The organism is Nocardiopsis kunsanensis DSM 44524, assembly GCF_000340965.1.
GTDB classification, from domain to species: domain Bacteria; phylum Actinomycetota; class Actinomycetes; order Streptosporangiales; family Streptosporangiaceae; genus Nocardiopsis; species Nocardiopsis kunsanensis.
On record NZ_ANAY01000044.1, the window covers coordinates 1 to 42033 of the forward strand.

Below are 42033 nucleotides of genomic sequence, written 5' to 3' on the forward strand. Positions count from 1 at the left end.
AAGGGTGTGGTGGTCGACCACCGCAACATCGTGGCCCTGACCCGCGACACCCGCTGGACGAACGCGCACGGGCGGGTCCTGTTCCACTCCCCGCACGCCTTCGACGCGGCCACCTACGAAATCTGGACCCCCTTGCTCAACGGCGGAACCGTGGTGGTCGCCCCCGAACAGGGCCTCACCCCCGACACGATCCGAGCAGGCGTGGACGAGCACGGGATCACCGCGGTGTTCCTGACCACGGCCCTGTTCAACCTGTTCGCCCAGCAGGACCCGGCCTGCTTCTCCGGGTTGCGTCAGGTGTGGGCCGGCGGCGAGGCCGCCGACCCGGCCTCCTTCACCCGGGTCTTGGAAGCCTGTGAGGACACCGAGATCGTGCACGTCTACGGCCCCACCGAGACCACCACGTTCGCGACCTGCACCCCGATCAGCCCCGAACGCGCAGAGACGGGCAACTGCCCGATCGGCCGCCCCATGGACGGCACCCGCACCCACGTGTTGGACACCGCACTACGACCGGTCCCCGTAGGCGCGGTCGGCGAACTCTACATCTCCGGCAATGGTGTAGCACGCGGCTACGACCGGCGACCGGAACTGACCGCCGAGCGGTTCGTCGCCGACCCCTTCGGATCCGGCGGACGCCTCTACCGCACCGGCGACCTGGTCCGCTGGCAAAAAGACGGACAGATCGAGTTCGTCGGCCGCGCCGACGGACAGATCAAGCTCCGCGGCCACCGCATCGAACTCGGCGAGATCGAGAGCGCCATGGCCGGTGCCACGGGTGTGGCCCAGGCCGCGGCCGCGGTGGTCTCCTCCACCTCCGGAACACGGGTCCTGGCCGGGTACCTGACCGAGACCGTTCCCGGCATCGTGGACACAGCGGTGGTGGCCGAGGAGATCGCCCGGACGCTGCCCACCTACATGCTCCCGTCGTCGATGACCGTCATGGAGTCCTTGCCACTCAACGACAACGGCAAGGTGGACCGCCGGGCGCTGCCCGCACCTGACGGGCCCGCCGAAAGCAGCTACGTGGAGCCGGAGACCCCCACCGAGGGGCTCGTCGCCGAGGTCTGGGCCCGGATTCTCGGGGTCGATCAGGTCGGGCGCGACGACAACTTCTTCGACGTCGGCGGCGACTCGGTCAAGAGCATCCAGGTCGTCGGGGAGATCCGCACGGCCTTGGACATCACCATGCCCAACCGGGCGCTGTTCGACCACCAGACCGTCCGGTCCTACGCCCGAGCCCTCGAGGACGAGCTCATGGGTGACATGGCGGACTGAGCCCCGGCCGGAGGCGCGGATCCGACGGATCAGGCGCCTCCGGTGTCCGGCCCCTGTGTCCCCACGCCCCCGAACACGGCAGGAGCACGACGTATGAACGACACCCACGGCGACAACGAAGGCACCACCTCCGACCGGGCACGGTTGCGGGAAGAGATCCGACGCAGAATGCGCGAGTCGGGCAGGCGCAGGGACGAGATCCCGCACGTTCCCCGGGGCGAGCCCGCCGTGCTGTCCTTGGCCCAGCAGCGGCTGTGGCTCCTGGACCGCATCGAACCGGGTCGTGTCGACTACAACTCCGGGTTCGCCCTGGACCTGCGCGGTGATCTGGACACCGGAGCTCTCGGCCGGGCCCTGACCGCCCTGGTCCACCGGCACGAGCCCCTGCGCACCACGTTCACCGAGGTCGACGGTCAGGGACGCCAGATCGCGGGCGCCCCTGGTCCGGTGCCCGTGCCCGTCACCGACACCGACGGCGAGGAGGAACTCACCGAGCTCGTCGGCCGCCACTACCGCGCGCCCTTCGACCTGGAGTCCGGGCCGCTGCTGCGCGTGCACCTGTTCCGGGCCGGGACACGCCGCCACGTCCTACTCGCCGTCCTGCACCACATCATCACCGACGGTTGGTCTCTCGGCGTTCTCCAGCAGGAGCTGGACCGGCTCTACACCACCGCTCTGGAGGCCCCGCATCTGACCGGTGACGCGCTCGCCGCGACGCTCGACCCGCTCCCGTTCCAGTACCTGGACCACGCGGCCTGGCAGCGCGGCCGGATCGGCGGGCAGGCCTACGAGCGTTCGCTCACCCACTGGCGGGACCGCTTGGCCGGGGCCCAACCGCTCGAGATGCCCACCGACCGGCCCCGGCCTCCGGTACGGAGCATGCGGGGCGCCGAGTACGGTTTCCGGATCCCCGCCGATCTGGTCTCCCGTCTGGAAGAGGTGGGGCGCAGGCACAACACCAACCTGTACATGGTGCTGATGAGCGCCACCCGGATCGCCATGGCGCGATGGACCCGTGACGAGGACGTGGTCCTGGGCACCGTCACCGCGGGCCGGGAGGATCCCCGGTTGCACGGCCTGGCCGGCTTCTTCGTCAACACCCTCGCGCTACGCGGCCGTGTGGACGAATCGCTCTCCTTCTCGGAGAACCTCACCCGGACCCGTGACGGAGTCCTGGCCGACTTCGACCACGCAGAGGTGCCCTTCGACGCCGTGGTGGATGCGGTCCTGACCGAACGCGACCCCACCGTCCCTCCACTGGTGCAGGCCGCCCTGGTCCTGCAGAACGCTCAGGGAGAAGGCCCGGTGTCCTTGGGCGGCCTGGAGGTGCGGCCCTTCCCGGTACAGCGGGAGCACGCGGTCTTCGACCTGACTTTGCAGTTCCAGGAGGAGGCCGAAGGGATCGCCGGCTCCGCGGAGTTCAACACCGACCTCTTCGACGAGACCACCATCGCCCGCTTCGTCTCCGACCTGTACGAGGTCCTGGCCGGCGCCGAGGACACACGTCCTCTGCGGGCCCTGCGGCCGGGCGGGGAGGACGCGGGCCTCCTGACCGGCCCTGCCGGCCCTGCGCCACGTACTCTGCCCGAGCTCGTGGCCGAACGGGTGAGCGCCCACCCGGACCTCCCGGCACTGACGGGGACCGAGGGCTCGGTCTCCTTCGCCGAACTCGACGAACGGGCCGCTCGGATCGCCGGATACCTGCGCGCCCGGGGGATCCGGCGCGGTGACCGGGTCGGAGTGTGTGTGGAACGCTCACCGGAGTTGGCCGTGCTGTTCCTAGCGGTGGTCCACGCCGGTGCCGTTCATGTGCCGTTGGATCCCTCCTACCCGTCGGCGAGGTTGGCCCACATGGTCGAGGACGCCGACCTGGCGGCTGTACTGACCACTCCGGGAGGGGCCGCTCCCCGATGGGAACAGGTGCCGGTACTCACCCCTCAGGAGGGCCAGGGGCATCCTCCGCTGCGCGAGCCGGTCACGGTGCACGATCCGGCCTACATGCTCTACACCTCCGGTTCCACCGGACGTCCCAAGGGCGTGGTCGTCTCGCACCACGGCCTCGCGGCCCTGGCGCGTACCCTGGGCCGGCCGATGGAGACCGGGCCGGGGTCACGGTGGCTGCAGTTCGCTTCACCGAGTTTCGACGCCTTCATCGCAGAGTTCCTGGTCGCATTGCTCAACGGAGCCACGTCCGTCCTACTGCCCCAGGCCGATCTGATCGGCAACGGGCTTCCCGCTGCCCTGCGCGAGTACCGGATCAGCCACATCATCCTGCCTCCGGCTCTCCTCCCGAGCCTGTCGCCCGAAGACCTGGGGCCGGTCGAACACCTGCTCGTGGCGGGTGAGGCCTGCCCGGGCGAGCTGGTCGAGCGTTTCTCGGCGGGCCGCCGGATGTACAACGCCTACGGCCCCACCGAGGCCACGGTGTGCACCACTGTGAGCGCTCCGCTGTCCGGATCGGGCACACCGCCCTTGGGGGACCCGGCCGACGGAACGCGGATCCAGGTCCTGGACCGCTGGCTCCGGCCGGTACGCGACGGGGTTCCGGGAGAGCTCTACATCAGCGGGGACGGTCTGGCACACGGGTACTGGAACCGGGCCGGGATGACCGCGACGAGTTTCGTCGCCGATCCCTTCGGCCCGCCCGGAGCCCGCATGTACCGGTCCGGTGACGTGGTGCGCCGCCGCCCCGACGGGGAACTGGAGTTCCTCGGCCGGTCGGACGAACAGGTCAAGATCCGCGGTCACCGCGTCGAGCCGGGTGAGATCGAGGCGGCCCTGCACGGACTGCCCGGGATCGAGCAGGCGGTGGTCACCGTGGACGTGAGCAGGGCCGGACGCAGGTTGGCCGCCTACGTGGTCCCCTCCGGCACCGATGCGCCCGACCCCGTGGAGCTGGCCGATCAGGCCTCCGCGGTGCTTCCGGGGTACATGGTTCCTTCCGCCTTCGTCGCGGTGGACCGGATCCCGATGACGCCCAACGGCAAGACCGACCGCAAGGCGTTGCCTTCCGTCGACTGGTCGGAACAATCCCGAACCGGGTACACGGCCCCTCGCACCAGTGCCGAGCACGATCTCGCCGAGCTGTGGTGCGAGCTGCTCGGGCTGGAGCGTGTCGGCATCCACGACGACTTCTTCCGGGTGGGAGGGGACTCGGTCGGCGCGGTCCGGATGGTCTCCCGCGCCGCCGACGTCTTCGGGACCCGGTTGCAGGTGCGTACGGTCTTCGACCGTCCCACCGTCGCCGAACTGGCAGCGCTGCTGACGGCCGAGGGGGAAGGGCCCGCCGAGACCGCTCTGCTGCCGGTCCCCCGCACGACTGATCTGCCGCTGTCGGCAGCCCAGCGCCGTTTGTGGTTCCTCGACCGGTACGACCCCGGCGGTTCGGAGTACAACTCCGGTGGCGCGCTGCGGCTGACCGGGCCGTTGGACGTGTCCGCCCTGACCGCGGCACTGGACACCCTGCTGCACCGGCACGAGGCCTTGCGTACCACGTTCGCCGAACGCGACGGGCGCCCCGTGCAGATCATCGGCGCACCCACTGGCGCGGACACGGAAACAGCCGATCTGAGCGCAGTTCCGGACCAACAGAAGGACGCGGAGCTCGACGCGTTGCTCCACGAGTTCGTGCACCGGCCCTTCGACCTCGCGGAGGGGCCTCTCTTCCGCGCGCTACTGGTCTCCCTGGGCCCCACCGAACACGTGCTCGCCCTGGGCATCCACCACATCGTCGTGGACGCCTGGTCCCTGTCCGTTCTGACCCGCGAGCTCGGTCTGCTGTACCGGGAGGCCGTCCGGGCCGAGGAGGTGCCCGGTCCCGACGATCTCGCCGAGGGGGCCGGGCTGGGGCAGCCCCGTCTGCAGTACGCCGATTTCGCGGCGTGGCAGGACTCCTACCTGGAGTCCGGGGCTTTCCACGAGGGGCTCGAGTACTGGAAGGATCTTCTGGCCGGGGCCGAGCCCCTCGCGTTGCCCACCGACCGTCCGCGCCGTCCCGTCCGCCGGGGCCGGGGCACCGTCCGCGCCTTCGAGGTCCCCGAGAGCACGCTCGGCACGGTCCGGGCTCTGGAAGCCGACAGCGGCGCCACCCTGTTCATGGTGCTGACCACCGCCGTACAGGTGGTCCTCTCCCGCTACACCGGACAGCGGGACCTCGTCCTGGGGACGGTCACTTCCGGCCGTGCCCGTGCGGAGCTGGAGGACGTGGTGGGCTTCTTCGTCAACACGCTGGCCTTGCGTATGCGGGTGGACGAGACACTCACCGGTGCCGAACTCCTGGCGAGCGTACGCGAGAGCCTGCTCGCTGCCTACCAGCACGGCGACGTCCCCTTCGACACCGTGGTGGAAGCTGTCGCTCCGCAGCGCGACCCGTCCCGGCCCACGTTGGTCCAGGCGCTCGTCTCGGTGCAGAACGCCCCCGCCCAGGAGTGGGAGATCGAGGGGCTGACCGTGGCCGAGCAACCGCTGGCCCGGAACAACTCCCTGTTCGACCTCAGTGTGGATTTCCAGGAGGACAGCGGTCGGCTGCACGGTTCCGTGGAGTACGACACCGACCTGTTCGACCCGGAGACGATCGACCGGTTCATCGGCCACGTGTGTCTGGTGTTGGAAGGGCTCGCGGCCGATCCCGGGGCTGCCGTGCACACGGTGAACCTGGTCCCGCCGGCCGAGCGCGCCGAACTCCTGGCGGCCGGGCGAGGTCGGCAGGAGGAGACCGGTACCCACGTTCTCGAAGGTCTGGCCGAGCTGGCCATGAGCGACCCCGGCGGCCCGGCTCTCACGGACGGGGCACAGACGCTGTCCTTCGGTGAACTGGACCAGCGCGTCAACCGTCTGGCCCGGCATCTGGCCGGGTCGGGGGTCGGCCCGGGGACCCGGGTGGCCACGGTCCTGCCCCGTACCGCCGATGCGGTGGTCGGTCTGTTCGCGGTCCTGCGGGCCGGTGCCGCCTACGTGCCGATCGATCCCGATGCGCCGACCGAGCGTGCCCGTACCGTTCTGGACCGTTCGGGGGCGGAACGGGTCCTGACCGTCCCCGCCCTGGCCGAACAGGTCGAGCAGGTCGCGGATGAGCAGATCCCGGTCACAACGGTGGATGCGTCCGTGGCCGAGGCTGGCACCCCGGTCACCGACCTCGACAGGACACGTCCGTTGCACGGGGCACACCCCGCCTACGTGATGTACACGTCCGGGTCGACCGGAACACCCAAGGGTGTGGTCGTCACCCACGCCAACCTGTGTGCCATGGCCGCCGCTTACCGGGCCGCAGTCCTGGACGGGCCCGAGACCGCGGGTCGGCGTCTCACCGCCGCGCACGTGGCCGCGTGGACCTTCGATGCCTCCTGGGACCCGTTCGTGTGGCTGCTGAACGGTCACCACCTGCACCTCGTCGACGAGTACACCCGCACCGACGCCGAAGCGCTCTGCGACCGTCTCGACAGGTACGGGGTGGATTACCTCGACACCACCCCCTCGTACCTGAACCAATTGGTCACCGCCGGCCTGTTGGACGAGGACCGGCACACGCTCACCGTGCTGACGGCGGGCGCCGAGGCGTTGGAGGAGAGCCTGGCCGATCGGCTCTCCTCCGCCGGGGTCCGTGCCGTGCACAATTTCTACGGGCCGACCGAGAACACCGTGAACAGCACGGTCTGGCGGGTCCTGCCCGGGACGGCTCCGCTGATCGGCCGGCCGGTCGCCGGCACCCGTGCCCTGGTGCTCGACCCCTGGATGCGGCCGGTCCCGACGGGTGTACCCGGCGAGCTCTATCTGGCGGGGCCGTCGCTGGCCCGGGGGTACGAAGGGGCACCGGGGCTGACCGCCGAACGTTTCGTCGCTGATCCGTACGGTTCGGGTGGGCGCCTCTACCGGACCGGGGACATCGTCCGCTGGACGCAGGGCCGGGAACTCCAATTCATCGGACGCGACGACGACCAGGTCAAGATCCGCGGGTTCCGGATCGAACTCGGCGAGGTCGAGTCAGCGATGTCCGCGCTGCCCGGTGTCCGTTCGGCCTCCGTCCTGGTCCGTGAGGACCGGCCGGGGGTCCGGCGACTGGTCGGCTACGTCGTCGCGCAGGAAGGCGCTGCCGGTGTGGACTCCGCCTCCGTCCGCGAAGGTGTCGCACGACGGCTTCCCGACTACATGGTCCCGACCGCCGTGGTCGTGTTGGAGGAGCTTCCGCTCAACGCCAACGGCAAAGTCGACCGCACGGCACTGCCCGCCCCGGCGGACGAGGCCTTCGACACTGCCGGGTACGTACCGCCGAGCGGCCCGACACAGACCCTTCTGGCCCAGATCTGGGGGGAGCTGCTGGGGCTCGGGAAGGTCGGTTCCCACGACAACTTCTTCGACCTGGGCGGGGACTCGATCCTGAGCATCCAGCTCGTGTCCCGGGTCCGTGCCGCCGGGCGCGAACTGACCTCCAAGGACGTCTTCCTCCACCAGACCGTCGAAGCGATGGCCGCCGCCATGGACGAGCGGGTGGAATCGGCCGGACCGGACACGAGCGGTCCGGTCTCCGGTGAGGTGGCTCTGACCCCCGTGCAGCGCTGGTTCTTCGAGACACACCCGCGCTCACCCGAGTACTTCGACATGTCCTTGCTGGCGGAGACCTCGCCCGGTACCGATCCCCTCCGACTCGCGCATGCGGCCGAGCACCTGCTGACCCACCACGACATGCTCCGGCTCCGGGTCGAGCGCACCGGGGCGGGGTGGCGCCAGCACCTGGACGCGGAGCCCTCGTCCGGGGCCGTGCGTGTGGTGGATGCCTCCGGTCTGACGGAGGCCGAGGTCGGCGAGGTCCTGGCCCGTGAAGCAGGCCGCCCCAGGTCGGCCTCACGTCTGGCCGAGGAGCCGTTGTTCGAGGTCGTGGTCGTGGACACCGGCGCCGCCGACCGGCACCGGCTGTTGCTGTCGGCTCACCACATGGTGGTGGACGGGGTTTCCTGGCGCGTCCTCCTGGAGGACCTGGCCAAGGCCTACGGGCAGTTGCGCGACGGACACCCGGTCGATCTCGGGGCGAGGACCACCCCCTTCCCGGTATGGGCCGAACGTCTGACCTCCTTCACCCGTCAGGGCGGTTTCGCCGACGACCTGAAGGCCTGGATCGATTCCGTTTCGGACGCCGCCGTGTCCGTACCGGTGGACCTGGCCGAGGGCCACAACGACGTGGCTTCCCAGGCCGTGGTCCCCTCGGAGCTCTCGGAGGAGGAGACCGGTCTCCTGCTCTCCCGGGTGCCGGGTGCGTTCCGTTGCCGGATCGACGACGTGCTCCTGGCCGCGCTCGGACGGGTCCTGGCCGACTGGACCGGCTCCGGCCGCGTTCTGGTCGAGAAGGAGGGCCACGGACGCGAGGACCTGTTCGAGGACGTGGACCTGTCCCGCACGGTCGGCTGGTTCACCACAATCTACCCGGTCCTGTTGGAGCTGCCCGAGGAGGCCGATTGGGCCAGGACGGTGACCGCGGTCAAACGCCGGACCCGGAACGCCCCGAGCGGTATCGGGTTCGGTGCGTTGCGGTACCTGGACGAGGGCCCCGACACCGAACCGCTGCGCCGCCTGCCGGAGCTGCCGGTCTCCTTCAACTATCTGGGCCGGTTCACGGACGGGGACGGGGACGGCCTCATCAGCCGGTTCGTGCCCGTGCCCGCCTCGGACCACGCAGCGGACGAGGAACGTACCAACCTGCTCGACGTCACCGGTTCCGTCACCGGGGGCCGACTGCACTTCTCCTGGACCTACTCGGCCAACCGGCACCACCGGCGGACCGTCGAGCGGCTCGCCGGGGCCTTCACCGAGGCCCTGCGCGAACTGATCGCCGCGGCCGCGAACCGGCGCAGCCGCCGGCCCTGATACCCACTGCTCCCCACAACCGCGAGAGGAACGAGGAAAACATGAGCAACAACCCCTTCGAGGACGAGGACGCCACGTATCTGGTCCTGGTCAACGCCGAAGGCCAGCATTCCTTGTGGCCTTCCTTCGCCGAGGTTCCCGAGGGATGGGAGACCGTCCTGGAGGAGACCTCCCGGGAGGAGGCCCTGGCATACGTGGAGGAGAACTGGACGGACATGCGCCCCAAGAGCCTGGTGAACGCTCTGGAGGGGTGACCCGGTCCGGTGAGGGGCAGGGGCGCGGGGCGACCCGGCAGCCCCTGCCCCGTTCGTGTGCGGGCCGCCTGCTCAGGCGGACTCGGCCAGGCGGGCCCGTGGCCCCGGACGCTGCCCCGAGGCTCCCGCGCCGCAATGGTTCAGGAGCGCCGCTCCCAGATCGGTGGCCAGGTGCCGGACCTTGCTGCCCTCACGGGTCGTGGTGATCAACCCGGCTTCCCGGAGCGCTGCGGTGTGTTCGCTGATGGAAGTCGCGGAGACGTGCAGTCTCCGGGCCAGCTCCCCCGTGGAGGCCGGGGCGAGGAGTTCGGTCAGGACCGCCGAGCGGGTCCGCCCGAGCAGGCGGCCGAGGACCTCTGGGAAGCGGTCGGGGCCCCGGAGCGACGGGTCCAGGGGCTCGTCCGGGCCCAGCGCCGGAAACAGCAGCCCCGCGCGGGGGCGTCCCGATGCGGGTTCGGTCCACTGGTGCACACGGGGGCCCGACACCAGGAACACCGAAGGGAACAGGACCAGTCCGTCAGCCGGCTGCAAGGACCGGTCGATCCCGTCATCGATCTCCAGACCGTCCTCGGTCCACCGGCCGTGCGGTCCCAGGGACCGGATCAGCGCTTCGGCGCCTTCCTTCGCCAGCCGGAACCCGGCACGGTCTGCGGCCAGTGCCTGGAGCGCGCTCACCCGTGCCTGGTCGGGACCCACGACGGTTCGTCCCACCCGGGCCAGGGTGCGTACCGCGCGCCGTGCCCGGTCGGGCCCCGGTGGCTGGAAGGACTCCTCCCCCTCCGGTGGATGCGCCCACGGCGGTAAGCAGGAGAGGGCTTCGGGTGCTTCCACCAGCTCCGCCCGCACGAACGGGAGCGCGGACAGGCGGATACGGGTGCGGCGTGTCCATTCGCCCGCTCCGGAACGGGCCGGGTCGTGGAGCACGGACTCCAGTGCGTGGGCGGTCTCGATCAGCCAGGACAGTTCCGGGTGGACCCGGATGCCTGCTGTGGCCCGCGCCGTCAAGTCGACTCTGGTCATGTGGAACACCCTTCGGGTCTGGGCAGCGGTGCCGGTTGCACGTACGGGCTCAGCGGACCCTCCGCAGGTAGGCGCGGAGTGCGAGCGGCAGGAGGACGGCGTGGCAGACGGCCACCGCCACCAGGCTCCACGCCAGCGGGCCCGCGACGGGGCCGCCGATCATCAGTCCGCGCACGGTGTCCACGAAGTGGCTGACCGGGTTGATCCCGGCCCAGATCTCCAGCCAACGGGGCATGGTCTCGGGGTCGGCGAAGATGTTGCTCCCGAAGGTCAGCGGCAGGATGACGGCCATCGCAACGCCCGGGACCGCCTGCGGGTTGGCGACCATCATCCCGATCAGTACCGAGAACCAGCACAGGGTCAGTCCGAACACGATGACCAGTACGCAGGCGAACAGGGTCGAGAGCGGGTCGGTCTGGATCCGGAAACCCAACGCGAAGGCCAGTACCAACAGGACGCTCAGCGCTACGGCGTAACGGACGACGTCGCCCAGCACGGCGCCGATCAGGGGCGCCGAGCGTGCGATCGGCAAGCTCCGGAACCGGTCGAAGATGCCTTTGGAGATGTCGGTGTTGAGCGCCATCCCCGTACCGATGCTCGCGTACATGGTGATCTGCACCATCAGCCCCGGCACCAGGGTCTGCAGGTAGCCCTGCCAACTGCCGGAGATCGCCCCGCCGAGCAGGAAGACGAACACCACCAGGAACAGGACCGGTTGGATGACCGTGTCGATCAGGGTCGTGGGTGTGCGTAGGACGTAGCGCAGGTTGCGTTTGGCCAGGGTCAGGCCGTGCCCGACCCCTTCCAGAGGGCCGATCCGTCTCTTCACCGGTGCCGGCAGCACATTCTCGGGGGTGAGCGTGGGGGTGCTCATGCGGAGACCTCCTCGTCGGTGTCACCGGGCAGGGCACGGCCGGTCAGGGAGAAGAAGACGTCGTCGAGGCTGGGCAGCCGCAGGGCCAGCTCATCGGTGGTGATCGCTTGTTGGTCCAACCGCCTGACCAGGGAGGACAACAGGATCGGTTCGTCGGTGGGCACGGAGATCGAGACCCCGTCCGAGGCCAGGACGGGGCTGGTGCCCAGCAGGTCGGTGACGAAGCCCATCACCCGGTCGATGTCGGTGGGGTCGACCGGGCGCACGTGCAGGGTCTGGGAACCGGTCCTGCGTTTGAGCTCGGAAGGGGTCCCCTCGGCCACGGTCCGGCCGTGGTCGATCACGGCGATCCGGTCGGCGAGCTCGTCGGCCTCCTCCAGGTACTGCGTCGTGAGCAGGACGGTGGTGCCCTCCTCCGCCAGGTTGCGCACGATCTGCCACAGGTCACCGCGGCTCCGCGGGTCCAGACCCGTGGTGGGTTCGTCGAGGTAGAGCACCTGGGGACGGCCCACCAAACTGGCCGCCAGGTCGATCCGCCGCCGCATACCGCCCGAGTAGGTCTTGACGGGCCGGTCGCCGGCCTCGGACAGGTCGAAGCGCTCCACGAGTTCCCGGGCGCGGGCCTTCCATCCCCGTCCGGGCATGCCCAGCAGTTGTCCGATGAGTTCGAGGTTCTCCCTACCGGTGAGCTCGTCGTCCACGGACGCGTACTGGCCGGTGAGCCCGACGAGGCCGCGTACCGCCACCGGGTCGCGCAGTGCGTCGTAGCCGGCCACGTGCACGCTGCCCTCGTCGGGCCGTGCCAGAGTCGCCAGGATCCGCACCATCGTGGTCTTTCCGGCCCCGTTGGGCCCCAGGACCCCCTGGATCGACCCGGTGGGTACTTCCAGGTCCACCCCGTCCAGGGCGGTGGTCCGACCGAATCGCTTCACAAGGCCGGAGGCCCGGATACAGGTGTCCATTCGCGATTCCTCCTCTCGTCCGTACCACCGTCCCGGAAGGGGCGGACACCGGGCGGACACCGGGCGGACAGGAACGGACGCCGTCCGAGGGGGATGCTTCAGTCGACCGCACCGATCCCTTCCGTGGGCGGGGTGCGCAGGGCAGAGCGTGCCGGAAGCACGACGGAACAGAACCCCAGCAGTGCCGTGAGGGCCACGACGGCGAGGTAGACCAACGGCGAGCCGGCCGGGACGGGGCTGCCGAGGAAGACCAGGCTCAGCACGGCCAGGGGCAGAGCGGCCACCACCGTGCCCAGCAGGATCGCGAGCACGATGATCACGCACGCCTCCCACCGTTGGGCACTCAGCACTTGGCGGCGGGTGGCCCCGATCATGCGCAGGAGAGCGAACTCGCGCGAGCGGGCTGCGGTGGACATCACCAGGCTGTTGACGACGGCGATGGCGATATAGCCCAGGATGACCGCCAACCCGATCAGGTTGACCCAGGCGGCCAGGTCGGCCTCGGCGCGCGCGCCGTCGGCGAACTCGTCCTTGTCGGTGAGCTGCAGAGTCGGGTACCGCTCGGTGAAGGAGCCCAGCGCTGCCTCCAGTTCTTCGGGCGCTGCCTCCTCGTCCGCGCTCAGCAGGATCCGGGCCGGCGGACCCGTGTGCTCGCCCAGAGCCTCCCGGGGCAGCATCGCCTCGCTCAGCCCGAGCCCACGGTCGTAGGTGGCAACCAGCCGTACCGTGGTCGGGGTGCCGTCTCCCAGGCGTATGTCGATCTCCTCCCCCACGTCCGCCCCGATCAACCTCGCTCCGGAACGCTCCATCGCCACGGTCGCACCCGTCAGTTCGCCCAGGTCGCCCTCGACGAGGCCGGGATCCAGATTTTCCCGCAGACCCTCGCTCTCGACCCCCCATGCGGAGAACGAGGCCAGTTCGGGGTCCCCGAAGACCGATCGGGGCACCACCACACGGGTCTCCTGCAGCGGGGTGACCGCGCTCGTCTGAGGCAGTGCCGCCAAGTCCTCGACGACGCCGGGGCCCGCCCCTCCGGAGCCGGTGTCGGTGACCACGGCGTCCGCCTCGATCCCTCTCTCCACTTGGGCGGAGACCGCTCCGGCCAGCACCGACTGGGTGTGGACCATGGACAGGGTGAAACCGACAGCGAGCACCAACGGGGTCAGGACGGCCCCCAATCGGCGTAGGTCGGCCCCGGCGGACTCGGCGGCGAGGAAGCCGCTCACCCGGATCCGCCGCAGAGGGCGTACCAGGAGTTCCACCAGGGGACGCAGCAGTACCGGCCCCAGGAGCGCCACCGCGATCACCAGCAACAGGGCAGCGCTGCTCGCCCCTGCGGCTCCGAGGTCGTTGCGCAGGGCCACAGGGGTCATCGCCGCGCTCGCGGCCAGCACCACGCACACCATCCCTGCGACGCCCCGCCACCGTGCGGGGGGCTCGGAGGCGGGGCTGTTGCTCTCACGCATCGCCTCCGCGGGGTTGCTCCACGCAGGACGCAGTGCCACGGCCACCCCCGCGATCAGGGAGGTCAGCGTGATCAGTAGCACAGCGATGACCATGGGCAGAGGCCCGATCACGAGCGGCAGGTCGGGGGGAAGGACCCCGAGCCGCTCGAAGGCCGCGTGCATGGCCCTGGCGACCAGGACCCCGGGCAGGCAGCCCAGGAGTCCGGCCGTCAAGGACAGCAGCAGGGCCTCGGCCCCGAGCATGCGCAGGATCTGGCCGGGTGTGGAGCCGATGGCGCGCAGGACGGCGAGTTCCCGCCTGCGGGCGTTGACCGACAGTGCCAGCGTCCCTGCGACCACGAACAGGGAGATGAGTACCGCCAAACCGCCGAAGGACCCGGAGATCATCAGCAGGAGACCGCGCGCCTCGTCCACCTCGGAGAACTCGATCCGGTTGACGGCGTCGCCGGTGTGCACCGTCACGGGGGTCTGCTCCGCGGCGCTCTCCACGGCACGGGTCAGTTCATCGGCCTCCACTCCCGGGGCGGCCACGATCCCGATCGCGTCGTAGGCATCGGGCTCCTGTGCCAGACGGTCGGCCTCCTCGGGGTGCAGGAACACCGATCCGCCCCTGCTGTCACCAGCGTTCTGGTGTGTGACGGTTCCGCTGACCCGGTACTCCTCGGGTACGGCGCCGCTGACCAGCTGTACCGTCTCCCCCGGACCGACCCCGAGGTCCTCGGCCAGGCCGGTGGTCAGCGCCACCTCACCGGCTCTCTCGGGGGCCGTACCCTCCTGCGGGGCGAAGGGCGCCAACGGGGCGGTGTCCCAGCCGTGGCCGGACACCGGTAGGGGGTCCTGTCCCTCGGGTGCTGCGACCGCGAGGGACAGGTGGTGGTCGCCGGCCGCCGTGTCCACCTCGTCCAGGTTTTCCAGTTCGCCGACCAGGTCGGCGGGCAGCCGGACCGGTTCGGGGAGACGTTCGGAGACGGTGAAGTCGCCGCCCGGCAGCCGCAGGGTCTGCTCACCGCCGACGACCGCGTCGGCACCGGCGTACCGGTGAGGATCGACGGAGGAGCGCAGACCGGACTCGGCGAGAACCCCGGAGGCCGTGATCAGAGCGGTGGCGCACATCAAGGCGATGAACGTCCCCACGGATGCGCTCCTGCGGGCACGCAGGGTCTTGCGGGCTATCTCCAGCATCACCGTCCCCCGATCCCGCTCATCCGCTCGGAGACGACGGCGGGGGTGGGCGCCTCGATGGCGTCCACGAGCTCGCCGTCGGCGAGGAAGAGCACGTTCTGGGCGTAGGAAGCGGCCACGGGGTCATGGGTGACCATCAGCACCGTCCGCCCCAGGTTCTCGGCGCTCTCCTGCAGGAGCGAGAGCACCTGGGCGCCGGAACGGGAGTCCAGGGCCCCGGTGGGTTCGTCGGCCAGCACCAGTTCCGGGCGGGTGATGAGCGCGCGGGCAATGGCAGCCCGCTGCTGCTGTCCTCCGGACAGTTCGGCGGGCCGGTGGTGCAGTCGCTCGGCCAGCCCGACCCGCTCGACCACGTGTTCGGCCCATTCCTGGTCCACGGGGGTGCCGCTCAACCGCAACGGCATGGTGATGTTGTCCTGGACCGTGAGCGCGGACAGCAAGTTGTAGGCCTGGAAGACGAAGCCCACCCGTTCACGGCGCAGCCGGGTGAGCCGATTCTCCGACAGGCCGGAGAGTTCGGTCTCCCCCAGCCACACCTCACCACTGGTCGGCCGGTCGAGGCCGGCTGCGCAGTGCAGGAACGTGCTCTTCCCCGAGCCCGAGGGGCCCATTACCGCAGTGAAGCCTGCTTTGGCAAGCTCTACGGAAATACCCTTGAGTGCACTCACTTTCCCAGCACCCGAACCATAAGTACGGTAAACTTCCCGCATTCTCAGCGAGAAACAGTCTTCCGCAATTACGGAAGGCCCGGAACCGCCTCGGCCGCCCACGTCTTTTCCTTCGACCACAAGAACTCCCTTGTCGATTACCCGGCGGATGCTAGCATCAACCCGAAATTGCCCCCTCCCAGATCCCCGGGGATTTTCCTTTGACGCACGCGGGTGAACTCCTGTATCAGCACCGGACGGCGCTGGAGCGCGCGGCTCACGGTGCGCGCTACGCCGCGTCGGCGGGCGCGGGAGCCCTGCGGTCCTGGATGTTGCTGGGCGGGTTCCTGCTGTCCCACGTACTGACCGTCGTCTTCATCCGCACCCCGCTGTTCGCACGGATGACGGCGCTGCTCGAGAAGAGCACCGAAAAGGACGTCCGGCTGGCCTGTGAGCGCTTGGACCGGGACTCCGTACGTGCAGGGACACCACCCCGTCGAGTGGCGTTCCGGCCCTCGATGTACTGGGCAGCGACCCATTCCCTGACCGGACTGGTCTCTGCTCTCGTGGCATTCGTCCTGGCCGTCGGGGTCGTTGTTTCCCTGACATGTCCGCTGTGGTGGTGGCTGCTGCCTCCGGAATTAGCGGTCAGTCCGGGCGGTTACCGGGTGGATTCATGGCCCGCGGCTCTGCTCACCCCGGTCGTGGGCCTGGTCTATCTCGGCCTGTTCGTGTTCTGTGTTCCGCGCCTGGCGGACTGGCACGCCCTCCTGGCGCGACAGATCCTCCTCGACCCGGACAGGGGCAGGCTCAGGACCCGGATCGCGGAGGTCACCGCGCTACGGCAGACAGCCCTGGAAGCACACGGTCTGGAGCTGCGCCGTATCGAGCGCGACCTCCACGACGGGACCCAGAACCGGCTGGTCGCGGTCCGCATGCATCTGGGCCTGGTCGAACGTCTGCTGGCCGAGGACCCCGGACGGGCCCGGGAGCTCGTGGCTGTCGCCAAGGGTGCTGCCGATGAGGCACTCGGTGAACTGCGCAGCGTCGTACGCAGTATCTATCCGCCCATCCTGGCCGACCAGGGGTTGGCCATGGCATTGGAGTCACTGGCCTCGCGTTCGGCCGTGTACTGCTCGGTGGAGGTGGCGGGCCTGCCCCGGTTGCCCGCAGCGGTGGAGACGGCCGCCTACTTCGTGGCCACCGAGGCACTGACCAACGTCGTCAAACACTCGGCGGCCACACGTGCACACATAGCGGCCTGCGAGGAGGGCGGTGTGGTCGGCATCAGGATCACCGACGACGGCCGGGGCGGCGCCGATGACCATCAGGGAAGCGGGTTGTCCGGAATCCACCAGCGGGTGGCGGCTTTCGAGGGGCGGACCAGGATCAGTAGCCCGCCGGGCGGGCCGACCACGATAGAGGTGAAGCTGCCGTGCGCGTTCTGATCGCCGAGGACGATGCGCTCCTGCGCCAAGGGCTCGTCCTGCTCCTGGAGACGGAGGGGTTCGAGGTCGTCGGAGCTGCCCGGGACCTCGCGGAGTTCCGGGCGCTCTTCGACGAGCACCAGCCCGACGTCGCTGTCCTCGACGTCCGCCTGCCTCCCCATTTCCGCCGCGAGGGGCTGGAGGCCGCGATCCGGATCCGCCAGCAGCGTCCGGGGTTTCCGGTGCTGGTGCTGTCGGCCCACGTCGAGGACGGTTACGCCGCCGAACTGCTCTCCGACAGCCGGGCCATCGGCTATCTCCTCAAGGACAGGGTCGGCGACGTCGCCGAGTTCGTGGATGCGCTGGGCCGGGTCGCCCGCGGAGGGGTCGCTCTGGACCCGGAGGTGGTCTCCCACCTGATGCGCGGCTCCGACAGCGGGGATCCATTGGGGTCACTGACCCCCCGCGAGCTCCAGGTGCTCGGGCTCATGGCCGAGGGCCACGGCAACACACGCATCCGCGAACTGCTCGGGCTGTCCACACCCGCGGTGGGCAAACACATCGGTTCGGTCTTCACCAAACTCGGGCTCACCCAGGAAGGCAGCGGACACCGCCGCGTCCAGGCGGTGCTGGCCTACTTGAGGAGCGGCGCGGCCCCCGAGGCACCTTCGGTGTAGGCGCGGTCGAACGCCTCCTGCCCCAGGGCCGCACTCAGCTCCCGCACCAGCGAACGCACCCTGGGGTTCCCGTGGTCGCGCCGCCCGCGCAGACGGGTGGCGGTGCCGAGTGCACGGGCCGCTTCCGCCGGTTCCTCCGCCTGCCATCGAACTCCGGCCAGCAGTTCGGCCGCCTGCGCGCGGACGTCGGGTATCCAGAGCAGGCGGGCGGTATCCCACGCCCGGAGCCCTCTCTCCCAAGCCCGCTCCGTCTCGTTCTCGGCCAGGGCGAGCATGCCCTCCTGGCACAGCAGCACCACTCGTAGGTAGTCCGGGTCGGCCAGCGGTCCCGACAGCAGCTCACGGGCCCGCTCGAGCAGTTCACGGGCGGCTTCGGTCCGTTCCCGGAGCAGGGCCAGTTCCGCCAGTCCGGCCAGACACAGGATGCGGTGCTCGACGGTTGCGGTCTCCGTCGTGTCCAGGACCTCGCGGAAGGTTTCCTCGGCCTCGGCGGTGTTCCCGGCCCGGGTGAGTTCATCCCCCAACCGGATCAGGACGAGGGTGAAGTGTTCGGAGGCGCCCAACGAGCGCTTCAGTTCCAGGACACGTCTGAGATCGGCGATCGCGCCGTCCACGTCGCCGCGTGCGGAACGGAACCCCGCCGAAGCGGTGATCAGCTGCGCGCTCGTCCACGCGTCCCCCAGTTCCCAGAAGGCCTCCGCTGCCTCCTGGATGCCACGCTCGGCCCCGGCCGCGTCCCCGGTGGCCTCGACCACTAGTGCGGAGGCGGCGCGGCCCGCGGCTCGCACCCAGGGATGGGGGTGGGCCAGGGCGGTCCCGGCATCGGCCCGCACCCCTTCGTGGTCGCCCTGCAGGAGACGGTACTTGGGGATGATCATCGCCAACGGCGGGTGCGCCGCCAGCGCTGCAGCGCCGGCCATCGCCGACCCGGCGCGGTCCCCGGCCCCGGTACAGCCGGCGGGCTCGGACCGGGGCAGGACGGACCGCACTGCGGTCGCGAGCATCCGGCTGTTGGGACCGTGGGCCCCGGGATGTCGGTCGAGCTCGTCGTACCAACGCCCGGCCTCCTCGTAACGGCCCCGGATGATCCAGTACCAGCTCAACGCCGCGACGATGCGCACCGCCCGGGTCGGGTCCCCGCCGGCACAGGCGTGGTGCAGGCTCTCCAGGAGATTCTCGTGCTCGCTGTCGAGGACCTCCAACCCGCGCGGCTGGTCCCGACCGAGCACCATCTCGGCGGCTTCCTCGGCCAGGTCGACGGCGTGAGCGGCGGCCGCCTCGCGCGTGCGCGCCTCCTCACCGGTCTGCCGCAACCGTTCGGACAGGTAGACCCGGGCGGTCTCCAACAAGCGGTACCGCGGCTCCCCCGGGCGCACCTCAGTGACCGAGAGCAGGGACTTGTCGGTGAGGGAGGACAACAGGTACGGCACCTCGTCCTCGGCCACGCTCTCCCCTGTGCACACGGCCCGGGCGCTGTCCGCGACGGCCCCTCCCGGCAGCACTGACAGGCGGCACGCCACCAGCCGTTCCTGGTCGGTCAACAGGTCCCAGGTCCAGTCCAGCACGGCGCGCAGGGTCCGGTGGCGGGCGTTGCCGGAACGCCGTGTGCCCGACAGGAGGCGGAAACGTTCGTCGAGGTGGTGGGCGATCTGCTGCACCGGCATCGAGCGGGTGCGCGCGGCCGCCAGTTCGATGCCCAGAGGAAGCCCGTCCAGCCGTCGGCAGATCTCGATCACCACCGGGGTGTTGTCGGCGTCGAGGGTGAATCCGGGCCGGGCCAGTGACGCCAGCTCGGTGAACATGGCAACGGCCTCGCCGCCGTCCTCCTCGGTCACGTGTAGGGGCTCGACACGGAGCAGGGCCTCGCCGTCGGCCGCCAGGGGTTCGCGGCTCGTGGTCAGGATCTGCAGGTCCGGGCACCGGATGAGCAGGCGGTGCACAAGGGAGGCGGCCTCGTCGGCCAGGTGTTCGCAGTTGTCCAGGACCAGCAGGGTGGGCACTGCCGACAGGGCCGAAACCAACCGGGTGAACCTGTCCTGGCCGGGGGCCGCCAGGAAAGCTTCACCCGTGCCCAGCATGGCGGAGACGGCCTCGATCAGGCTGCCGTCCTCACGCAGGGGTCCCAGTTCAGCGAAGCGCACCCGCAGGTGCGCAGCGGCGCGGGTGGTGTATTCGGCGGCCAGTCGGGTCTTACCGACCCCGCCGGGCCCGAGCAGGGTCACCAGGCGGGTGCGTTCCATGAGCGTGTCGATGGCGGCGAGCTCCTCGGACCGCCCGAAGAAGCGGGTCAGGTACGGGTTGCTCCACTCCGAGGTCCGTGCCGGGGCGCGATCACGCAGGATCTGGCCGTGGAGTTCACCGATCCACGGGGCCGGGTCGGCCCCCAGGTCCTCGGCCAGGGCGCGTCGGAGGTCCTCGTGCACGGCCAGGGCCGCACTGCTCTGCCCGCTCTCGTGCAGAATCCGCATGAGCAGACCGTGGCTGCGTTCCCGGGTGGGGTGGGCCGAGCACAGGGCGCGGAGCCGGGGGACGACCGCGGTGGGCTCACCCGTGCGCGAGGCGGCTTCGGCGCGGTCCTCGGCGGCCGCTGTGCCGAGCTCCTCCAGGCGCAGTGCTTCCCTGCGGGCGAAGTCGGCCTCCACCCCGCCCAAGGGGGCTCCCCGCCACAGGGCCAACGCCTCGTCCAGTACTTCTTCCGCACGGTCGGGGGCGTGTGCTCTGAGCAGCCGGGCGCCGTCGGCGGCCAGGTGTTCGAAGTGCAGGACGTCGACCTCATCGGCCGGCAGGTCCAGCAGGTAGCCGCCGCTCCGGGCGTGGGGGCCGATCGTCAGGCCGTGTCCGTCCAGCCGGGCCCGGGTGCGTGAGACCAGACGCCGGAGGGTGTCCGCACCGCCTTCGGGGGGATCGCCCTCCCACAGGTCGTCGATGAGCGTGTCCACGGGCACCACTCGTCCCGCGGACAGGGCCAGCCGTGCCAGGAGAACGGACATGCGCCGTCCCCCGAGCGGGAGGGGATCACCCTTGCCGTCCCGGATCCGGAGGGGGCCCAGCATGCACACACGCACCCGGTCAATCTGTCAGAACGGCCGCCGGACCAACAAATCCGGGGCCCTGTTCGCACTCGCCCGGGCGGCCCGCGCTGATCGCCCGTGTTCGCCGGGTTCTGCACCGCCCCTGTCCACGCAGGGGTACCGGATCGGCCTCCGCCGCTCTTTCCCTGGACCGTGAAACCTGTGCGCCCCGCGCCACATATGAGAAAGAAGCCGCATCGGACATTCATGCCATAAATAAACATCACCACCACCCACCACAGAAACCCCATAAGGCAAACAGAAAAACATACTCAAAAACAGGGGAAACCCCTTCCTGTTGATCTGACAAAAAGATAATGTTCCCGCTATGGAAGAAACATCCTGGGAACCACCCCCCGTCCTCCTGGCGGTCGACCTGGTGATCCTCACCCTGCGCTCCTCGAGGCTGCACGTCCTCCTCGTGGAGCGCGGGATCGAACCGTACGAAGGGGCCTCGGCGCTGCCCGGCGGTTTCCTCTTCGACTCGGGAGAGGACATCCGTGCCGCCGCACACCGGGAACTGTCCGAGGAAGCCAACCTCGACGCCTCACGGCTGCACCTGGAACAACTGGGCGCCTACGGGTCCCCCGACCGAGATCCTCGTGGCCGAGTCGTCTCCGTGGCCTACCTCGCCATCGCCCCCGGCCTGCCCGAGCCCGAAGCCGGTACCGACGCATCGGCGGCCTCATGGCTGCCCGTGGAGGAGTTCACCTCCGGACGCGCGCCCCTGGCCTTCGACCACCACCGCATCCTCGAGGACGGCGTGGAACAAGCCCGTACCGAACTCGAGCACACGTCCCTGGCCACGGCCTTCTGCAACGAGACCTTCACGATCTCCGAACTCCAACGGGTCTACGAGGCCGTGTGGGGACAGCAACTCGATCCGCGCAACTTCTACCGCAAGGTCCAGGCGGTCCCGGGTTTCATCCTCCCTGCGGTGTCGGACCGCCGGCCGACGCGCGGTCGGCCCGCCCGACTGTTCCGACGCGGCCCCCGGACCCGGCTACGGCCCCCGATGATGCGCCCCGACCCCCCGACACAGAGCGAGGAACGATGAACGACACCCCGGTGGTGGTACTGACCGCCCTCAACCTCGAATACGAAGCCGTACGGGAGAAACTCACCTCCCCCGAGCCGTACCTGCATCCCCGCGGCACCCTGTTCGAGGTGGGCACGCTGCCCGGGGGCCGGGGCCGCGTGGCCCTCGCGCTCACCGGCAAGGGCAACCAGTCCTCGGCCGTCCTGACGGAGCGGGCGATCCAGGAGTTCTCCCCTGCGGCATTGCTCTTCGTGGGCGTGGCCGGAGCCCTGTGGGACACCCCGCTGGGCGACGTGGTGGTGGCCACCCACGTGTACGCCTACCACGGCGGAACCAGCGAGGACGACGGCCTCAAGGCCCGCCCGCGTGCGTGGGAGTCCCCCCACGGGATCAGCCAGACGGCCCAGCACCTGGCCAGGCTCGGCACCTGGTGCCGGCATGCCCCTGCCCAGCAGGACCGGCCTCACGTGCACTTCGGCCCCATCGCGGCAGGGGAGGTCGTCCAGAACTCCCGCGTCTCCCATGAAGCCGCGTGGATCCGGCAGACCTACAACGACGCGCTCGCGGTCGAGATGGAAGGCGCCGGTATCGCCCAGGCAGGACACCTGAGCGGGACACCGGTCGCCGTCGTGCGCGGGATCAGCGACCGCGCCGACGGGGAGAAGGCCACCGAGGCCGACCGGGCCTGGCAGCCGGTCGCCGCAGCCAACGCCGCCGACTTCGCACTCGAGCTCGCCGGAGAGCTCGTAGGAACAGAGGAGCCCTCCAGCATGCGCGAGAAGAAGGACCCCCGCGACACCGGCAACGTCACCAACACCTCCAACGGGACCGTTGGTGTCCAGGCCGGCCATGTCAGCGGTGGCACGTTCCACGTATCGCTCCCGGCCTCCGGAGCGGCCCCCGACGTGGTGGCAGAACTGGACTCCCTGCGCGAGGGGTTGGCGCAGGAACGCTCCGCCGGACGCATCGACGAGGAGACGTACGAGGCGGCATCGGAGGAACTCGACACCGCGAGCAAAGGGATCGAGGAAGGCACCCCCGAGGGGAAGAAGTCCTCGATCCTGGCCCTGAAGCGCCTGTGGGGCCTGCTCGGCGACCTCGCGTCCTTGGGCGCCAGGATCGCACCTCTGATCAGCGCGGTGAAGGGGACCTCATGAGCGGGCCCGAGACCGGCAACACCGGTGACACCACCAACACGGCCGGGGCGGGGGCCTTCGTCGGGGGCCAGTTCGGCCACGTGCACGACTCCGACATCTACCTGGTGGGCCCCGACGCCCAACCGGAAGACAAGTACAGGGTCGGCCTCCGGTACCTGCAGAACGGGGTTCCGGCCAAGGCACGCGACCTGATCACCGAAGCCGTCGCCGATGGGCACGACAGCGGGGAGGTCGCTTTCCACCGTGTCCTGTCCGTGCTCAGCAAACGTTCCTTCCGGGATCTCTCCTCCGAGGACCACCAGGAGCTGCGCCTGCTGTCCGTACGTGCGCACACTTACCCCGAGGACGAGTGGACGAAGGCACTCGACGCGGTCTTCGTATTACTGGCCTGCCTGGCCGGGCAGAACAACAGCTCGGAAGCCACGGTCGATGCCCTGCTCGCGCTTCCCTCCGAGCAACGTCGACCCATCATCCACCACCTGAGCCTCATGATCACCGGCGGCATGAAGGAGGGGCTGTGGATACACACCGTCCGCGATGCGGAGCAGACCGTACACGGCAACGGCCGCACCGAACGTGTCTGGTCCTACTTCGAACCCGTCCCCATCGGTGCCCGTGTCAGGGAACCGAAACCGAGCAGCACCACGTCGTGGGACCTCTTCTGGGCGTCGGTCTGGTCCGTCCTGCTCGCCTGTTGCGCCGGAACCATCGGGTGGGCGGCCCTCACCCATGGCGGCCCCTTCGTTCTGCTGACCTGTCTCCTGGCTCCGGTCGCCGGGTACTTCGCGTTGCACGAGGCTCTTCTCTGGTGGCACCGGAACCGGCTCCTCCAGGGCGGGGAGAACAGGAACCTCATCAAGCCCCGCGCGAAGGCACCCCCGAAGGGCGGGTTCGCCGACCGCGTCGACCACGACTTCGAGCACTACTTCTCGAAATACGCTCCTGAGCCCGCGCAACGGAGGCAGTGGCTCGACGAGACGGCTGCTGTTCGGCGGGCACTGCGCGACGAGGTGGTCCACCTCTACCGCGAAAGCGAGGTCGAGGCCGGACGGGTCCGCTGGCTGATCCGTTACATGGCACGCGATGTCCGGCAGCGTTCACGTTCGGACAGGCCGCTCGATCCCCGGGCGCGGCACGGGGCTGGGGCGATGACCAAGGCGAGGGCCGTGTTCTTCTCCGCCCTCACCGCGGCCGGTCTCATGACCGTAGTTGTCACCGCGCTCTTCCACGTGCCGGCCACCGCTGTGGGCTGCCTCCTGCTCGCGGGGGTGGGGGCCAGGTTCGCCCTGCCCCTCTGGGCGACACTCATCAGCGAGTCGTGGCGGGTCCGGGAGGAAAGGCGGGAGAGCGAGCAGATCCGCAAGGAGCGGGGGGCCGAGTACCACCGGTGGAAGAGCAAGCTGGAGCGTCTGCGCCCCACGGAACCGGAGATGGAGGCCTGGCTCAACGCCGACAAGACCCTTGTCCTCCAGCACGCGCTCTCCCGCTACCGGTTGTCGTGGCACGAGATCGTCGCTCACACGTTCCTGCATGTCGCGGACCAACCGTGCCGACGGGCCATGGTGCCAGGTGGTGCGTGGCGCTACTCGAAGTACGTGATCCGGCTCTTCCTCGTCACCGGCGAAGGGGTTCGGGACGTGGAGGCCCGGCTCGACTTCAACAAGGGCGTGGTCGGCAGGCGTGAGTTCGAGGAGTTCCGCTTCGACACGGTCTCCTCGGTTCGCGTGACAGAACAGAGCCGGGTCAGCTACACGCTGTATCTGACCTTGAACAACGGAGGCCCCAGAGAGATCACTGTGTCCGAGCCCCCGACCGATGCCCCGGAGCACGAGGAGGAGGAAGGCGATGTCGAGATGGTGAACCTCGACGCCTCCGGCTTCTTCCACACGCGGCGCATCCTGGAAGGGATCGCCGCCGAGGGCAAGGCCTGGATCTCCCGGGACCGGGACCGGCGCGACCACAAACGTCCGGGCTCCTACCCGACCGGCACCGATGAACAGCACGCTGACGAGGGAACGGCAGTGGTACGTACCGAGGGGTGAAACACGGGGCGGGGTCGCCCGCCCCGTGTTCGCTGCTCGGCTCCACGACCGGCACGGACCTCACAGGGGCAGGTACTGCGCCGGCACGAGCGCGCCGAACAGGAGGACGAACGCGAGGAGCACGGTCCCGACCACCGATCCAGCCGTCCATCGTGTGGCGGGCAGGCGCCGGAGCACGAGGATGCTCACGGGCAGCAGTACGAGCACGCTCGTGAACATCCCCGGCATGGGGTCCCAGGACACGAAGCTCATGAGGATGTGGCTGACGGCGTTGACGATCAGCGCGTAGGCGACCGCCGTGAGCGCTTCGATTCCCCATCGGGGAGGCATGAACACCGAAACCACGGCGATGATCCCCACGGCCACGGTCACAATGACGAGCGCGGCGGTGAACTGTCCGTCGCTCAGGTGGGAGGCCTGTGGGGGGAACCATGGTCGCTCGGTGAGCCACCGGTTGAGGCCGAGCATCCCCTCCTCGACGTTGTGCACCGTCAGAGCTGCGAGGGTCACCAACCACAGTGCGGCTGCCGGTCTACGTGTGTGCGGCCCGTCCGCCGCATCCGGTTCGCCGACGGATCCGGACTCCGTGTCGCTCATCCGGTGAGTTTACGGCGCCGGTAGGTCTTCTCTGCTGCCTGTGCCATCGGGGCTCGCCATCTCCAGCCCCATGGATGTGCCCCGCCCACACACCGGTGCCCGGTCAGGCGGGTCCGAGCAGACAGGGGCCGACCCGCCTCGACGGGTGTTTGTCCTGTGTACAGGGCCGAAGCGCTCCTACGCTGACCCTTTCAGGGGCAATCCCGCACGCACGGAGGGCAGAGGAATGAGCGAGTCGATCCCCGGCTACACCTACGGCAGCAGCGGCACAGCCGCGTCTCCGGTCGACACGGAGGAACTGGCCCAGCTCAAGGCCACCGTGATGTTCACCGGCGACGACGAGCAGGCGCTGCGGACGGCGGGGGACGTGCTCGAGGACCAGGTCGATGACGTGCTCGACGTCTGGTACGGGTTCGTCGCCGACCACCCGCATCTGGTGGCCTACTTCTCCACACCCGGAGGTGAACCGATCCAGGAGTACCTGGACCGCGTGCGGCCGCGGTTCAGCCAGTGGATCCTCGACACCTGCCGGCGTCCCTACGACCGGACCTGGCTCGACCACCAGGAAGAGATCGCCCAGCGCCACACCCACGAGAAGAAGAACACCACCGACGGCGCGGACTCGGTGGACAACATCCCGCTGCGCTACATCATCGCCTTCATCTACCCCATCACCGCCACCATGCGGGATTTCCTGGGCAAGAAGGGGCACAGCGCCGAGCAGGTGGAAGCGATGCACCAGGCCTGGTTCAAGGCGGTGACCCTGAACGTGGCGCTGTGGGCACGGCCGTACGTACGCGACGGCGACTGGTAAACCGTGTCCGGTGGCCCGGGCAGCGGCCCGGGCCGTTTCTTCACCCCGACATTTTCGCCCGCACCGAATGCCCTTATTTTACTTCCAAAAAAGGCCGTGAAAATCCGACAGACATAAAATTCGGAATATGACCTATGTGATCGCCCAGCCGTGTGCGGACGTGTTGGACCGCTCTTGCGTGGACGAGTGTCCGGTCGACTGCATCTACGAAGGCGACCGGATGCTGTACATCCAGCCCGAGGAATGCATCGACTGCGGCGCCTGCGAACCGGTGTGCCCGGTCGAGGCCATCTACTACGAGGACGACCTTCCCACGGAGTTCGACGCGTATCTGGCAGACAACGAGGAGTTCTTCACCCAGCCGCTGCCCGGCCGCACGGACCCGTTGGGCTCTCCCGGGGGCGCCGCCAGGATCGGCCGGGTCGGGGTGGACACGCCTATGGTGGCGAGCCTGCCCCCACAAGGCGAGGCGTGAAGAGCCGAGGACGGCCCCGGGCGGGGCCGCCCGGCAGCTGTCCGAGCACCGCCAGGAGGAGCCGCGGCCCACGTGGTCGGGCGCTACCGCTGTCTCTGTACCGGGTCCGACGTTCGATAGCATGCCGCAATACGTTCCCCACAGGACCGGTACAGGCCACCGCCCCACAGCCGCCTCCTGGAACCGCGCAGTCTCAGCGCTGGGTCGACCGTGTCCCGGATCGGGAAGGCACGGCTCACACCGGGTCCGCGAGAGGGCGGGGTGTCCGTCGCCCAACCATGCAGCGACCGGATGCTTCCGCCGACCGGCATCCCGGTTCCGGGCCGGGAACGAGGACCGTGCATCAGTTCGCCGCCAACCCCGTACGAGGTATCCGCTATGGCCATCGATCCGAAACCGCGCAGCCGCACCGTCACCGACGGTGTCGAGGCCGCCCCTGCCCGCGGCATGCTCCGCGCCGTCGGTATGGGCGACGGTGACTGGGACAAACCGATCATCGGGGTGGCCGGCTCGTGGAACGAGATCACCCCCTGCAACCTCTCCCTGGACCGTCTTGCCCGCGCTTCCAAGAGCGGCGTGCACGCCGGGGGCGGTTACCCCTTGGAGTTCGGCACGATCTCGGTCTCGGACGGCATCTCCATGGGTCACGAGGGCATGCACTTCTCCCTCGTCTCGCGTGAGGTGATCGCCGACTCCGTGGAGACGGTCATGCAGGCCGAGCGCCTGGACGGGTCGGTCCTGCTCGCGGGCTGCGACAAGTCGCTGCCGGGCATGCTCATGGCGGCCGCACGCCTGGACCTGGCCTCGGTCTTCATGTACGCGGGCACCATCGCGCCCGGTTGGGTGAAGCTGTCCGACGGCACGGAGAAGGACGTGACGCTCATCGACGCCTTCGAGGGGGTGGGCGCCTGCAAGGCAGGCAGGATGAGCAGGACCGACCTCGACAAGGTCGAACGCGCCATCTGTCCCGGCGAAGGCGCCTGCGGCGGCATGTTCACCGCCAACACCATGGCTTCGATCTCCGAGGCGATGGGGATGAGCCTTCCCGGTTCGACCTCTCCCCCGTCCGCCGACCGGCGCCGCGACAACTACGCGCACCTGTCCGGTGAAGCGGTGGTCAACATGCTCCAGCAGGGCATCACCGCGCGCGACATCATGACGAAGAAGGCGTTCGAGAACGCCATCACCGTGGTCATGGCGCTGGGCGGTTCCACCAACGCGGTCCTGCACCTGCTCGCCATCGCCCACGAGGCCAAGGTCGACCTCCGACTCGAGGATTTCAACCGCATCGGTGACCGTGTGCCGCACATCGCCGACCTCAAGCCGTTCGGCAAGTACGTGATGAAGGACGTCGACCAGGTGGGCGGCGTGCCCGTGCTGATGAAGGCGCTCCTGGACGCGGGGTTCCTGCACGGCGACGCACTCACCGTCACGGGCCGGACCGTTGCGGAGAACCTGCAGGACCTGGAGCCGGACCCGATCGACGGCACCGTCCTGCGCGGCCTCGACGATCCCCTCCACCCCACCGGCGGCCTCACCGTCCTGCGCGGATCGCTCGCACCGGAGGGCGCCGTCGTCAAGACCGCCGGGTTCGACACCGAGGTCTTCACCGGGCCGGCGCGTGTGTTCGAACGCGAGCAGGCGGCGTTGGACGCGCTCAGCAACGGGGAGATCCACAAGGGCGACGTCGTGGTGATCCGCTACGAGGGGCCCAAGGGCGGCCCCGGAATGCGGGAGATGCTGGCCATCACCGCGGCGATCAAGGGCGCGGGCCTGGGCAGCGACGTCCTGCTGCTCACGGACGGACGTTTCTCCGGTGGCACGACGGGCCTGTGCGTGGGCCACCTCGCCCCGGAGGCGGTCGACGGCGGAGCCATCGCGTTCGTCCGCGACGGGGACAGCATCAGTGTCGACATCGGGGAGCGCACCATCGATCTCCACGTCGACGCGGAGGAGATCGAGGCACGCCGGGACGGCTGGGAGCCCCTGCCCAACCAGTTCCCGGAGGGTGTGCTCGGCAAGTACACGAAGCTGGTACGTTCCGCCTCCACCGGCGCCATCACGTACTGAGGCTGTAGGGGGCGCGGCCGGCGCGGTGTGGCGATCGCGCCGGCTTCAGGTTGTTAGTGCTCTTGTAGGCACTGAAAACGTTTTCTGGTGCCCGTACTAGCACTAACAACCCCGCCCGGCGGCCCGGGCCAGGACCGAGGTGATGTAGGCGGGCCGCGCCAGGTCCTGCCAGGTGAACCGGACGATGCGCACCCCCGGGTAGTGCAGCTGAAGGGCGTTCTGGCGTGTGCGGTCCCTGGCCAGGGCCTCGGGGCGACTGTGCGGCCCGAGGCCGTCCGCCTCACCGATGAGCCGCAGATCCTCCCACCACAGGTCGGCCACAGCGATGAGCCGACCGGCATCGTCCACGAAGCGGTGCTGGAGATCGGTGGGCGCAAACCCGGCGTCCGTACAAACCAGACGCACCCTGGTCTCCAACGGGCTCTCGGCCCGACCGTCCGCCAGGAACCACCAAGGATATGTGCGTACGCACCCCTTGCGGTGCCGGTTGGCCAGGGCCAGCACGTCGAGGTCTTCCGCGCGGACGAGGGCCTGGTTGAGCGCCGAGTCCATGAGGCACACGGCGGTCTCGCGATCCACCTCCAGAAAGGTGTCGCGCAGGCTCCGCCCGGGCGTGGTCAATCGCAGAGAACCGTCGAGCGCGGTGATCTCTCCCGTGCCGATCTCCCAGGTGTGCAGCGTGATGCGGTGGCGGTGCCGCTTCGTCCCGGGCCCGGGAACGACCATGTGCACCGTGTGCCCGTCCCAGCGGGGCAGTCCCTGCATGCCCCAGAGGTGCGCGGCCGTCTGTGCTCCCGCGAAGGAACGCGGCCCCAACGCCAGCTGTGCGGCCATGACCGACGTGCGAAGGAAACCGTCGGTGTCGGAGCGGTCCACGAGTGAACGCACGGAATAGACCCCGGTGTGGGGGTGGCCCAGGGTGCCGTTGCGTTTGAGACCGCGGAGGTCGCTGTGGCTGAGTCCCGCACATCTGGCCTGGTGTCCGCTGATCACCCCGTGTTGCCTTTCGGCGATCGCCATGGCGTTGAGGAAGGGAGTGTCAGGGTGGTCGTCCGGGGCGAGAGACAAGGGGACTGCCGGCACATCCATGACTCAAGGATGCTCGCAAGCGCTCGGCTCGCACAGATGCGAACCGTGGCCTGTGGACAACGCGGGAGGCGGACCACCCTGACCGGCCACGAAGGAACAGTCGAGTCGGTGGTCTTCCCGCGGATGGCGACGGCATCTCCGCGGCCGGAGAGGGCAGCATGCTTCGACCACGCACCGGGCCAGGTCCAGGCGTCCGGCGGGCGTGAGCTTGGCGTTGGCATGGGTAATGTGGGCCACGGAGGGCCTCCTGACTTGCTTCAGGTGTTGATCTTGGTCGATTCACACCTATGTCGGAGGCCCTCTCTTGCGGTCAAATCAGCCCCGGCCTGAACTTCCTCCCGCTCGACAAGGAGGCGCCTGCTGATCGGTGTCCTGGGCAAGTTCTGGGCCCATCGTCTTCCCCATGAGACAGACCGAGCCATCACGGGCCCCGAGCTCCGCCCGCAGGCTCGTCCCTCGACACCACTGCCTCTGCAGTGAATCCGACGCGTTCGGTACCGTGCCGTAGTCCCCCCAGACCGACAGGACCGGGAAAGAAGCCGAAGTGAGCCCCCTCCAAGACCATGACCCCCGCACGATCGGTCTTTACACCCTCGAGTCCCGGTTGGGCTCCGGCGGGATGGGTCAGGTCTATCTGGCCCGCACACCGGGTGACAGGCCCGTCGTTGTCAAGGTCGTGCGACCCGAACTCGCGCATGATGAAGAGTTCCGACGCCGCTTCGCGCGAGAGGTCGATGCGGCGCGGAGGGTCGGGGGTTTCCACACGGCGCAGGTCGTGGACGCCGATCCCGAAGGAGAGCCTCCCTGGGTCGCCACGGCCTACATTTCCGCCCCTTCTCTGGAGCAGGTACTCGAGAAACAGGGGCCACTCGGTGAGCCTGAACTGGAATCACTGGCCAAGGGACTCGCGGAGGGCCTCGATGCCATCCATGCGTGCGGGTTGGTGCACCGGGACCTGAAACCCGGCAACATTCTCATGGCCGAGGACGGCCCCAGGATCATCGATTTCGGCATCGCACGCACGCTCGACGCGGGATCGACGACGGTCACCGGACAGGTCGTGGGCACACTTCCCTACATGTCGCCCGAACAGGTCCAAGAGCGAACAGTGGGGCCTGCGAGCGACATGTTCTCCCTGGGAACCGTGATCGCCACCGCCGCCAACGGCACCAACCCGTTCTCCGCGGACTCCATGGCAGCCGTCGTACTGCGGATCATCTCGCCTGCGCCCTCTATGGAGGGGGTGCCCGACCGGCTCCGTTCCGTGGTGGAAGCCTGCTGGGAGCACGACCCGGAGCTGCGTCCGGCCCCGCGCGAGATCACAGCACGGTTGTCGGCGCAGAGCATCCCTGCATGGGAAGAGAACGCAGAACCGGACCATTTCGAGAACGACGAACTCGGTGATGACCAAGAGGAGACCGACGTATCCTCAGGTCCTCTCCGGACACCCGTGGCTTCCCTGGCTGCGACCAAAGTCTTGGATCACACTCGGCCCGTTGCATCGCCCTTCCCCGATTCGCCACGGCGCCCATTGGTGGCCGGAGGCTTGTGCGTCGTGCTGCTGGCGGCCCTGATCACTTGGATGTCGGTAAAGCCTTTCTCCGCCCCTGTGTTGGACCCGGAGACCACGATCGATGTCCAAGAGGACCTGTACGAAGAGGGCGAAGAGCCCGAGAGCAGGGTCGGTTCACTGGTGCTGAGCCCGGACGGCGCCACCCTCGCCGGCAAAGACCGATTCGCTCTCGATCTGGGCTTCAAGCGGCCCACCTCGTACCGGAACCATGTCCGGCTGTGGGACGCCGAGACCCTGGAACCGATCGGCGACATGCAAGGCAGAGACGATCGCACTCTCCTGAACGTTGCGTTCTCCGAGGACGGAACCGCCCTGGTCCGGACGGGGGCTCTTCTGGAAGAAGACGCGCAGCTGTGGGACATCGCGGAACGTGAGTTGAAGCTGGAACTGGATGAGGAGGTCGACCGTATGTACGTCGGCCCGGACGCTTCCACAGTTCTCACGGAGCAAGACGATAACGGCATCCGTGAGTGGGATCTGACCAGTGGAGCACTGGTGGACGAGCACCCCGCGCAAAAACCGCCGTTGCTCGCGGGTGCCCTCTCCCCCGACCGCACCCACTCGGCCACGGTCGACGGTATCGAGGTGACCGTACGGGAGGTTCCTTCCGGTGAAACGGTGTTCACGACCGACAACAACACAGCCGAGGTCGAATCCACGGCCTTGAACCAGGGCGGGGACGTGCTCGCAACCCTCGACGAAATCGGCATCACACGCCTGTGGGACCTCTCCGCCGGGGAACTGAACGCCACGATCACCACACAGGAAGACACATTCATCTCTCGTCACTTCGGTGACGGCCCGGACGTCACCGCACTGGCCCTCAGCCCGGACGGGACGATGGTCGCGCTCGGTGGCGCCGACGGTGATGTGCGCTTGTGGGACACTCGCGAGGGCGAGCACCGGTCCACCTTGACCGGACACGAGGGAGAGGTCGGATCGGTGGTCTTCACCGCCGATGGTGGCGGCGTCTTCGCCGCCGGTGAAGGCAGCATGCTCCACAAATGGACGCTCCCCTGACCTCTACTGTTCCTGTCGCCGCACGGTGCGAAGCTTTCGGTCCAATGCACGGCAGCGGATCTGGTGCTCGATGTGGGCACGCTCTGACACTCACCTACATCGAACACTGTGCATTGCAGTCATCGGGGCACGGCCGTCAACCGGTCACCGGGAAGACACGGAGTATGCCGTGGTCCGTCTCCATGTCTTCGTGCTCGATCTCGATTTCGACCGCGATCGTGCCGTTGGTCAGGTCGGGTGCCGCACCTGGGTCGAGCACAAGGTCCGAGCCGTCCTCGAGGTCGAGAATGATCGGTTCACCCTCGACTCTTGCGTAGAGCACCCCGTGCCAAGCACTCACCGGTTCCGTGAAACGGCGTTCGGAGTCACTGGAGAACTGCTCGTACCAGAGTGACTCGCCGACCTCGGGATCGATGTTGACCAGGGTCGTGACCACGTGATCCTCCAACCAACAGGCGAGGCTCGTTTCCTGGTCGTAGCTGCAGGTAGCCCCGCCCCAACCGTCACGGGTGGGGATATCGGAGGTGAGCGGATCGTGGTTGATGCTGTAGTCCGCGACCCCGGTGTCGGCATCGAAGAGGGCGATCGTCCCACCTCGGGCGTCTCGGTCCCAGGATTTTGCTGTATTGGAAGCGGTGACGTAGAAACGGCCCGGTCCGGCGGGCTGCACCACATTCACGGAGTAACCATTGAGCGATCCGTGCTCCATGACCATCTCGCCGGGGTCGGGATCGGTGTCTAGGAAGGCCGAGTACTCGTCTTGCGCGGCGTCGGAATGGGTCTCGTGTTCGCCTTCCTCCCAGGTTTCCCACACTCGGCCGCCAGTCTCGGCATCGAGCCCGTGCAGCCGGTGGATGTCGTAGAGGTCGCTGTCGGACACTTCCGAAGTGGCCACCACGACACCGTTGCCGCCGACCATGCGGGGATCCACCTCGGCGTCGGACCACAGGCGGCTTCCATCGTGTATGTCAAGGGCGAGCGCACCGCGGCTGCTCAGGATCACCGAGTCCCCTTCCGACCCGACCACCCGCCCGTAGAACTCGTCCTCGACCTCCGTGGTCTCGTGCCAGAGCGTCTCGCCCGACAGGAGGTCGATGGCGAGCACTTCCCGCATGGGGGTGTCCCTGGTCGTGCCCGCGCCGGGCTTGGTGGTCCCGAAGGCACCGACAGCGACGATGTTCTCGCCGTGTTCCGCGATCGTGACCGACCTGGATCCCACCTCTCCGTGCACGGGGGACACACTCCAGAGCCGCTCGTCGTTCACCACGTCGTGGGCCGTCAAAGCGTGTTCACTCGCGTGGACAATCACCGGGCCGTGGATGTCGACGCGGGGCAGAGAACCGCCCTCAGCGGGTTGATAGGCGCCGGTCCGGTCGAACTCCAACGCCGGAAGGAATTCATCGACTTCGCTCAGCCCCTCCGCTTCCTCTGAACCGTCTCCGTCCTCCGTTCGTGAGTCCGAGCCCACCGGGGTGCAGGCAGAGGCCATCACCAACGCGGACATGACCAGCGAGGGAAGGATCCACCGTCCGTACGGCGAGCGGCCGCTTTTCATTTGTACTCCCTGGGGGATGGAGGATGTGCCGCGTGTGATTGTAGTGACGTCCTGTCACTGACCCCGAACAAACCCGATGGCGTCACACCCGCTCCAGCGGCCCGTCCCGCCCATCAACGCGTCGAAGTGGTCGGCCAGACACTGGTTCCTGCGAACTGAACCGTGGTGCTGGTGACTCGGCGAGAGGCCCGCACCAGGGAGCGGAGTCCCCCTTCTCGTAAGTACTGCTCGGCCACCGCACCCAGACTCTGGCCTGTGTCGGTGCACACAGCTATGCTGAATCACAATTGAAGAGTCTGATTCAGGCTGGTGAGGTGGCGGCCATGACCATGACGGATATCGGAGCGCGGATCGAGCGCGCTCGCGCAGCGGCAGGCCTCAGCCAACGTTCCCTCGCGGACGCCACCGGTCTTTCCCAGTCCAGTCTGTCCCGGATCATCTCGGGCGCCCGGCCCCCGAAGATGCCCGAACTGGTGGCGATCGCGTGGGAGACCGGGCACACCGTCGCTCAGCTCACCGGCACCGGGGTGTCGGCCGAGCGGGCCCAGTGTGCGGCCCGTGCTACCAACGATTCGGACATGGACGGCATGCGCCGGGCGCTGTTGGACTTCCTGGAACTGGACGAGTACCTGGACGACCAGGCCATCCCAGCCACGACCGGCAGCAGGGCCGGGAAACAAGGCCCGGAAACCGTGAACGCTGAGCAAGAAGGACGTACCGAGGCTGAACGGTTCCGTCGGGAGCAGAACTTGGGCATGCAGCCGCTGGGCGACCTCGTCGCGATCATCGAGCAGGCCGCCGGCATCGATGTGGCCGTACTCGACGCCGATCAGGACGAACACGGTCTGACGATGCGGGCCCCGGAGCGTGGCGCTGTCTTCATCGCCGTCGCGCGCACGGAGCATCCGATGCGACAGCGCAGCACACTGGCCCATGAGCTCGGCCACGTGTTGTTCGAGGACTGGGTGAACAGTGACACGGGGGGCTGGAGCAACCGTTCCCCCGGCGAGAGCCGTGCCAATGCTTTCGCCCGGCATCTGCTCGTGCCCGTCGAAGGGCTACGTGCCTTCCTCGGGGAAAGAGGCTCCATCGGCCGGTCCGACCTGTCCGCCGTGGTCCAGCGGTTCCTGGTCTCCCCCAAGATCGCCTCGATCGCGTTGCACCAGGCGGGATACATCGACCTGTCCACCAAGAAGGAGTGGATGGCACTGTTCGCACCGGGGTTGGCGACCCGGTTCGGGTGGAGCGACCAGTACCTGGCTCTGCGGGACGATTCTGCCCGGCGTAGGGCTCCGCAACAGCTCCTGGCCCGTGCAATCAGGGGCTATGCCGAGGGTGTTCTGTCCGTGCAGGCCATCGCCACGCTTCGCGGTCTGGCCCGGGGAGATACCGAGGTGGAGCTGAGAAAAGCGGGTGTGGTGCCGTCCGACCGTCCCGCTATGTGGGCCGACCACTCCGAACTACCGGAGCCGGACGTGGGTCTCTCCGCTCTGGACGAGGCCCTCGACGTTCCTGATGAAGACACTGAGGCCCCTGACACGACAGCGAGCGACAGCGGATGAGTCACCGGCCGATCATCGATGCCGGCCCCGGCCTGAACTCCCTCTCGCTCAACAAGGAGCGCCTGCTGATCGGTGTCCTGGGCAAACTCAGCGCCCCGGAGACGGTGGAGAGCGAAGTACTGCACAAGTCCCCGCGTGGCACGCGTTTCAGCGCCGCCGAGAAGATTTGGCGGAAGCTGACCCCAACTATGTACAGGTTCTCTGCGACGACTACACCCCCGAGCTGGCTGCCGTCGTCCAACGCATCACCCATCAACCCATGGCAGAGCGGTCGGCGAACCCGAAAGACCTGGGCGAGACGATGGTCATCGCACATGCGGTCGTGGCAGCCGAGGCAGGCGATGAGGTGACCGTGCTCATCGACGACGGGGACGGGGCACGGACCGCAGCCTCGGAGAGCAGGCGGCTCGAACGGCTCCGGGACAGCGGACGGCCCGTGGGCTCCATCAACCTGTTCAGCACGGTGACGATCCTGAGAACCGCGGCGGCCAGGGGATTCATTGCGAACAGGTCGGATCTGCGTCTGGTCTACAAACGGTTGCGCGAACTGGATGACGGTCTGCCACCGATCGAGACGACCGGGCTGCTGTCCAACACGGGCTTCGGAGGCGGCCCGGAGAGACGCAGGGCCCCGGCTTCCGGTCCGGAACGGGACCAGGGAGCCGGGGCCGGTCAGCTCAGTGCTTGTACTGCTCGCGTGCCCAAAGGTGAGCAAGAAGGTCGTCCCAGGTGCGTTCCTCGGTGAGGCCGGCGGGGGTGGCGATCCAGTAGGACTGGGTGGCCTCACCGAAGAAGATGATCAGTCCCCGGTACTGGGCCTGGAGCAGGGCTGCCTTGTGGTGTTCGGCGGAGAACTCGGAGCGGTGCCCGCCGAGCCGGGGCAGGGTCTGGGCCCGGTGCGTGCGGCAGGTGGCGTGGGCGCACGCGGGGCAGGCGGTGCCCGGGAGGCTGCCCGGCTGCATGGTGCGAGCCGACTGCGCGGTGCGGGGATGAGGGATAGGATGCATGGTCGATCCTGCTTTCTCTGCTTTTCGTCAGGCTTGGGGTTCAGGGTTTGTGTGGGGCTCAGGAGACGTGGCCGCGTCTTCTGAGCCCTCTCTCATGTGTGGAGCCCGTTCGGTCGGAGCCGAAAGGTCAGACCTGGCTCCACGGGTTGTCCTCGAGGTCGTGGTCCAGGAAGAACCAGACCTTGCGCAGCTCCGGATGGGCGTTGTCGCCCCACGAAGTTGCCAGGGTGTCGATCAGCGCCAACCCGCGCCCCGACTCGCGCCCGGCCCGTGTGCCCCTGGGTTCAGGCTCCAGCCGGCCCCGCTGTCGTTGGGTGAGACTGCCCCGGTCCTGACAGGTCAGGTACAGTCCCGAGGCCGTGCGGCGGACCCGGAGAGTGAAGCTGCCTCCGGGGTGGCTGGAGCGGCTGTGCTGGATGGCATTGGTGGCCAGCTCACTGCCCAGCAGGGTGAACAGGTAGCGGTAGTCGCTGGAGTAGGACACCGCGCAGGTGTCCAGGAATGCCCGTACCAGCGGCAGCAGCGTCGGGATGCCGGGGAAGCTGTACTGGCGGTGGCGGAAGTGCGGGCGGTCGCGGCGCCCGGAGAAGTAGTGGGCGTGGTGCGGACGGATGAAGCTGGACAGCGGAACGGTGACCTCGCTGCGAGCGAGTTCAGGCGCGAATGCGGACATTAACGGACACACTCCTTCAATAATCCACAGAGAGAAAACTCCTTTTAATGCGACATAACTCGCAATACAGGAATTCGCATCTCCTCTTCCTACACGACTTCAGAGTGCTTCTCGCCACAGCAGAAAGACCAGGTCCGTCGGATAACCCGCGAACCTTCCAAGACCATCTGGAATTCCCTGGAAAAACTCCACGCTCAGCTGTGTGATGTGCTCATATAGGATGCATGACCCCTGATGAACGTTCCTTGAAGGCCTTCGGCCGCGAGCTTCGTAGGTTGCGAGCGGAGGCAGAGATGACGCAGGAAACAGTCGCGCGCCGCGTCAGTCAGCTGGGCTCTGCGGTCAGCAACTCTCACGTATCCGACATCGAGAAGGGCAAGGCCATGGCCCGCCCCTGGCTTCGCCGATCTCTCGACGAGGTTCTGCAGGGCAATGGGCGCCTGGAACGCCTGTGGGAAGAACTCACAGGATCAGGGCGCCGCGCTTGGCTTCACGAAGTCGCTGAACGCACACACCGCGCCGACGCCCTGTATGAGTACCAGGCCCTGGTGTTTCCCGTATACCTACAGACCGAGCCCTACTCACGTGCAGTGATGCGCTACGGTGCTCCCTGGCTGTCCACGAACGAGCTCGCCGAGCGAGCCCGTCAGCGGGCGGAACGAGCACGACAGATGGCCAAAGCGTCCTCCCCCATCATCTGGCTTGTTATCGACCAGTCACTCCTCATGCGTCGCTACGGATCGGCCGAAGTCCAGCTGGAACAGCTCTCCTACGTTGCGGAGCTGTTGAAGAAGGAGCGGATCAACATGCTGGTGGTGCCAGTGGATGAACCTCGTCATGCGGGAAACAACGGGCCCTTCCGGGTCATCACGTCGGCAGACCAGCCCGAGGTGGTCTATGTGGAGTCCGCCCACCAGGGGCAAATCATTACTGCAACCAACGAGGTCGGTCGCTACAGGATGTGGTTCGCCGCCCTGCAAGGCGTGGCCTGGGGGCCAAGTGAGACGCTGCAAGCAGTTCGAGAAGAAATGAAGAGGATCAACGATGAGTGAGTGGCACACGTCGACTTACAGCGGCGGGAACAATGAGTGTGTCGAAGTTCGTGAACATGCCTCGGGCGCTGACCTACGCGACTCCAAGCACCCCGACGCCGGCCACCTCCCCTTCCCCGCGTCCGAGTGGACCGGCTTCCTCTCCTCCACCCTCCAGTAGCCCAAAAGCCGGAGCCGCCCCTCAAGGTTTTCTGAGGGGCGGCTCTTGCATACGAATACCCTTCGAGGATCTCCAACTCGGGCAACCCCTCCACGATGTCCACCGTCTCCAGGCTCACCGCCACGATCCGGCCCAGGAGGTCGATGATGTAGCGGGGGCCCTCGGACCAGTCGTTGGGGTCGTTGACGATACGGCTATCCTTATGGGTTTTGATCTGGTGAAGGTCAACGACCCACTCGATCGCTGAACGGGCGCCCGACTGGTACCGGTAAGCACGCTCAGGGATGCCCGACACGGTCACCCGACTGTTGTAGATGATCGTGGACCGGTCGTCCTTGCTCTGGAACTTCATCTTCTCGACCCAGTACAGCTCAGCTGAAGGAGTCGGAGTGAGCCCGGTGACCTTCTCCTCCAAGGGGTACGGCTGGACCGCCGGTGTCGACGGTCGGGCGCCCCTCGGAGAATGTCTCCGTCAGCACGTCGGCAGCGAGGAAGGGGCCGTCGGGGTCGATGGCCCAGCGGTTCGGCAACGCAGTGACCGAGAGCTTCTTCGCCTCGAGGGGAACCGAATTGTTCGATCGGCCGCGTTCTGCGAGCCGGGCCGCTGCCGGCCGAACCTCTTTACCGCGCCAGCGAAGCGTTCTAAGGTCCGGGCCCATCCCCCACACACGGACATGGTGAGCATGGGCAGCAACCGGGACCCGAGAACCGCAATCGCAGTCCTCGTATGCGCGCTCGCGCTGACCGGATGCAGCCGCTACGACGACGTGGTGGCGGAGAACGGCCTGGACGTACGGGCGGTGTTCCTCACGCGCACGGATCCGCCGCCCTCGTACGAAGGGCATCCTGAGTCCTTCGATCGTCTGGCTGTCGACCCCGGTGACAAGACCGAGTTCAGCCCGAGATAGCCGGACCCGGATCCGCCGTGGCACATCTGGCCGCTGTCGGAGTTCAAGGACCCGCCGTGCCGGGAGGACCTGAACCTCGTGGCCTGTACCGAGGACGGACGCACCATCGTGCGCGATGGTCCTGTCTGCCCTGCGGATACATGGACCGCCACAGACTGAGCGCACGGTTTCCTTGTACGACGTTGTTGGTGCTGTTATGTGCGTTGAAACGTTTTCTGGTGCTCGAAGGAGCACTGATACCCCCGCCCTGCGGCCCGAGCGAGGACCGAGGTGATGTATGCGGGCCGTTCCAGGTCCTGCCCGGTGAACCGGACGATGCGTACTTCCGGTACTGCATCTGGAGGGCGTTCTGGCCGCCCTGACGGAGCTTCACTGTGGCCGGAACCGGCCAACCTCCGTCGGGGTGGCCTGTGGTGTGACGGAGTGGTGGATCGAAGACACGGGTGCCAAGGCTGAGGTAGGCAGCTGTTTCGACCCTCAGCGTTCCCGCAGAGGCGTTTCTGTCGGGGCGGGTTCCGGGGCAGAATTCCGTGGAGCTCGCTCGGGCCGTATTCACAGCGCGGAAGCCCTGTGCGATGATCGCACACATGGCACAGGAGTTGAGTTGGGAGCTGATCGGGGAGCGGGTCAGATTGAGCCGGCTCTCCAGCGGCTTGTCGCAGAGTGCGTTGGCCCGCCGCATCGGCCTGGAACGATCCATGGTCTCCAAACTGGAGACCGGGGGGCGCCACATCGACGCCGTCGAGCTCACCCGTATCGCCCGAGAGCTCGATTTTCCCCTGACACACTTCCTCAGCGCTCCCCCTGCGGTGGTCTCCCGCCGTGCGGCGATTGCCTCCGAGATCGACGAGAGCGACGATTCCAAGAGGTCGTACCGAACCGAGGCCCGAATCTCGGACTGGCTGCGGGACGTACGGCAACTCATGGACGACGGAGTACTCCAGCCCCGGCCCCTGCTGTGCTTCCCGGGCACCGTGAGCAGCAACGACAAAGCCAGGGAAGCGGCCGGATGGTTGCGCGGTCAATTGGACCTGGGCACGGAACCGCTTGGTTCCATGACCGAGGTGTGCGAGCGTGCCGGGCAGTTCACCTCTGTCGTCTCCCTGCCCGAAGGTGCCCACGGTGCTTCCTTGGTGGACGGCGAGGTCGCCGTGGCGGTCGTCAGCGAACGTCTGCAACCGGGCCGGCAACGCAGCACCGCAGCGCACGAACTCGGACACCTGGTTCTGGGTGATGAATTCTCCAGCGATCTGGGGGTCCACACTTCAAGACAGGACCGAGAAAACGTGGTGGAGGCCTTCGGCGCGGAATTCCTCCTGCCGAAGGCGCGAGCCCGTCAGGCCGTGGCACGCAAGGATCAGGACGAGGTACGCCGCAACCTCGTCGAGCTCGCTGCGACCTACCGGGTGTCCTGGACCCTGGCCGTTCATCAGGCAGCCCCCGAGGGCGACAAGAGTGCAGAGTTCTGGCAACGGATGAAGGAGCGCACACCCACCGCCGCTGAGTTCAAGGACTCCTTGGGGTGGAGGCCTTTGCCCGACCTGTCCCAGATCCGTGTCCCCCCGGGGTACGCATCAGCGGTGATGAGAGCACTCGAGGAAGACCTCATCACCGTCGAGCGCGCGATCGAGATGATGCACGAACAGGTGAGCCCCGACGAGTTCGACGAGGAATAGCGGTTGGTCTCCCCTCACATACTGCTGATCGACACCTCACCGCTGTTGTACGCCGCCAGGATCGACCGCCTCGATGTCCTCGGGAGCCTGCTGGAAGCTTACGAGTGCCTCACCACCCAAGCCGTCCTCGACGAAGTGGGGCGTAACGACGAGAACGGCGCAACCCTGAAACTGGTCGAGTCCGCTTCATGGCTGGGCAGGGCGCAGACGGACTCGTTGGCGTTCCACGGCAGGTTCCTGGAATGGAGCCAGAGGCTGCGCATGACCCCGGACCACAACATCGGCGAGACCACCCTCTGCACCTACGCCGATGTGCACGGGGGCACGGTCTACATGGACGACAAACCCGCTCGCAAAGTCGCGCAACGCCGAGGCCTTAGTGTGCGCGGAACAGCGGGGCTGGTGGCCGATGCCTGCTGCGAGGGCACGTGGACGGTGAAGAGCGCCTCTTCCTTCATGGACGATCTGATCGGGGCCGACCTCCGTCTTCCTTTTGCACGCGGCGGGTTCGAGGCGTGGGCGGCAAAGCAGGGACTGCTGTCCGATCTCCCCGCCCGAGGAAAAGAGTAAGGACCAGGGCTCCGATGGGCTGTGAACCCCGGATGCGGGCACCCTGACACCGGTGCCTGGTCCATGGGCCCCGGGCACGGCAAAGGGCCGTGCCCCAGGACCTGCCCACGCGCTTCCTCCGCACAACCCTCCGGCAACCCGACGGAGCTTGGCCGGAACCGGCCAACAGTGCGCCCGGGCGGCACTTCGTCCCGCGAGGGCGGGTCGTACGAGCTCGGGCGTGCCTAGTGCCGTGGCCGGGAACGTTCACCCGGGTGAGTGATCGATGCCAGGGTTGACCGC

General features: G+C 68.2%; 30 protein-coding genes and 1 pseudogene. 19 read left to right on the top strand and 12 right to left on the bottom strand.

The window, feature by feature from the left end:
- From D456_RS24745 to D456_RS0121285, 3 genes are all read left to right on the top strand, one after another.
- Window positions 1-1278: non-ribosomal peptide synthetase (locus tag D456_RS24745; protein WP_040699839.1), on the top strand; the 1278-nt coding region annotated here is incomplete at its 5' end.
- A gap of 93 nt (window positions 1279-1371) precedes the next feature.
- Window positions 1372-9132, top strand: a complete 7761-nt coding sequence (locus tag D456_RS0121280) for a non-ribosomal peptide synthetase (RefSeq protein ID WP_017578196.1) — start codon at window positions 1372-1374, stop codon at window positions 9130-9132.
- 41 nt (window positions 9133-9173) lie between these two features.
- A complete protein-coding gene (locus tag D456_RS0121285; RefSeq protein WP_017578197.1) occupies window positions 9174-9386 on the top strand; it encodes an MbtH family protein in 213 nt (70 codons plus the stop codon).
- 72 nt (window positions 9387-9458) lie between these two features.
- Here D456_RS0121285 and D456_RS24750 read toward each other — a convergent pair whose 3' ends face one another.
- The 5 genes from D456_RS24750 to D456_RS0121310 all read right to left on the bottom strand — a co-directional run bounded on the left by D456_RS24750 (window position 9459) and on the right by D456_RS0121310 (window position 15600).
- The gene (locus D456_RS24750) at window positions 9459-10406 is read right to left on the bottom strand and encodes an ArsR/SmtB family transcription factor (RefSeq protein ID WP_017578198.1); all 948 of its coding nucleotides are present in this window, start codon (window positions 10404-10406) and stop codon (window positions 9459-9461) included.
- Window positions 10407-10455: 49 nt separating this feature from the next.
- Complete coding sequence (locus D456_RS0121295; RefSeq protein WP_017578199.1) at window positions 10456-11280, bottom strand: ABC transporter permease; 825 nt, start codon at window positions 11278-11280, stop codon at window positions 10456-10458.
- Window positions 11277-12242 (bottom strand): daunorubicin resistance protein DrrA family ABC transporter ATP-binding protein, encoded by a 966-nt coding sequence (locus D456_RS0121300; protein ID WP_017578200.1) that lies wholly within the window; start codon window positions 12240-12242, stop codon window positions 11277-11279. Before D456_RS0121300 ends, D456_RS0121295 begins: the two co-directional genes overlap by 4 nt.
- A 98-nt stretch (window positions 12243-12340) precedes the next feature.
- Window positions 12341-14890: an ABC transporter permease gene (locus tag D456_RS0121305; protein WP_017578201.1), complete on the bottom strand. Its 2550-nt coding sequence runs from the start codon at window positions 14888-14890 to the stop codon at window positions 12341-12343.
- Window positions 14890-15600 (bottom strand): ABC transporter ATP-binding protein, encoded by a 711-nt coding sequence (locus D456_RS0121310; RefSeq protein WP_040699841.1) that lies wholly within the window; start codon window positions 15598-15600, stop codon window positions 14890-14892. Before D456_RS0121310 ends, D456_RS0121305 begins: the two co-directional genes overlap by 1 nt.
- Before the next feature lie 158 nt (window positions 15601-15758).
- Here D456_RS0121310 and D456_RS0121315 point away from each other — a divergent pair, with 158 nt between their 5' ends.
- Both D456_RS0121315 and D456_RS0121320 read left to right on the top strand, forming a co-directional pair.
- Window positions 15759-16985: a sensor histidine kinase gene (locus tag D456_RS0121315; protein ID WP_017578203.1), complete on the top strand. Its 1227-nt coding sequence runs from the start codon at window positions 15759-15761 to the stop codon at window positions 16983-16985.
- Window positions 16973-17641: a response regulator transcription factor gene (locus tag D456_RS0121320; RefSeq protein ID WP_017578204.1), complete on the top strand. Its 669-nt coding sequence runs from the start codon at window positions 16973-16975 to the stop codon at window positions 17639-17641. The genes D456_RS0121315 and D456_RS0121320 overlap by 13 nt, the downstream gene beginning before the upstream one ends.
- Here the strand turns inward: D456_RS0121320 and D456_RS0121325 are convergent.
- Window positions 17599-20631, bottom strand: coding sequence for a BTAD domain-containing putative transcriptional regulator (locus D456_RS0121325; RefSeq protein ID WP_152442644.1), 3033 nt, complete (start codon window positions 20629-20631; stop codon window positions 17599-17601). The two genes, D456_RS0121320 and D456_RS0121325, sit on opposite strands and share 43 nt — an antisense overlap.
- Window positions 20632-21040: 409 nt before the next feature.
- Between D456_RS0121325 and D456_RS0121330 the strand changes: the two genes are divergently transcribed.
- The 3 genes from D456_RS0121330 to D456_RS24755 are packed head-to-tail and all read left to right on the top strand — an operon-like array spanning window position 21041 to window position 24950.
- The gene (locus D456_RS0121330; RefSeq protein ID WP_017578206.1) at window positions 21041-21769 is read left to right on the top strand and encodes an NUDIX hydrolase; all 729 of its coding nucleotides are present in this window, start codon (window positions 21041-21043) and stop codon (window positions 21767-21769) included.
- A complete protein-coding gene (locus D456_RS0121335) occupies window positions 21766-22908 on the top strand; it encodes a 5'-methylthioadenosine/S-adenosylhomocysteine nucleosidase family protein (RefSeq protein ID WP_017578207.1) in 1143 nt (380 codons plus the stop codon). Before D456_RS0121330 ends, D456_RS0121335 begins: the two co-directional genes overlap by 4 nt.
- The gene (locus D456_RS24755) at window positions 22905-24950 is read left to right on the top strand and encodes a hypothetical protein (protein ID WP_017578208.1); all 2046 of its coding nucleotides are present in this window, start codon (window positions 22905-22907) and stop codon (window positions 24948-24950) included. Before D456_RS0121335 ends, D456_RS24755 begins: the two co-directional genes overlap by 4 nt.
- Before the next feature lie 60 nt (window positions 24951-25010).
- Here the strand turns inward: D456_RS24755 and D456_RS0121345 are convergent, their stop codons facing one another.
- The gene (locus tag D456_RS0121345; protein WP_017578209.1) at window positions 25011-25547 is read right to left on the bottom strand and encodes an HXXEE domain-containing protein; all 537 of its coding nucleotides are present in this window, start codon (window positions 25545-25547) and stop codon (window positions 25011-25013) included.
- A 226-nt stretch (window positions 25548-25773) separates the two neighbouring features.
- Between D456_RS0121345 and D456_RS0121350 the strand changes: the two genes are divergently transcribed.
- The 3 genes from D456_RS0121350 to ilvD all read left to right on the top strand — a co-directional run bounded on the left by D456_RS0121350 (window position 25774) and on the right by ilvD (window position 28906).
- Window positions 25774-26361, top strand: coding sequence for a protoglobin domain-containing protein (locus D456_RS0121350; RefSeq protein WP_017578210.1), 588 nt, complete (start codon window positions 25774-25776; stop codon window positions 26359-26361).
- A gap of 127 nt (window positions 26362-26488) precedes the next feature.
- On the top strand, window positions 26489-26836 hold the full coding sequence (fdxA, locus tag D456_RS0121355) for a ferredoxin (RefSeq protein WP_017578211.1): 348 nt from the start codon (window positions 26489-26491) through the stop codon (window positions 26834-26836).
- 378 nt (window positions 26837-27214) lie between these two features.
- On the top strand, window positions 27215-28906 hold the full coding sequence (gene ilvD, locus D456_RS0121360) for a dihydroxy-acid dehydratase (protein ID WP_017578212.1): 1692 nt from the start codon (window positions 27215-27217) through the stop codon (window positions 28904-28906).
- A 102-nt stretch (window positions 28907-29008) separates the two neighbouring features.
- Here ilvD and D456_RS0121365 read toward each other — a convergent pair whose 3' ends face one another.
- Window positions 29009-29995: a PDDEXK family nuclease gene (locus tag D456_RS0121365; RefSeq protein WP_017578213.1), complete on the bottom strand. Its 987-nt coding sequence runs from the start codon at window positions 29993-29995 to the stop codon at window positions 29009-29011.
- A gap of 544 nt (window positions 29996-30539) precedes the next feature.
- Here D456_RS0121365 and D456_RS26960 point away from each other — a divergent pair.
- Window positions 30540-32588 carry a WD40 repeat domain-containing serine/threonine protein kinase gene (locus tag D456_RS26960; RefSeq protein WP_017578214.1) on the top strand — a complete coding sequence of 683 codons (2049 nt, stop codon included), beginning with the start codon at window positions 30540-30542 and terminating at the stop codon, window positions 32586-32588.
- 136 nt (window positions 32589-32724) lie between these two features.
- Here D456_RS26960 and D456_RS0121375 read toward each other — a convergent pair whose 3' ends face one another.
- Entirely contained in the window at window positions 32725-34143 is a 1419-nt protein-coding gene (locus tag D456_RS0121375) for an outer membrane protein assembly factor BamB family protein (protein WP_017578215.1), read from the bottom strand.
- Window positions 34144-34466: 323 nt separating this feature from the next.
- On the opposite strand from D456_RS0121375, the gene D456_RS0121380 reads away from it, so the two are divergent.
- Together D456_RS0121380 and D456_RS26140 are read left to right on the top strand one after the other, a co-directional pair.
- A complete protein-coding gene (locus tag D456_RS0121380; protein WP_017578216.1) occupies window positions 34467-35705 on the top strand; it encodes an ImmA/IrrE family metallo-endopeptidase in 1239 nt (412 codons plus the stop codon).
- Between the two features lie 166 nt (window positions 35706-35871).
- On the top strand, window positions 35872-36450 hold the full coding sequence (locus tag D456_RS26140; protein ID WP_204366795.1) for a hypothetical protein: 579 nt from the start codon (window positions 35872-35874) through the stop codon (window positions 36448-36450).
- Here D456_RS26140 and D456_RS0121395 read toward each other — a convergent pair.
- Together D456_RS0121395 and D456_RS0121400 are read right to left on the bottom strand one after the other, a co-directional pair.
- Window positions 36383-36712 (bottom strand): hypothetical protein, encoded by a 330-nt coding sequence (locus D456_RS0121395; RefSeq protein ID WP_017578219.1) that lies wholly within the window; start codon window positions 36710-36712, stop codon window positions 36383-36385. The genes D456_RS26140 and D456_RS0121395 overlap by 68 nt on opposite strands.
- A gap of 127 nt (window positions 36713-36839) precedes the next feature.
- Window positions 36840-37385 carry an ATP-binding protein gene (locus D456_RS0121400; RefSeq protein WP_017578220.1) on the bottom strand — a complete coding sequence of 182 codons (546 nt, stop codon included), beginning with the start codon at window positions 37383-37385 and terminating at the stop codon, window positions 36840-36842.
- A gap of 224 nt (window positions 37386-37609) precedes the next feature.
- On the opposite strand from D456_RS0121400, the gene D456_RS0121405 reads away from it, so the two are divergent.
- A complete protein-coding gene (locus tag D456_RS0121405) occupies window positions 37610-38437 on the top strand; it encodes a helix-turn-helix domain-containing protein (protein WP_026116094.1) in 828 nt (275 codons plus the stop codon).
- The gene (locus D456_RS26145; RefSeq protein ID WP_017578222.1) at window positions 38430-38597 is read left to right on the top strand and encodes a DUF397 domain-containing protein; all 168 of its coding nucleotides are present in this window, start codon (window positions 38430-38432) and stop codon (window positions 38595-38597) included. Before D456_RS0121405 ends, D456_RS26145 begins: the two co-directional genes overlap by 8 nt.
- Before the next feature lie 148 nt (window positions 38598-38745).
- Here the strand turns inward: D456_RS26145 and D456_RS27835 are convergent.
- Window positions 38746-39012: pseudogene (locus D456_RS27835) on the bottom strand (type ISP restriction/modification enzyme); the annotation flags it as partial.
- A 268-nt stretch (window positions 39013-39280) separates the two neighbouring features.
- On the opposite strand from D456_RS27835, the gene D456_RS0121415 reads away from it, so the two are divergent.
- The 3 genes from D456_RS0121415 to D456_RS0121425 all read left to right on the top strand — a co-directional run bounded on the left by D456_RS0121415 (window position 39281) and on the right by D456_RS0121425 (window position 41751).
- Window positions 39281-39505 (top strand): hypothetical protein, encoded by a 225-nt coding sequence (locus D456_RS0121415; RefSeq protein WP_026116095.1) that lies wholly within the window; start codon window positions 39281-39283, stop codon window positions 39503-39505.
- Window positions 39506-40080: 575 nt separating this feature from the next.
- Entirely contained in the window at window positions 40081-41181 is a 1101-nt protein-coding gene (locus D456_RS0121420) for a helix-turn-helix domain-containing protein (protein ID WP_017578224.1), read from the top strand.
- 3 nt (window positions 41182-41184) lie between these two features.
- A complete protein-coding gene (locus D456_RS0121425) occupies window positions 41185-41751 on the top strand; it encodes a hypothetical protein (protein WP_017578225.1) in 567 nt (188 codons plus the stop codon).
- The last annotated feature ends 282 nt before the right edge of the window (window positions 41752-42033 follow it).

Excerpts from the sequence above, each read along its gene's own strand:
- D456_RS0121280 (WP_017578196.1), top strand. The coding sequence starts at position 1,372 with ATGAACGACACCCACGGCGACAACGAAGGCACCACCTCCGACCGGGCA.
- D456_RS0121285 (WP_017578197.1), top strand. The coding sequence starts at position 9,174 with ATGAGCAACAACCCCTTCGAGGACGAGGACGCCACGTATCTGGTCCTG.
- D456_RS24750 (WP_017578198.1), bottom strand. The coding sequence starts at position 10,406 with ATGACCAGAGTCGACTTGACGGCGCGGGCCACAGCAGGCATCCGGGTC.
- D456_RS0121295 (WP_017578199.1), bottom strand. The coding sequence starts at position 11,280 with ATGAGCACCCCCACGCTCACCCCCGAGAATGTGCTGCCGGCACCGGTG.
- D456_RS0121300 (WP_017578200.1), bottom strand. The coding sequence starts at position 12,242 with ATGGACACCTGTATCCGGGCCTCCGGCCTTGTGAAGCGATTCGGTCGG.
- D456_RS0121305 (WP_017578201.1), bottom strand. The coding sequence starts at position 14,890 with ATGCTGGAGATAGCCCGCAAGACCCTGCGTGCCCGCAGGAGCGCATCC.
- D456_RS0121310 (WP_040699841.1), bottom strand. The coding sequence starts at position 15,600 with ATGCGGGAAGTTTACCGTACTTATGGTTCGGGTGCTGGGAAAGTGAGT.
- D456_RS0121325 (WP_152442644.1), bottom strand. The coding sequence starts at position 20,631 with ATGTCCGTTCTCCTGGCACGGCTGGCCCTGTCCGCGGGACGAGTGGTG.
- D456_RS0121330 (WP_017578206.1), top strand. The coding sequence starts at position 21,041 with ATGGAAGAAACATCCTGGGAACCACCCCCCGTCCTCCTGGCGGTCGAC.
- D456_RS0121335 (WP_017578207.1), top strand. The coding sequence starts at position 21,766 with ATGAACGACACCCCGGTGGTGGTACTGACCGCCCTCAACCTCGAATAC.
- D456_RS24755 (WP_017578208.1), top strand. The coding sequence starts at position 22,905 with ATGAGCGGGCCCGAGACCGGCAACACCGGTGACACCACCAACACGGCC.
- D456_RS0121345 (WP_017578209.1), bottom strand. The coding sequence starts at position 25,547 with ATGAGCGACACGGAGTCCGGATCCGTCGGCGAACCGGATGCGGCGGAC.
- D456_RS0121350 (WP_017578210.1), top strand. The coding sequence starts at position 25,774 with ATGAGCGAGTCGATCCCCGGCTACACCTACGGCAGCAGCGGCACAGCC.
- fdxA (WP_017578211.1), top strand. The coding sequence starts at position 26,489 with ATGACCTATGTGATCGCCCAGCCGTGTGCGGACGTGTTGGACCGCTCT.
- ilvD (WP_017578212.1), top strand. The coding sequence starts at position 27,215 with ATGGCCATCGATCCGAAACCGCGCAGCCGCACCGTCACCGACGGTGTC.
- D456_RS0121365 (WP_017578213.1), bottom strand. The coding sequence starts at position 29,995 with ATGGATGTGCCGGCAGTCCCCTTGTCTCTCGCCCCGGACGACCACCCT.
- D456_RS0121375 (WP_017578215.1), bottom strand. The coding sequence starts at position 34,143 with ATGAAAAGCGGCCGCTCGCCGTACGGACGGTGGATCCTTCCCTCGCTG.
- D456_RS0121380 (WP_017578216.1), top strand. The coding sequence starts at position 34,467 with ATGACCATGACGGATATCGGAGCGCGGATCGAGCGCGCTCGCGCAGCG.
- D456_RS0121395 (WP_017578219.1), bottom strand. The coding sequence starts at position 36,712 with ATGCATCCTATCCCTCATCCCCGCACCGCGCAGTCGGCTCGCACCATG.
- D456_RS0121400 (WP_017578220.1), bottom strand. The coding sequence starts at position 37,385 with ATGTCCGCATTCGCGCCTGAACTCGCTCGCAGCGAGGTCACCGTTCCG.
- D456_RS0121405 (WP_026116094.1), top strand. The coding sequence starts at position 37,610 with ATGACCCCTGATGAACGTTCCTTGAAGGCCTTCGGCCGCGAGCTTCGT.
- D456_RS26145 (WP_017578222.1), top strand. The coding sequence starts at position 38,430 with ATGAGTGAGTGGCACACGTCGACTTACAGCGGCGGGAACAATGAGTGT.
- D456_RS0121415 (WP_026116095.1), top strand. The coding sequence starts at position 39,281 with ATGGGCAGCAACCGGGACCCGAGAACCGCAATCGCAGTCCTCGTATGC.
- D456_RS0121420 (WP_017578224.1), top strand. The coding sequence starts at position 40,081 with ATGATCGCACACATGGCACAGGAGTTGAGTTGGGAGCTGATCGGGGAG.